This window comes from Dysgonomonas sp. GY75 (assembly GCF_015234155.1).
Taxonomy (GTDB): domain Bacteria; phylum Bacteroidota; class Bacteroidia; order Bacteroidales; family Dysgonomonadaceae; genus Dysgonomonas; species Dysgonomonas gadei.
The window spans coordinates 50517-108187 of sequence record NZ_JADCLQ010000003.1 but is presented as its reverse complement, the minus strand read 5'-3'; the positions used below and the strand labels follow the sequence as shown (position 1 = coordinate 108187).

Sequence of the window (57671 nt, the reverse complement as noted above, 5' to 3'; positions counted from 1 at the left end):
GGATTATAAACAGAATGGTATAATATTTTGTCCGGTTCATAATATTATTTGATATGTTATTATTTAAGAATGTAAATAAGAGAGATACCTGCTTTGGTAGGACCGAAATAGTTTTTATTCCCGGTGCCCAGTTCTCGTCCGCACTTTTCACATTCATAGCGTGTGTAGTCGAAATGAACATAGCCTATACCGAGCGTTGCCTCTAAATTCCAACGGGGAGAAAGAATCCACTGATAGCCATAAGATATACCCCATCCGTAAGCATCGCCCTGATAACGGTAATCTTTTAAAGACCCGAAAGGTAAATTTCCTGCATTGTAGTGGCTGTAAAGGAGGTGGGTGCCTATAAAATGGGTGTTGAACGGCTCGTTGATCCAATAGCGCAACTCCGGCTGTATAAGGATATGCTTGAATTTTCTGTTGTTTGAGAATGTCCAGGGATTGTAGTTGAAGGATATATCCAAACTCAGATATTCGGATAAACGGTATTCAACCCCCACATTCAAGGTTGTTGTCAGGTCATAAATCAGATTGGATTTAAGCCCTAGTAAAGGCATTGCCTCCCTTCCTGAGGGGAATCCGGTTCTTTCAGAGATAGTTTGGCTATTACCCTGAAAAACCGTCCCACAGATAAACAGTGTGAGAAATATTATTCTTTTGGTCATCGGATATTATTGAGTAGTTATTTTATTGATTTTATAAAAAATCAATTTGACTTAGCCTATTTGTTACTTGTACTGTTGTCTTCTTTTGTTGTCTTCTTCTTCTTTTGTTATTATAAAGTCATTATTTATAAATTCCGGATAGTACACCCTCTTAAATGGCGCGTTAACACAAATTTTATTTTTTATTCAGGGGTGTTAATTAAGCTATGTATATTCATACATAGCAGAATATGCTTTTCTAAATTTTTATTCTTTTCTGTTAAATTTACCAGATTAATGATTCTTTTAATGTTTTGTTGTCTTAGTCTAAATGAAGATAAATTTCTCTATTATTATGTATTAGTAAGTTTAAACTGTTGTCTTCGTGATTTCCGAGTTACAAAAATAAATTTTAGATAATTAAAAAATATCATATATTTTTTCCTTTTTTAGTTACTTTTTCGCCTTTTTTATAACTTCGTCATCTGTCCGCATCTGTTTGCGTATAAATCCGGGTGATAAGCCAAATTTTGCTTTGCAGAATTTATGAAAATGAGACAGGGATGAGAAACCATGATCAAAACTGATTTGTTTAATGCTTTTCCGGCTCCGGCGTATTTCATGATATATATCTGCAGCCTTACGCAAGGTGATCCAGTGAGATGCCGGTACTCCAAAGGTTTTGCGGAAACGTTTTTCGAAACCGGAACGGCTATAGAAGGACAAACTGGCCAGTTCATTTATAGATTTTACTTTTCTGTAATTCTGATATATGAAATCGGAAAAATCCCTGTCTCTTGAAGCTAAATTTCTAAAAAAGAGACTTCTTTCTCCGTGAGTATAGCAAATAGACATCAGGTAAAAGAGCTCCCTGGTCTTTATGCAGATATATAAAGTATGGTCTTTGAAGTTCATGTTAAGAAACCACCTTAATGAATCAATGTATGCTGAAATAATCGGGGTGAATTTCAGAACTGTCAATTTATCTTCAGGTAATTCGGGTTGGTAAAGGTCTGAATGATTACAGCGGCTTAGGATTAACCCGGGTTTCAAACATATGACAGATACTCCTTCTATGGTATTTATCAGGCAACGCGTACCTATAGATATGAATATCATCTGACCGGAACTGAGACTTTCGTCAGTATATCCGGGCAAGGAGCATTTTAGACTTCCATTTATTACCAGCAGAATTTTATTTTCTCTGGCAATAAATTCAAAATCCTGATTTTCTTTTAAGTTCCATACATCAAGAGATACAGAAATTTCATCAACATCTTTGATATACATTTCAGATGTAAGATCCGGTGTCTTGGTTTTCATTGGTATAAGGATATTAAGTTAATTAACAAGCTGCCTGATATACAAAATAAGTCAGGCATGTGAATAATAATTATTAATAACCTTTCAACCAATAATCATTTTTTATGTTCACTTATAGTAAATAATTTTGTATTTAGATACTATTTTTCAGTCTCGATATATTTATATGTATATTTTGGACTTTGTTGTTGATCTCCGGTGTATACAGATCGTTCGTATCATTGGAGATACATGCTGAAAGATTTGTTATCATCATAATAGAGACTAATACGGTAGCTATCTTTTTCATAATGAGCTTGTTTTTATTTTCCTTATCTCTCTTGCCGGATTACCACCTACTATCATATTATCAGGCACATCTTTAGTCACTACAGCTCCCGCTGCAACGATAGCATTTTCTCCGACCGTAACCCCCGGTAATATAATTGCTGCTGCGCCTATCCAGGCATTACGCTTTATAAGGATAGGTTTTGTATAGACATTGTGCCGTAATCCGGGCTCTTCAGCATGGTTTTCCGTAATTATGTTTACATTCGGTCCGATAAAAACACCGTCTTCCAATGTGATACCTCCTCTGTCCATAAACATACATCCACTGTTGACAAATACTTTTTTACCCAAGCGGATAAATTGACCGAAATCGGTATAAAATGGTGGTACAATCCATGTTGTTTCGTCCAATTGCTGTCCGGTTAGTTCACTGATAATATCACGGGTTTGTTCTTTAGTGTGATAGGACGCATTTAGTAAGCCTGTAATACGCATTCCTCTGAGAAGAGCCTCATATAATTGGGGATATTCGGGGTCATTTTCAAGGATTAAATCCCCTTGTTTCATTCTTGCAAATATATCCATCTTATTTTTTTATCGTTTATAGTCAGATGTCGTTATTTATGTATAATGCAAAATTATGATAGTTAATCCAGGGTATTTTTGCTCAACGGCTCAATGGTTTTTGCTGTCAGGATCATCCTGCTTTTTTATTGATACTTTTTATGGGTAGCTTCCTCATAATAAAAAAGGCAGCAGATTACCTGCTACCTTTTTATATAAACCCGGATCAGCCTTTCTAATTCTTTAAAGAAGCCATATCAATTACAAAACGATATTTAACCTGTCCTTTCTCCAGCCTTTCAAAGGCAGTGTTAACATCCTGTATATTGATAAGTTCTACATCGGCTTTGATGTTATGTTTTGCACAGAAGTCCAATACCTCTTGTGTTTCGGCTATACCTCCGATATTGGAGCCGGAGAAACTTTTCCGTCCTTTTACCACATTAAAGGCACCTATTTCCAATGGCTCGTTAGGTAAGCCTACTATTACCAAAGAACCATCTGTTTTCAGTAAGTTGAGATAAACATTGACGTCATGTTTTGCCGAAACGGTATCCAATATCATATCCTGTTTCGGGCATTTATTCATTTGTTCGGCATTGGAAGAAATGATCACAGCATCTGCCCCCAAACGTTTTGCATCGTCAGCTTTCGATTGAGATGTGGTAAACACTGTAACATAAGCGCCCATTGCTTTGGCAATCTTTATGGCCATATGCCCCAGACCTCCTATGCCTATTATTCCGATATTCTTGTCTGGTGCGGCATTCCAGTGTTTCAACGGAGAATAAACCGTGATGCCGGCGCAGAGGATAGGTGCGGCGCCCGGTAGATCTAAAGTATCGGGTACATGTACAACGTAGTTTTCGTCTACAACAATACTTTCAGAAAACCCGCCATAAGTGACTCCTCCGTGCTTGCTGTCGGGTGAATTGAATACAACTGTCCATCCTTTTTCGCAGAATTGCTCTTCTCCTTCATGGCAATGCTCACATTCGCGGCAACTATCTACAATACAGCCTACACCTGCCAAGTCCCCGACTTTGAATTTAGTTACTTTATTACCTGTTTTTGTAACCCTGCCAACTATTTCATGCCCGGGAACGACCGGATATATAGTACTGCCCCAATCATTATGAATGCTATGTAAATCGGAATGGCAAATACCACAATATAGAATTTCTATTTCTATGTCGTTGGGCGCAACTTCCCTACGCTCTATATTTAAATCTTTTAAAGGTTCTACAGCAGCCTCTGTTCCAAATGCTTTTACTCGTCTTGTACTCATATTCTTTATTTTTTATTTTTATATAACAATATTCAGTATTATTTGGTTTGAGACAAAATTAACAGAAGAACTTTGTGATTCTTTTGCTGAAAGGCTCAGATTTTTTTGCTGAAAGGCTCAGGTATCCTTTTATTTCTTTGGGGAGTATCCAAATTGTTTTTTGAAAGCTGAATAGAAATGAGACAGGTTTTTAAAACCTACCTCAACATACACGTCACTTACTTTTTTATCCTCGTTTTTGAGTTTTTCGTAAGCAACCTGCAGCCTTTTTTGAATAAGCCATTTTTGGGGCGGTACATCACTGATTTTTGTGAAATCCCTTTTAAAAGTTGCCAGGCTACGGCCAGTATAAGACGCTATTTCTTCCATCGAAAGCTCATACATGTAATTTTCGTTCATAAACTCGATAATATCAATCTTCCAGGGTTCGGTAAAGTCGAACAGTATTGGAAAGAATTCCTTACTGGTATTGAGCAGGCAGTATATTCCTTCCTGCAACTTCAACTTTGCCACTTCATCGCTGGGTTTGATTTTGGAATCGAAATAGGGTGTGAGTGATTGAAAAAGGCTTGTAATATCGGGTCTGGGTTTGATCCTGAATACACTTTCGTGAAGTTCGGATACCGATTTTGGAATTTCGCTTTTATGCAGTTTATTGTAAAATTCGCGAAGCAGGTTACGGCGGAAAGTCAGGGAAATCCCCTTATATTGTTCTGTTTCTGTGTGATTTTTATACATCGTGATGCGGTGGTCACGACGAATAAAAGCGCATTCTCCCGGGCGAATAATAGTTTGTTGCCCATTATCATCAATCACATGCTCGCCCGAATAGAGATAAAGCAGCGTATGGTCTTTTGTTGCATGTACACATGTGGTATTGTCGTTGGTATAGCACGACAGAAATATGCCGGAATAATCTAACGTTTCCACTATAACTCTCTGTTCCATATTATCTTTGGTTTTTGCAAATATAACTATTCTTTCGCTCACAAGCTCAATCTTATGGATTGATAGAACTATTTTTATTATCCAAAAATAAAGAAGATAAACCGATTTGTTTTTGCTGTGAAGCTCAAGTGTTTTTGTTCACGGGCTCATCGGGGATTATTGTTTTTTACATGAATGGTGAAGATAATGAGCATTATTATTTAATCTATCAAAGCTCTATTTCATAATCGATATCCATCTGGTTTATAAAATACATGTCGTGCGATACGAGCAATACCGTTCCTCCAAAATCCCGGACTGTAGCAGTGAGTATCTCAATATTCCGGATATCGATGTTGTTTGTCGGTTCGTCCAGGATAAATATATCGGGTGTGTTAGAGGATACCATCAGGCAACTGAGAGCAAGTTTCATTTTTTCACCGCCACTGAGAAGAGCGCACTCTTTATCCCAGGACTGGTAAGAGAAAAGAAAGCGGTTGAGTATCGTTTTTATTTCATGTTCTTGCAGTCCTGTACTAAATTGCTGTATTTGTTCATAAACCGTCAGTCTGTTATTGATGATAGAATATTCCTGATCGAGATACACGTGAGTGAAACCGGCCAGTTCCAATATCCCCTGCTGAGGTAGCAATTGTCCTGTAATTAGTTTCAATAAAGTAGTCTTACCCGATCCGTTACTACCTCGAAGCAATATTCGCTCACCACTCTTTATCTGGAAATTCAGTGGATCCTTCCACAAAGAATTATCATTGTAGCTGAAATTTATATCTTTTGCCGAAACCAGTATTTTTCCCGCATGCAGCCCTGATTCACTGAAATCTGTTCTCATTGCTTTCATATCGGGCATGGATTTTCGTATATCGTTGATATTCTCTCTTAAAGATCCCATCTTCTGTTCATGTGTGCCTTTCTGTTTTGCTGTACTGTTTTCTGCTTTGTTTCGTAATGTGTTGACCACAATACGGGCTATTCCTTTCTGCTCAACATTTTTTTTATTACGAATATCCCGTTTTTGATTTCGTTCCGCTATTTCCCTCGCTGTTTTACGTGCAAGGCGCAGTTCTTTTTCCTGTTCTTCCAGCTTTACCTGCAAAGATAGTACTTCTTGCTCTTTTTGGATTTTATAGAACTCGTAATTTCCTGCATAATAAGTAATTCCATCCTTTCTCAACTCATAGGTTTCCGGCAATAAGTTAAGAAGAGCCCTGTCGTGGCTGATGATAACCATTGCCTTACGGGATGATGTGATGAAATCATACAATTTTCCCCGATAGTGATAATCGAGGTGGTTTGTTGGTTCATCGAACAGGATAAGCCCCGGTTCATGTATGTCTATACCTGCAAGAAACAACCTCGTTTTTTCACCTCCGCTGAGACTATCCAAAGATGCTGTAAGCGGGAGATGTCCCATTCCCCACTGGGATAATGCAGCTTGGGAACGTTCTTCTATTGTCCAGTCATCGTTGAGTAAATAAAAGTTTTGAGAGGAAGCATCGTTATTGAGAATTGCATGCAGAGCTCTTAACTTACTGTCTATTCGCAACGCCTGAGCCACAGTCATCTGGTTATACTGCCCAAAATGCTGTGGTATATAGTATGGATCAGACGAACAGATTATTTCGCCCGATGAAGGCTTTAAATCTCCTTTCAGCAAATGCATTAAAGTCGATTTGCCAGAACCGTTATCTCCTATCAGAGCTATTTTCTGCCCTTTAGTTAATGAAAAACTGACACCCTGAAAAAGAACTTCTTTATCAGGATGTGTATATGTTAATTGTTGTACGGAAATACACATGATAGATATAATTTTAAAATATTGAAAACTTGGATATCCCGAACACGGCATAATTAATGCCAGTACAGAGTGCCAGAAATGATATCCGTCTTACATACCGGATAGAAGCATTGTATTTGCTTTGCTGATTTAAGAATTACATGTTGGTATAAAAAATGACAGAAGAACAGATATTAAAAATATACTGTATAGTCAATTAAACAATTGAGAAATAAACCTGTGTATGGTAAAAGTTTTTTTACATTCTCATCGGAGTGTTTTTATTGTTCGGGGTAAAAGTAGTAAATGTTATCGATAAAGGCAATATATTTACAATCTTTTGTTTCGACCAATCACATTCTGTTGTGAAAACTTTTCGCTAAAAGTCTTTTGTTTTAACCAAAATATACTATCTTTGCACTCGCTAAAAGCAAAAAGGATGGTCCCGTAGCTCAGCTGGATAGAGCAACAGCCTTCTAAGCTGTGGGTCAAGCGTTCGAATCGCTTCGGGATCACTTATATCGTAAATTAAATAGCTGCAAACAAATTGTTTGTAGCTATTTTTTATTTTATGCTTGCATGACATTTACTCAACACATCTATTTTTTACTCCTATGAATTTATTTTTTCGCTACTATCCTTACATGCCGAATATATGGGGGAACAGATAAGTACGGAGATTGAGATGGTAAAGTCTGTAAATAGTAGAAGTTGTGTGAATATTGCGGGATAGATTATTATCTTTAAACCTTGTAAAAAGTATTTCAAACTAATTATAACAAAGAGTTCTCTAGTTATGGAAAATGAGCAAAGTAAACTTAATATTGAATTTTCTTATCTGCCTGTTGTAAACTTTGCCATGCAACAGAATCGGGTATCTGTTATACGTGATTTTTCGATAGAAAACCTGACAGAAGAAATACTAAAGGATTTAAGGATAGAGTTAACTGCAGATCCCGGCTTCGCAACGGCTATTCCTATATCCGTAGAAATAATCAATGCAAAAGAAAAGATAAGAGTCGAAATACCTAAGTTAAATCTCTCTGCCGGTTACTTTGCCCAACTTACAGAACGCATATCCGGAGATATATCGCTAAAGATATATTCAAAAGAGGAACTCCTGTTTGAAGAAAAATACCCTATCAATGTTTTGGCTTACGATCAGTGGGGAGGTATTGCTGTTTTACCGGAAATGTTATCTGCATTTGTTACGCCAAATCATCCGGCAGCACTACCTGTAATCAAACGGGCGGCAATTATCCTGGAACAATGGACAGGTAGCCCGTCATTGGACGAATACCAAAGCCGAAATCCCGATAGAGTACAAAAACAAATGGCTGCCATATATACAGCCATTGCCGAACAGGAAATTATATACAGCACTGTACCCGCTAGTTTTGAAGACTACGGACAACGAATCCGACTTGTAGATTCAGTGATGACTCAAAAACTGGGTACTTGCCTTGATATGGCCTTGCTATATGCCTCATGCCTGGAAGCAATCGGGATACACCCGCTTATTATAGTGGTTAACGGACATGCATTCGCAGGAGGATGGCTTGTACCGGAAACATCTCCCGACAGTGTGATTGAGGATGTCTCTCTGATTAATAAGAGAATAGCTGACGGTATTAATGATATCACACTAGTCGAGACCACCTGCATGAATATGGGACAAAATATCGATTTCGATCAGGCTGTAAAAATTGCCAACAAGTGTATTTCACAACCCGGTTTCATATTAGCTATAGATATAAAGAGGACTCGTTTTTCAGGAATTAAACCAATTCCGCAACGAATATTGAATGGGCAACATTGGGAAATAAAAGAAGAAGTATTGCCCGTCTCAGACAGGTCACAAGCAACACCTCAAACTATAAATCCTTACGATTTGTCAGGAATAAGTTCAGAGGTTGTTGTTACCAAACAGTTACTGTGGGAGCGCAAACTCCTCGATTTAAGCCTGCGGAATAATCTCCTGAATATAAGGATTACAAAGAATACATTGCAACTCATTTCTGCTAATCTCGATTTATTCGAAGATGCGTTAGCCGATGGAGAAGAATTTAGAATAATGCATAAACCCACCGATTGGGACAATCCATTGTTTGATTATGGACTTTACAAATCAGTTTCAGATGCCGATCCTATAACAGACCTGATAAAATCTGAATTGACGCAAAAACGGCTTCGCTCTTATCTGACCGAAAACGAACTGGGCAAAGCCCTTACGTACTTGTACCGTTCGTCACGTACAGCCATGGAGGAGAACGGGGCTAATACGTTGTATATAGCCTTAGGTTTATTGAAATGGTACGAAACAAAATCGAGTGAGCGTCCGCGCTATGCACCAATACTGCTTATCCCTGTCGAAATAATACGTAAATCGGCAGCAAAAGGCTATGTAATACGTTCCAGAGAGGAAGAAACAATGATGAACATTACATTGTTGGAAATGCTTCGCCAGAATTTCAATATTACTATTTCAGGATTAGACCCTCTGCCCGTGGATGATAGTGGTGTGAATGTTAAACTCATTTATTCAATTATTAGAAACAGCATAAAAAATCAGCCAAAATGGGATGTGGAGGAACAAGCAATTTTAGGACTGTTCTCTTTCAATAAGTTTATCATGTGGAACGACATTCATAATAATTCTCATAAGCTTATTGAGAATAATGTTGTTTCCAGCCTTATGAACGGTAAGATAGAATGGAACGTTGAGGAGTGTGAAGTTGATGCTAAAACACTGGATAGCACGATTCCTCCCGACGAGATAGTTTTGCCGATCAGTGCCGACTCTTCGCAGTTGGAGGCCATTTGGGAAGCATCCGAAGGCCGAAATTTCATCTTACATGGCCCTCCCGGAACAGGGAAGTCGCAAACAATTACGAATCTCATAGCTAATGCTTTATATAAAGGTAAACGAGTTTTGTTTGTTGCTGAAAAGATGGCGGCATTGTCGGTAGTTCAACGCCGTCTCGAAGCTATCGGTTTAGCTCCCTTTTGCTTGGAATTACATTCTAACAAGACAAAAAAGGGGATGATCCTTTCGCAGCTAAAAGAAACAACTGAGATCGTAAAGACTACACCTCCTGAAAATTTTAAGCAGGAAGCTGAGCGTATTTTTGCCTTGCGCACTGAAATGAATAAGTATATCGAGGCTTTGCACAAGGTATATCCGTTCGGCATTTCGCTTTACGATGCTATTGTAAAATATCAACAAATAGATACTGATCCTCTATTTAATATACCCGAAGTACTTTTATCTGAACTGGATAAAAACAGGCTTCAACAATGGCATGAAACAATAGAGCAGCTGATATCCACAGCGAATGCTTGCGGGCATCCGTATAAGCATCCTTTGACAGGTATTACTATCGGACAATACTCGTCCACAATCAAAGACGAAGCGTCAAAAAGCATTCAAGGTCTGATCAGCCTTATATCAGATATTCGAAAGCAGCTCGATCAATTACCGGGTCTATTTGCAGAATTTGATGTCTACAAGGATAAGCAGAATACAAGAACTGTAACAAACATAATTGATAAGCTACTAAATATACCGGAACTTACTTCTGCGTTACTTATATCACCTCAACTAAGCGAGATTTTAGACGAATACAGCGATGTGTGCGAGCATGGAAAAAACAGAGATCGCTTAAAACAAAGCTTACTCTCGAGATTCTCGGAAGGAGTATTGTCTCTTGATGCCAGGAAAATGCTGTTCGACTGGAATCAGACCTTAAATAAATGGTTTATCCCTAAATTTTTCGGACAGAGATCTATAAAGAAGCAACTTATAATATATGCAACCTGTCAATTAAGCAAAGATCAAATATCATCAACTTTAGAGGATATAATCGAATATCAATCGGAACAAACCTATTTGAAAAAATATGAGGAAGATATGCCTCTGTACTTTAAGAAGTATGGACGTAATGGTAACGAAGATTGGAAAACAATACAACAGATTATTACAGACACTTCAATTATTAATTCATTAATACTGGAACATACAAAAGATATATCCAAAGCCATAAATATAAAGCGTGTGTTATCTCTACAGTTATCAGACGGGATCAATACATTCAGGGGAATGCATGGTGAAGCACTGATTACAATAAACAATCTGATACCGAAGCTAGATCAGCAAGAACAACTGTTATATAGTGTATTGGGAACAAGTGAAGATGTTTTGTACAAACAATCGAACAACTGGATAGATTCTGTTTTGGAGCAGCTTAACATTTGGTACGATAATCTGGATAAACTTAAAGACTGGTATCAATGGTTACTTGTCTATAACAAGATGCAAGCTCTGCAAATAGGTTTTATCGCCGATCAATACAAAAATGACAACATTGAAACAGCCAATCTTCTGAATATATTCTATAAAAGCTTTTACAAAGTTGTAGTCGAATATATTATCTCCAAAGAGCCAAATCTGCAACTGTTTAAAGGGAAAATATTCAATGATACAATAGAAAAATACAAAAGGCTGGTTGCCGACTTTGAACAATTGACACGAAAAGAGTTGGTAGCTAAGCTAGCGGCTAACCTTCCATCTTTTACAAGAGAAGCAACTCAAAACTCGGAAGTAGGTATTCTGCAACGAAACATCAGGAACAATGCCCGTGGCATTTCTATTCGCAGATTATTTGATCTTATACCGACTCTGCTGCCAAGGATGTGCCCGTGTATGTTGATGAGTCCTATATCTGTTGCTCAGTATATAGACGTGGATGCAGATAAATTTGACCTTATAGTATTTGATGAAGCATCACAGATGCCGACTTATGAAGCGGTGGGAGCTATTGCCCGAGGGAAAAATGTAGTGATAGTCGGTGACCCGAAACAAATGCCTCCAACTAATTTCTTTTCTGTAAATTCTACAGACGAAGACAATATTGAAATGGAAGATCTGGAAAGTATTCTGGACGACTGCTTAGCTCTTTCTATGCCATCCAAATATTTACTCTGGCACTACCGGAGTAAGCATGAAAGTTTGATTGCTTTTAGTAATTCGGAATATTATGATAATAAACTATTGACATTCCCTTCACCTGATAATATTGAATCTAAGGTCAGGTTTGTTCCTATTGACGGGCATTATGACAAGGGTAAGTCCCGGCAAAATAAAGCGGAAGCACAAGCTATTGTAGACGAAATAGTAAGAAGGCTGAAAGATGAGAAACTGAGAAAAAGAAGCATCGGTGTCGTTACATTCAGTTCAGTGCAACAATCTCTTATAGAGGATTTACTGTCGGATGTTTTCTTGTTCAATTCTCAGTTGGAGAGTCTGGCATTAGAATGTGAAGAGCCTATATTTATCAAGAATCTGGAAAATGTACAAGGAGACGAAAGAGATGTTATTCTGTTTTCGGTAGGATATGGCCCGGATAAGGATGGGCGGATAAGTATGAATTTCGGTCCTCTCAATAGAGAGGGGGGAGAGCGCAGGCTGAATGTAGCCGTATCGAGAGCCAGATACGAAATGATAATATATTCTACTTTACGCTCCGATCAAATTGACCTTAACCGGACAGGTGCAGTCGGTGTTGCGGGACTTAAACGTTTCTTGGAATATGCCGAAAAAGGAGGGCAAATAGCAAATAGAACGCAAAATACAGTTGCTGAATATTCAATAAACAATCTGATAGCCAGCCAACTCGAAAAATTAGGATACAAAGTCGATACGAATATCGGTTGCTCAGGCTATAGAATAGATATTGGCATTGTAGATAAGGATAATCCGTCCAGATATAGACTTGGTATTATATGTGACGGGGAGAATTACAGACGGGCCAAAATGGTTCGGGATAGGGAAATCGTACAGAATAGCGTACTAAGAATGCTTGGATGGAAAATACTTAAGATATGGACTTTAGACTGGTGGGAGAATCCCGATGCGGTTTTGGCGGCTATAGAGGAAGCTTTGATTGCCAAAGAAACAGATGTTGTTGATATAGAAGTTATAACTCCGCAAAAAAATGTAGAGACGGAAAGTGAGATGACAATGGATATATCATCTCCGGCCGAACTTGTTGAGAATAATATATCATCCTACCGGATATCAGCATTAATGCCTTCTCCATATGGCGGTGAGGAGTTCTTCTATCCGGGACACAGGGCAGTCATACTGAATCAGATCAAGGAAGTCATGGAGACAGAAGCACCCATAAGCAAATCGTTGCTTTGTAAAAGAGTACTTGCGGCATGGGGTATTTCAAGATTAGGACAGCGTTTAGACGGTTATCTTAATGAACTGTTGCTGTCTACTCCTTTTTATGTGTCACATTATGAGGATTTATCTTTCTATTGGTTGAATGAAGAGCAATATATGGAATATGATCTTTTCCGAACAGGATTGAGAGATGCTGTTGATCTTCCACCCGAAGAAGTAGCCAATGCGATGAAGCATATACTGACAGATGAGATAAGTTTACCCACAACAGATTTATCAAGGTTATCAGCCCAGCTTTTGGGTTTTTCCCGGGGTGGATCGAATGTTGATGCCGCAATGCATCGGGGGATAGTTAAAGCTATGGATAAAGGCTGTTTGAAAGTAGAAAATGGACGTGCGGTAATAATATAGTCTATACCTTTTTTAAGGCGGCAATAGACTTTTTTACATATTCATTATCAGGCTCTACCATAAGCCAGAAATTGAGATAGCCCATTAACCGTTTCATATAAGAAGGGTCGGTTGAACTAATAAATCGTTGATGTTCAGCCAGACCCTTTGTTAAAATATAATGAACATTTTTTCTTACTTCACGCTTCTTTGCTTTGGGAATCATTAGCTTTTCGCCTGAACTAACGGAAATGCCGGTAACAATCTTTCGCTTCTTCTCTGTCAGGAAACGGGTCTTTTTTCGTTGCAATACAAACTTTTCTTCCCTTATTATACGATCAATTTCGGATAGGGTAAGTTCAAAAGAGATATTTTCTCCTGAAAAGGTTAAATCATCAGCATAGCGGGTATATGTCAGATTACTTTTTTCGGCAACAGAAGCCAGTTTCATATCCATATCATATGCAATAATATTGCTAAGGGTGGGGCTGGTTACTGCACCTTGAGGAAGTTTATTTTCAAGAGTACATAATTCTGCCAATATCTGTGATATATTAGCAGGATATCCGATTCTTCGAAATGCTTTTATTATTCTGTGCTTTTTTATTGAACCGAAGAAGTCGGTAATATCGGCTTTTAATATTTGTTTATTCCCTAAATGGGTTTTTGCATTATGCGTAACAGAGATGTTTTGACGAAATCCCATGCTTGCAGGATGCACATTTACAGAGAGTAATATACGTTTATAGATTATTTTTTGAACATTCAGCAAGGTTGCATCAGGTGCCGATATTGTACGATACCCCCCACTTCTTTTACCCAGTTTGAAGTGAGAGTAATGGTCAGAAGTATCTTTTAATATCCCGATCAACGTATTTTTATCAATAATTAAAAAGTTTGCACACCAGGTTATGGCTCCATCATCGAAAGGTAAAGGTTCGGAAAATATACGGGCGAAGATACTTTGCCTTTTGGCTTTTTTCTCTGTATTGCTTTTCTTTTTATGTAAAAATGAGAAAATAGATTTTTTATTATTTTCCTTTTTCGTTTCTCCTCTATCGTAGTTATCTGCGTTACGATTATAGCCACTTGTATTTCTGTTGTAGTCGTCTTTTCCTCCTGAGTTAAAGAGTTTGTAAAGCAACCATAATCCCAAAGCTATAATAAGTATGACTAAGATTGTATTCATCGTTTAAATAAAAAGAGGATGAGCGTTTACTTTCAGTAATACTTTGATTTATACCTAAGAATCTGAAAGGTTCAGGTAATAAATCAAAGTATTACTGAACCTCAGAAAAGGCATGAACCAATGAGGCGACTACACCTCTTTTTTGCTAAATCTTTTACTCATCCTCTTTTACAAAAATAGTTATTTTTATCAGATATTAGTTGTAAAGAATAGGAAGGCGTTAAAATATATGGATTTATTTTATGAAAGGATTTAATGAAAACATCCGATATAACTATGTATAGGTTTCTAAGGTTCAAAGCTAGATAATAAGAGATTTTTTTATTAGAAATGCAGACTCATAAATATCTCGTTTCATCTTAATATTCTAGGTTCCTTTTTATTATAAATACATAATTTCTGATTTAGGGTGACATCAGAACCATATTAATTTTCAATTTTAACATTTAAACGGATAATATCATTTACTATAATACGACTTTATCTCATCCTACTTTTTCAAAATAATCCTTTAACTTTGCTTTATATTTATATCTAATGAATAATTATTCTTTGCAACTATAACGGGAGTTGAAAGATTGGTATTATTGGCAATAAGCAATAAGGACGAAAAATCTTGGGCTTCTTTATATGAATATTATTATGCTGCATTGTGCTCGTATGTTACAAGGATTCTTGAAAATTCAGACCATGCAGAGGATATTGTACAGGATATATTCGTCTCGCTATGGAATTCCGAAAAAACATTCTCAAATATCAAAGAACCCACTGCCTACTTGTATAAATCCTGCTATAATAATGCATTGATATATCTACGGAACAATAAGACACGCAAGAATATTTTAGATACTTTGGGCAAAGAGTTGGAATCTGTGGAGGAAGACTATTATATCGCCACCATACGGGAGGAAGTCATACGCCAATTATATACTCATATAAAAGCACTGCCTGCCGAACAAAAGCGGGTTATTATGCTGCGTATAGAAGGCTATTCATGGAATGTAATTTCCGAAATGCTCAATATTAGCCTGAATACAGTAAAAACACACAGAGCCCGCGGCCTTAAATTTTTAAGAGAGAAACTTAAAAATACACCATATATTTTCCTTTTGTACTTTTTATAATTTCGGATGTCAAAGATATAGATTCTGAAAAATTTAGAGGACTCTCTCAATAGCTGGATCCGATTTATAATTTTATCAACAAAAAAAGAGAAGATTGTGAAATCTGCTTCCACTATTCTGTTTTACCTGAGAAAGAATCGAGTAAACGAAAATGGGCAGACTCCTGTCATGAGCCATATTGCCATTAAGATGCCTTTTTTCATCGATCATGTGAATAAATCAAAGCCGTCGGGTCATGTGACCCGACGGCTTTGATTTATTGGGGAAGAAATGTTGTAAGACCTTTTCGGTCAGTGGCAAAACCTACTTTCCCGAAGTATTAGGGTAGATCTGTAATCGTTTGCTTCAGATTGGGATGAGAGCATTGTCTCAGGTTCTTCACCAAGGCTGATAGTCACCTGTGTGCGGTCAGACACACAGGCATACCAGCAAGAGCATTATCGCTATCAATTTTTCAAATCTTAGTTTCGTAATTTATTCGTTTGTTGTTATTATTTAATAAAGTATTTATTCTTAATCAGCAGATACTCGTATGTTTCATTCAGGGTAACCGCATTAGAATTGTTGTATAGTATTATTATTTTTTCATCGGATTCCCGGTACCTAAGTTCATTAAGTCAGGATTTACCGGAATGTAGCATGGGATGGCGTTCACCAGATAATTTTCAACAAACCCGCCACAGGCTGCGTCCGTTACAGTCCTTCTAAGATATTTGAAACTATAAGATCCGGCTGTGTCAGCTGGCCCTGTAACGGTAAGAGTAGACGTCGTCATATATGTATACCAGGTTGTACCGTTACTGCTGTATTCCCATTTGTATGTATAATTTCCACTACCGCCGGTTACAGCCTCTCCCAAAGTCAAGCTTGCCTTTGGACATATCTCGAATGTCTGGTTTGCCAGCCCCGGATCCGTTATACTAATAGGATCGTAAACCGAGATATAAATACTGTCTGTTACCGGCGATCCACAATGCTCAGCTTCAACGGACACTTTGTACCAGCCTGCTTTTGAACTGTTAGCGCCTGAAATCACCTGAGTCTGGCCATCAATAGTTGTTCCGTCTGGATATGTCCAATGATAGTCCGTTATCCCTAAAGTGAGGCATCTGAGCTTGATATCTTCACCATAGCAAACCGGGTTAGATTCGGCATATACAAGCTTTGCGGTTTCCAGATTAGCCACAGTTACCGGTTGTGCAAATGAATTTCCGCAATCGTCAGTTACGTGCACAGAATAAGTTGAACCGGGAGTACCATAATTGTATACCACACGGCCGGAAGATTTCTGAGGGCCTTGCAACTGGGTTGTGTCGTTTTCGTCCCACAATTCGTAAGTATATGGCGCTACGCCGTTTACAGCTTGCAGTATTATGATACCTACATTACTGCCGACGCAGGCATAAGCTGACGTTCTGGTATTATCCAATTCCATTGGCGGGGCGGTATAGACGATGGTTTGGCCCGTCAAGTCGCATACGCCTTCAGTGTCATTTGTAACGACAGATAAGGTATAAGTTCCTGCTGCTGAAAGTGTGATTTTGCCTCCGTTAGCAACGATATTCTTGTCGTAACCGTCTGGCCCGGCTGATAAACGGAAGTTAGCCGTTATCTCATTTTCCATATAAGTCAACGTTCCAGAAGGAATTATATTCATTCCATCACATGTCTTTTCTGTTGTGTATGTAAAATTCTTCACATCATACGTACCCGGAAGATAAGTGGTCATTGAGTACGGCGTACCGCAACCATAATCAGCGGTAATTGTATAATTTCCCGGAGGAATAACAACGCCATAAATATAAAAAGAATAATCACTCGAAGTCTGTGGATATGTTTTTGTTCCGAATGAAGAGGGACCGGTTATCGTAATCACAGTACCGGCAGGCCACTGACGGGAAGATGACCCGGTGCTTACATACAGCGAACCCCGGTTTATAATACATCCCTCGTAATAATCATATTCGTATATGGATAGATTCAGGGTAGGTAGTGTATTCGCTACGGTTTTGGGATAAGAACTTGTATATACATTTCCGTTCACTATTCTACCAGGATATGTAAAATTGAATGTATATGCCTTATCATACTCGAGAGGAGGAGAATAACTAGAGGCGGCTGCCGATGAATATATGGTATCTAAAGCTACGGTAGTTCCTCCGGAATCCTTTATATCTACATATACCGGATAGCAATATAGATAATCCCTGTCATAGTAATTTTCCCATGTGTCACAATATTTGTTGTCGGAATATGTATAGGATGCAATGTTTGGGAAAGAGTATGAAACATTAGAAGAGTATATTGTTCCCGCTTTATCTGTAAAAGAAACGGCATAGCTGGTGTTATACTCAAGAGAAACAGAGTCTACTATTTGAGTAGGATTTGTTATACCGCTTTGTTCTATCAATACATCACCGGTACTATTATTTACAACCTTGTATGTTATCGGATAGCAGTAGACACTTGTATATGAGGTAGTGGGCCTTCTCCGGAATCTTACATAATCGCAATAATCCCTCTGTCCTGTAGAAGTACCGCTCGGTTTGTATATATATACGTCATATCGTTCCCGCACTGTAGGACAGTTTTTAACTCTGAAATAGACCGACATTTTGTTGGGTGAACTGTAGAATTCGGATATTTGGTGCGATCCCAGATCCAATATGGGATTAGTGCTTGTCCATGCTGTCCACTGCTCCGGCTCTCCACCCAGTGGAGCTGCGCCTATTTCATATAGTCCTTCTCTGTAATACTGATAAAGATCGGCATTCGATGTAGCAGAAGTAACCGCCTCTAAACTTAATCTTATTAATGCACAATCCTGATTATCGCCTAAATAGGGATAAATATCGGAATAACTCATGGTCGTAGATGTACCGTTTGGATTAGGGACATCTGTCAATTCACCCAAGGTAAAACTTCGGGATGCAGTATAACATCCGTCATTAATTTCTATTGTATAATTGCCTGCCGGATACAATCCGTCGAGCGTGTATGTATAACCGGCCGACAGAGATCCACCCGAATTTCGGGTAACGGATACTGTCTGTGGAGTACTGATTCCCGTAGGGGCAGAGGTTATAGTAAACACAGGCGTAGTTGTTTGGTTACCATTTTTCATGCTCATCACAATTCTTCCGGTCACACATCCGGCATACGAGCTGCGTGAAACCGAAGTCGGTGCTGTAGTAGTAGATGTTACTCCTGTTGCGACAAATGAAAGTTCAGGCACCTGATAAGTACCGCCTACCACTACGTTCGTCTTGGTTTTCACCACGCTGTATTGCCCCTGGATATCACAGAATGCACTTACCGTAACCGTATAGGAACCCGCCGGTATGCCGGACAACACGTTATTAGCTGTAGGCAGCAGAAAAAATCCTCCGCTAACGGTCGACTCCAGCGAATACTGGACATTAAAAAGCCCTGTGGCGTCGGCTCCTGTAAGCGTTACGGTTACCGTACCGTTACTTTGGCAGGTAGAGGGCGTTACAACCGTGTTTACCGTAAAGTTATCACATGTTGTTTGAGCCTGCAGAACCATACCAAAAATCGATATTATAAACAATATCGAATATATTAGTTTCCTCATTTGTTTATCTCTTTATTGTTTGATCAGTATCATTTCATATACCCCTTCCAGTGTCTGGTTAGGATAATTTGAAGTGCCGTAAATAGTTTTATTAAAAACAATCGTTATAGAATTTCCCTGTTCCAGAATAGTATATTTTGGAAAAAAATAATTGTCGGAAAACTGGTCCTTTTTATCTGGAACTTCATTCTCCGCGTCTCTCTTTTCCAGGGTATTTTCTCCGGTAATCATGTAGGTATACCCATTATTCAACAAGGTAAATTCAACTATTTGCCCATTGGCTATGGTGGCTTTGGAAAACACCGGTTGCGGGGGAAAATCCCAGTTTTGAGTTATTACCTGAAGCGAGTCCGTAAAAACTTTGGTAAAGACCGGAGCCTTACTGCGGAAGTCCTTAGCTGTTATCACCGCCTGTGAAAATTTATATTCTCCGGATATGTGTTGCGAATTCTGGGAAAAAACATTGGCACAGGCGATGATATATATCATGAATATGACGATTTTTTTCTTCATCTTTTTAGATATTTGATTTTGGTACAACTATGATTTTTTTTCAAATTCTTATTTTTCGGAGAATAAAATATTCATAAAAGTTTTTTCAGAGATGGTATATCCCGAAGCAAGCCGATAGGTTAACATACCAGTTGTACTTACTGCTACATTTGTGAAAACTGCATTATCGAAATAAACAATATAGTAATCCAACTGATTAGCATTAAATACTTTCAGTGTGGGGGCGTTTGTGCTCTTTGCTGATGTAGCCGAAGAGGATAGTCCGTATTGTTCACTATACAGATTGTATAAATTTACGGTGAAAGTGCTTCCACTATACGTATAATTGCTGTTAGGCAATGTAGCCGGATCCGTAGGCAGGATAATTGAAGGCATGTAAAATTGATTTTTACCACTGCTTCTTACCCATCTTGTTCCATCATTGATATAGTAACCGGGAGTCACATCTCCTGTGGTGGCAGTATTGTACACCGTCATCCCGGCAACATGGGCCGATAGGGGAGAAAATGAAGTTGTTGACGAAAGGGTTACGCGCGGCAACAGTAAGCCTTTGGTAGACGAGCCTCCGGCTGTTTCCTTCAGGTCGAGAATAGCGTTCATGTTAGGTTCTTCGCCAGAGCCGATAGTTACCTGTGCGTGTGAAGTCACAGACAGGCATACCAGCAAGGACATAATCGCTATTAATTTTTCAAATCTTAGTTTCATAATTCATTAGTTTGTTGTAATTCTTTAGTAAAGTATTTGTTCTTAATTTTGCAGATCCTTGTATGCTTTATCAAAATGTAATTATTCTGCATATTCTTTTAGTATTGGGATATCTGCACGAACGGATACACATTGGTGTATCTCCGCTTCCTGATATATCCCGGCTGATAATCTGGTTGTTTTCTGGGTTTGCAATTTGTGATTGTCTTTAAATTTATTGTCTGTTTGTATAAAAACGGTAATCTGTTACCGGTATATTTCTATTGTTGTGTATTAATAAAGTTATTTGTGTAATAATTTATATTCAAAGAATTGCTAATTTTACAAGAGAGTTGAAATAATTACCTACATACTTCCTATAAAATAAAACATTAGAGTACATTTTGATAAAAGTTAATAAAAGTTAATAAAAGTTTTGTGTCTACTACTGATATTTTCAGCCAGCCGGATTTCATACGGCCAGGTAAAATGTCTTTCGGATAAAAATGTATAACATCCATGTTTTCAGCAATAAAAGCTGAATGATAAATACAGTATTTCTGTCTTATTTTCATTCTCTGGTAGTACTCACTTTTTACGAGCGCAAGTTACCTTGAAAATTTTATATAAATTTTATATATTTTCGCCATTCTGTTTCATATTTTCTCCCTGGTATGATAATCTTCATTTTGCGGATCATATTCTTTAATTATTCCGTTATTATGTTTTTTCAGAAGGCTTTTCTGTCTTTCATTATGTTTTAAGGCGTATCTCCTAATATTTTAATATTTTATTTGTTTAAGTACTTGTTTATGTAGGTTCGTTGTGTTTTTTATAAAATGTTATTCGTCATAGATATTCTCCCAATAGAAGAAAAAATAAAAGGAAATACCTAAGTATTTCCTTTTATTTACTAAAATTGTCAGATGTAGATTGGAACTAATTTATTCGGCAGCAGTTTCTACAAATTCCTTACCTTCGTCATCCAGAATAACAACTTTAATGCTTTCATCCGATTTTGAGGATAAGGTGACTTTAGTAAGTTTCTTGTCTGCGTTGTAGGCAAGAGCTGTGACATTATATGATTCTGTGTACCCTTGAATAGCAGCTTGTACTTTCTCGTTCAGGTCCTCAAACTTCACGTCTACATATCCGTCATCGTTTGATTGGCTAATAGCAACGACTGCATTATTCTCAACTGATAAACTTTGTACATTTGCAAAAGCTGATGTTCCAAAAACTATCGCAATGGCTAACATCATTAATTTCATTGTTTTCATGTCTCCAAATTTTTTAATTACTATTAATTGGTATAAATGTGTAAACTTCCGTTACAGTATATAATTTGCAATAGCTATGCCAAAAAGAAGATAAGTATCCTTTGTTATTGTAAGTTTTTGTAAATCAATTATATGTGTAATTAACGTTAATCGGATAATAAAAATGAGATTGTGGAACTGTGGAAAATTTCCACAATTTGGACTGTGGAAAACTAAATAGAATAATTATTTGTTCGTTTTATATATATGTATAATGGAAATATTAAAAGGATGTCAGAAACTCCGGAAAAAAATATAAGGTTCAAAGCTATATTGATATATGTAATTGTTGCCGTTATCTGTGGCGGTATGCTTATTTATATATATAAACTAAGAGATGATATTGATGATCAGAAAAGAAGTATTTCGCAGTATTATAAAGAGTTATCGCTAGTCAACAAATTGACTGATTCTGTAAATGCATCACAGTCGAAGGTAAATATGTATGTGTCCACAAAACAAATAAGGCATTATAAATCTTTCAATGAAAGCCTGAATGTTGTGGAACAGCTAATGGATTCTCTTAGTCATATAAACCCGTTACACAACGAAAAATTACAGCAAATAAATAATCTTTTGATAAAGAAGGGGGTGATTGTTTCAAATTTGAATAGGCAATTCAATAATAAAAATCCCATAGAGTCAATAAATGAAATATTGAAAGAAATTGATCCTGTTGTTAAGAAAGACACAGTTTTGATCACTACCACCGTGCAGGATACTGTAATTTATTCGGGCGCCAAGAAAGGATTTTGGCGGAAATTGGGGGAATTGTTTTCTGCTTCGAAAGGGGCTGATACTGTAACTTCAATTACTACAGCCAGACTAGATACTTTGACTATGCCAAAAAACGATACCCTCCATGTCGTTTCGGAAGTCACAGAAATAGCAGAACAAGCGAAAGACGACTATTTAAAAAGAATTATATCTATCGAGAAAAACTTGAGCAACCTCATTGTAGCAGATCAGGAAATTTCTTCTGAAATTACAACACTATTGATTGGGCTGTATAACCAAACTGTTCAGGTCAGGCTTGATGAAATCCAGAAAAGTGAACAACTGATCCGTAATAATAATACTTATTCTATAGTAAGCAGTATTGTCTCTCTTATCCTGATTTTTATATTTATATTGCTTATAATTAGTGATGTAAACAAAAGTTACAGGCTGCGAAAGAATGTAGAGCAAGCAAACCTGAAAATTAAGCAAATCATGGATAGCCGGCATAAATTGTTACTATCAGTTTCTCATGACATTAAAACGCCTCTTAATTCGATACTGGGGACATTAGAACTGAAAGAAACAAGCAATGGGTTTCTACATCACGAAGTACGCACGATGAAAGATTCGGGTGAATATATTCTTGCCTTGCTGGGTAACCTTCTGGAGTTTTCGAGTATTGAACAGGGTACCTCGAATATATCGAATCGTAACTTTAATCTGTACGACCTGTGTCGGCAGACTGTAGAAATGTTTGTTCCCCTTGCAGATAAGAAGAATCTTACATTGGCCTATTCGTTCGATTTCGATAAAAGTTTGATATTGTCGTCCGATTCTTTAAAGATCAAACAAATACTCATAAATATATTATCTAATTCAATCAAGTATACATTAGACGGTTCTATTCGATTTGATGTAAGATTCTCTGAATCCAGATTATATTGTACAGTAGAAGATACAGGAGTTGGTATTCCTGAAAATCAAATCAAAGATATATTCCGGCCATTTAGCCGGGTTGATCAAAATTCACATTTGTCGGAAGGCTCAGGGTTTGGAATGTATGTAGTAAAAGGTTTGGTCGATTTATTTCAGGGAAATATAAAAGTTACTTCCACAGAAGGGCAGGGGACCAGAACAGAAATATCTATCCCCGCAAGCGAGGTTTTTATAAATGATGCTTTTATTCCAAAGAAAATATTGATAGTAGACGATGATATGTCTTATTTGATAATCATTCGTAATATGTTATCAGACTTAGGACATATACCATCCATATGTGGCAATATAGTTGATTTTGAAAATATAATAACAAAAATCGACCAATATGATGAGATATTGACGGATATGGAAATGGAAAATTTTAATGGTATTGATGTTTTAAACAGGATAAAGCACAGTGGGGTAAATATACCGGTTACAGTGATTACAGCCCGGGAAGATGTTAGTAATGAATATTTTATGGCAATGGGGTTTAAAGCCTATATAAAGAAACCGGTATCGGGAGGTGACTTAAGGCTGCTGTTTGGAGGACGACAAAAAGAAGAAAGAGCAGAAGGCGTTGGCTCGCTCGATAAAATGCTGGAAGGAGACTCCGAAGCATTACATGAGGTTTTGGCATCTTTTGTCGATTCTACAAAGGAAAATACGGGCAAACTAAAACAGGCTTTACTCAATAGTGATTATAATATGGCCCAGTTTATTAGCCATAAAATGAAGCCAATGTTTATACAGGTCGGAGCAGTGGAGAAGTTAGATATATTGAAGAAACTGGACACACACCGTTCAGATGGAACATTCATGTTGTATCCCCAATGGGAGGATGATGTACTTGAGCTTATTGAATATGCGGAACAGATAATAACCGAGACCGAAAATTATTTGAAATCTCATTAAATATCCATACCATACTGGTGCATTTTGTTATATAGAGTCTTTCTATCTATATTGAGTAGGTTTGCCGCTTTGGTTTTATTTCCTTTTGTTATTTTCAGGGCTTTGGTAATTTGTTCACGCTCATCTGCCGGCAATAAGATCTGTTCAGTTTGTATAGGACTCTGGATAAATTCAGGTAAAAGGTCGGGGGTAATTTCCGTTCCTTTTGTAAACAATACGGTTCTGCGTATAACATTTCTTAATTCACGGAGGTTTCCGGGCCAGCGATATTGTTTTAGTATAGACATGCTTTCCTCCGAGAACCGCTCCACATTTCGTTCCAATTCTTTATTGGCTTCAGATAAAAAACTATTCGCAAAAAGGACAATATCCTCCTTACGCTCACGTAAAGGGGGGACTATCAGAGTAAATTCATTTAACCTGTGATATAAATCTTCACGAAAACGCCCTTCGGAAATAGCTGTTTCCAAATTTTCGTTAGTTGCAACTATTACCCTTACGTCTATCTTAATGTCGGTCGCGGAGCCTACCGGACGTATTTTACGTTCCTGTATCGCACGTAACAACTGAACCTGTACTTCGTAAGATAAATTTCCTACTTCGTCTAAGAAAACAGTTCCTCCCCCTGCTTGTTCAAAAACGCCCTTCTTATCTGCAATAGCAGAGGTGAATGATCCTTTCAGGTGTCCGAACAGTTCGCTTGGCGCCAATTCTTTAGATAAGCTGCCACAATCCACAGCCACAAAAGGAGCTTGTTTCCTTTGGCTGTTGTCGTGTATCATCCGTGCAGTATATTCCTTTCCGGTTCCGCTTTCGCCTCTTATAAGGACAGACAGGTGTGTAGGCGCAACCAGCTTTATATGCTCATACATTTGTTTGGATAAAGCGCTGTTGCCATAAACAATATTTGTAGCAGGAGCATTTTCTTTTGATATTTCAGCCGGAGTATAATTTAGAGCCTCATCTATTTTTGATCTTAGAATATCCGGATTCACAGGCTTTTCCATATAATCAAAAGCTCCCAGTTTAATCGCTGCAACTGCACTTTGAACCTCTCCGTAGCCGGTCATGACAATTACGGGGGTGTTTATTTTCCTCTCTCTTATCCATGCCAGCAGCATTATCCCGTCTCCGTCAGGAAGTCTCAGATCGGTAATAATTAACTTGAAATCAGTTTTTAGCAAATCCTTCCTGGCTTCATCTAAAGTAGATTTAACGAATGCGTCAAATCCATTTTTATCAAACCATTTCTTAAGGACAATTCCGAATGTATTGTCATCTTCAATAATTAAAACCTTGGAAGCCATTGTACATTATGAATTAGAGGAAAGTTTCTTCAAAATTATTCGTTTTTATTTTCAGACGAAAGGGTTTTATTCTTAATTAACACTAATAAATAAAATATGGCCGGGCTGATTATGACAAAATGCTCAACACACGATTCTTATACTAAATACATGTGAAACATTCATAAGACATAAGTGAAATTACATGATTGCATGCAATATCAGGAATACATTTGCGGCATACTGTCTTCTTAATACCATGCTCTTTTAATATCTGTCCGGCTGTCATAACTATTCTTTTTACAAAAATAATAAAAAGCTTAAGATAAACATAGCTTCTATCTGTTTTGCAGGTCTTTCCACTTTTAAAAGGCCTTAATCTATCTCAATCGTCGTTCACAAAATAGACCGCTGTCAGAATGTTCTGTTTTGCACATTTACAGCGGTCATATTCATTTCCCTATTTTATCCTCGCATTATATGAGTCGGAATAATGATATTTCATCTGTAAGACAAACAGGTCATCCTTACTGTTGTGTTTCACATTCAGCTCATCTACTATTATATAGCGCTTAGTAGACAATTCATAAACAGCTGTCGACGCACTGATTTCTTTCAGCCATTCGGCCACTTCCCTGTTTATGGGTAAGGTTTGTACCGTAAACTGCTCTGTCACGTCTTTATTGAAGACCGATTCTATACGGCTGCTGGTTGTGTACTCCGGTGTCTGGGTGCGATGAATGGTCGTGGTTTCCGACTTAAAATCGGTCTGTTCCGTACCTCCGAAGTTGAAGGAACACCACCCTCCAAGTGAGCCCAGGAATGCAAAATCATTCACTTTGTACAGGCAATCGGGCAGTATCCGGTAGGTCAGTGCCTTACTTACGGCTTTGCCGTCGCGACACAGATACACCCTTACAATACCCGCTTTAGCGTATTTATCCAGTACTACTTTGTCTATGTCGAGGCATGCTGTATTTACGGCGTTATACTTACCTTTGTCTTGTACATCTGAAACTTCGTAGTCCAGATAACTGTCGGCTTGTGTGTATACTTTGTATAATATGCCCAGTTTGCACTGCGTGTCGTTACTTTCGGGGGCAGGGTCGGAAAGGATAAAGTTGAAATATTGCTTTTGCCCCCTGATATGAGTAAGCACAGGTTGCCGGGTCAATGGCTCTGCCTCATTATTCCGGCTGATGTCATAAACATATTCCGATAAATTATTCTTTTCCAGATTGCGGTCGTATCCCGTAAGGGCAAACAGCACGTCGGAATGATAGAATGTTTCGGTTTCGACACCATTGAAACGCTTGGCAACAAAGCGGAAATCGGTCATTGTGCCTGTATTATGCCAGCCTTTTCCTTCAAGAAACTTGTCTGAATATGTATTCGTATTAGCCCACATCGTATTCATATCGAACCACAAAGGCATTCCGAAGTAAGATTTGGATAGGGTAGTGGCATATGTCCCCATTTTGGCATAATCCTTTATGCCCGGCAGTATGCCTGTGTCTTTGTAAATGTCGAGTTGTATTTCGCAATCGCCAAAATCTTTAGTCAGGGAGTCGTTATCTGTTGTTAATAGCGGATCACCTGTGATTTTGACAGATAAGGGACTCTTTTCAATCGAAAAAGCATACTTATTCCCTATTCCTTTCGATTTCATTTCAATTTTGTCAGGGCTCGAAGGCAGTATGATAATATCAAAATTATTTCGGAAGAAATAATTGTTAATCAGGCATGCGCGCAGATTTTCTGTTGTTATTTTAATGGTACTGCCTGCAAAGTAGGTATTGCTGCTGACTTTGCTTTTGTCTGTTGTATAATAAAAAGTATGTTTGGTTCCTGTCAGGTATTCCTTGAAGGTGAGTTCGTTATCACTATCGTGAGCTATGGTTCCGTGCTGTAATGTGATGTTTATAAACGGATCATCGTCTTTATTATATGTATCGGTCGGATCTCCTATCCTTACAATGAAATCGTTGAACCGGCTGACTTCGGGCTCAAGAGTAAAGGCGTAATCGTTGCCGCTACCGTTTGAGGTAATATATATAGTCGTGTCGTTCGATGTGATTGTAAACTTGTCTTTGAAAAAACTCTTGCTGTTAAAGCAATTTATCAATGTTTCAATTGTTTTACTTGTTTCGGTTCTTATTAAAAATGTATCATTATCGACTTCTCCGGCTTCTATTGTTCCCACGAATTTGTATACCTGTTTCGATTTTAATTCTGTTATTTTAAAATCCGATACTTTTTCCGTTACGACCACTCCTCCGCCCACAGTTGTATATATAAAGCCGGAGCCTCTGATCGTCAGAGATAAAGTGACCGGCTTGTCTTCTTTTTGAGGATTGAAATTCTCGAACTGTACAAAGTTTGGATTTCCTGCCAGCGAAAATATTTCAGGTTCCGTTATTTTCGCTATTTCATCTACTGTTATATATCCCATATCTGTATATTCTATTTTTTTACTGTTTTATTCAAAATATTTACTTAATTCATCTGTCACCGCATCCAGCAGCATATCCGCCCATTTATCGTCCCATTGCTTTTCTATTTCCTCCTCCAGCGTTGCCAGCACCGGACGCCCCTCGTAGCCATCGCGCCGGATAGCCCTGCCGATCAGGAACAGCGTACTGTTGTCGGCAGGTATGCCGCGCGATAAAGCCCAGTCGCGCAGTGCGTCGATTGGCGGTTGCTTGCCTGTGCCGGGTTTGCGCCCCTGCTCTATGTAGTCTATATAATTGTCGAACAGGGTTTCTATCACTACCGATTCGCTCATCTTGCGGATTTCCACTCTTACACTGTCTTGTAGTGCGCTGCTTATGAGCGTATTTCTGCCTGTTTTGGCATTTGTGCCCACCTTATTGTCCGACAGTATGGTTTGCGACAGCTTCAACACATCGGCGGCAATGGCTTCTATAACTTTTGTAATCGCTGTATCCATTATCTACGGGTTTTGATGTCGAAGTCGGGTAGCTTTTGCACGAATACCTCACAATTGTTTGCCGGAAGTATATCGAAACCGGGCAGAAGGGATTCGTCTTCAAACTGATTATCCGTACTGAACTGCTCGTCTATCAGACACAGGTTTTGCATATTTACCTGTGTGAAGTTGACCGAAAAGCGGCAGCCGCAGGCATTGTTGTCGTAATAGTCGCGCAGGGTGGTGTATGTCCAGTCGGGACGGATACTGATACCATAATCCGGATTTTTCTTTATCCGTTCCACGATGTTCAGCCCGATGGAGAAAGCGAGGTTTTGCAGGTGATGCACCGACTCTTCGGTGGAAGGGAGAAACAGGATGGAAAAGTTTACCGAATTGGTGAATACATTGTCCTGATTACGCCCCGTGAGGGGGTCTTCGAGCCAGAACAGGGGATGGGTTTCCTTGCCGCTGCCGAGTTCGTAGTTGCGATTGTAATAAAAGCCCTTGATGGTCTTGTGTTGCTGCGCCTGTTGGCGAAAGATTTGTAGAATGCTGTTTATCATATTGTTTGCTTGTAAATGGTTTTTATGATATAGATAAATTACTTTTATTTTGATGCAAATCCAATCAATTTCCCGACCACCTATCTACCTGTACTGCATCTTCCTGTGCACGGATAATATCCGTTACTGCCACTCTCGAATTGATCTTTATAGATTTTATGGCATCTATAAGCGCTTCATTATCAATTGTGCTAGGTGTCTCTATAGCTGGCATTAGCCCGCCTGCTGCAAATTCCCTTTGGAAAGGAAGTTCAAAGCCTTGGGATGCTTTGGCGAAAAAGCCTGTCATATCTGTTGCATTCAGTTCCTTTCGCTGTGAATTGATATAGCGCACCAAACCAAGATTTTTAGAAGTAGATTCACGATTAATAACATATTCGCCGCCTTCCACTTCTATATTTGTACCTTCGATACGCATACCACCTTGTGAATGGCGTTTGCCTTTGAGGAAACCCCCGTCTTCGAGTTTCGACAATTGCTTGGTCATCACGCCAACCTGTATTGCTCCGGCTGCTCCTACAATAGCTGCCATAATGGGGCCGATGATAGGACCCAGCGACCATGCCTTGGTAACACCTAACGCAGTATTGGCCACCCCTTGAATGATACCTTGCGAGATTTCATTCTTTTTGATTTGCTTTTCTTTTTTCTCTTTTTCTTTTTCGGCCTTTTCTTTCTCTTTGGCTAATTGCTTCTCTTGTTGGGCAAGTTGCTGATTTTTTGCCATTTCCTGATTGATTTGTTCCTGCAAAATCAACAGGCGGCCACCACGTGCATTTTTGGACTGTTCTTCTAAGGAACTGATTTTGTCGCTGCTCTCCTGACGCAGCTCTACGGCTTCGCTATACTTTTCGGAAATGGCTTCGAATTTTTCGTTGGCTTCTTCGAGCTGCTCACTCAACAATGCGTTGCTGGCACTGAAAATGGCATTGACGCCTGTCATTATAATGTCGACATGCTCTTGCATGGTAGCGCTTATTTTCGACCAATGCTCTTTGTGAGATTCCTGTGTGTCGGCGGCAGTTTCTACAATGGCATCACCGGCTTCCTGATTGGCTTGGACAAAGTTAGACATCGACTGCTGCGCTTCGTCCAATAGTTCGTTTTGCCGGTCGTTGAATGATTCTGTTTCCAGAAGGCTTCTTTCGTGAAAGAATGCTTGTTCGTCCAGTTGGAGGTTGCTTTGTTCGCGCTGTTGTCTTATATTGTCTTCTTTGGAATCTCCTAAATTACTGTTTATATCTTGAAACTTACCGCTAATTCGTTTTCCTGTACCTGATTCCTTATTAAAATAAAGAACGGGCATTTCATCTTGCGATGATCCCTGATTGTTTTCTAATTGGGGTTGTGTAGGGGAGGGGTTGTTTTTAGATTGAGGTTGAATTTGTTCTTTCGGTAATGAATTCAATTCTTCTTGCGGAGGTGTATAATTTTCCGCATAATCCTGTATGACTTCACTTACACCTGTAACGGTTTTTACTACAACAGGAGCCGCAGATTCAAATTTAGATTCTATTTTATCAGCAATTACATCAACAATTCCATCTGCTGTACCTTGTGCAATTCTTCTTGCCTTTTCTTCCCAGTATGAATCTTCATTTTCTCCATGATATTTTAGGGGAATCAATTGTCCCAGATATTTTTTTATAAGCTCTGCATCCTGAGGATTATCAGCTTTTTGTAGTAAATCGTTTAATTCACCTCTTATATCTTCTAGAATTTTGTTAGTCTGGTCGTTGTATAATTTGTTTACATCAGCCTTATGTGCTTTGGATATCCTGATATCATCGGTGGTACTCTTACCTTCTTTAATACCTTGAACCGGATAAAAAATAGAGGCCTTCTGTTCTCCAAAATCATCTAAAGACTGCGCAATCGCTTTTCTTTGTGCTTCCTGAACATCAGCAATTGACTCTTGGGTTGCCAAAACAAGAAAAGCTAGTGATTTTTCAAATTCACTCATCTTATTCATCTCACTTTTTCGCCTTTCTGCTTCTAACTTGTCATCTTCTTTACGATGGTCTTCATTATAAAATTTTTTTCCGGTCAAAGCTGATGTAATTTCCGGAACAGTTTCACCAATTGCACTTGCGGTTTTATAAAATCCCTTAGTCCATAGATGGAATGTATCTAAAGCAGGAAAGATTTTCTCTCCGATTACTTCAACCGCTTTGGTCAGTTTCCCGAATAGTTGAAAGTTTTCTACAAATTTACTTCGCAGGTTATCCGATTGTTTATTCAGATCTTTAATTGTTTCTTTTGTTTGCTTATCCATTTCTAAGAGAGTATTGACAGTCTTTATTAATTCCAACCTATTAATATCGTTAGCTTTAGCCTGTACCTCTCCAACATTTCTCAAAGAATCAACAAATTCATTATTAATAGCAATAATTTTTGCTTGATTCTCCTGGAATTTATTATATGCGTCTTGCATTTCGTTTATAGAATCTTTGACTTTTCCAGTATCTTTAATCGCTTGTTCTACTCCGTCAATCTTTATTGGAACAATAAATTCTTTTCTGTTTACCATAAGTGTTTTTAATGTATAGATAAATAAGTTGAAATTTGATTGTGATTTTTGAAAGATTTTTGCAATTTTTGGTCTAGTTTTGTAAAAACTAATAAAAAATATGAAAGTATTCAAGCTAGCAATCTGCACATTACTCTCTCTGACAGCATTCGCCTGTAATGGAAATAAAAATACTGATGATGATATAGTATATTATCATAATGATTTCTCTTATTATTCTAAAACTATTAGCGGGGATATAGACTCAATATACTCTGTTGCTGTTGTATTTACCGACCCCAATAATGTGTCTAAAGAAACAACAGATGCCAATTATGCAATCTACATATTCAAACCTGATATAGCAGCAGAAGATAGTGATAAAACACTTTTGAAAGAAATACAATATACAAATAAAGATAGGACTCCATCAGTTACCCACTACATGTCAAAAGATGGTAAAAACATATCTATTATTACACGAGATGCAAAAGGGTATACTGCATTAACAGATACATCCGGTAATATGCAGGTTTGGATTGAAGGAGATGATATAAATAGCCCCAAAAGAGATACAATGGTAATTACTACTTATCCCAATCGCACCGATAAAAAGTTAAGAACTTCAGATGGCCAAAATATTCGCGAAATTCGTACTTACGACGATAGGGGTAATAATTTGACAGATAAAGCCATAGCATCTGATGGCGACTGGCTGGAAGATATTTATGAATATGATGAGAACAGTTTTATGACAAAGTATACAAGGAGAGGCTCATTGATGGAAAGTGAGCAGTTTGTTACTTATGAATATAGAACTGACGAAAGAGGGAATTGGATAGAACAAAAGGCATATGATAGTAAAGGTGTGATTAATGCTGTTGTTACGAGGATAATAGTATATAAGTGAACCTTTTATTGATCGTCAAAACCATACCAATGCGCATAATTGGCTGCTTTGTAAAAGATATAGAATAGAAGAAGAGGCAATACCGGCAACACTATCGGAAATATAGTCATAGCAAGCATAGCATATCCTAAAAGATTTATTCCGCCTACATAATCGCCATCGAAACGTGCCAGACGCCAACCGGAAAGGATATTCAGTATTATAATTAAAACAACGGCTCCAATATATAAAAGAGCAGCTATACCTCCAAGTGAAAGCTTATCGATATAGTAGGCTAAAGGTAGGTAGACGATAAATAGACCAAAAATACCGGAGATACTTATGCCTAGCCATTTCAGATTAGTTTGCAGATTATTATATTGCTGAAAATTGTCGAGGTATTGCCGTAGAATAAACAATATCCATGTACTAAATCCTGCGATAGCAATTATGGGAAGAAAAATAATAACAGAGCTATCACTTCCTTTCAAATCTTTCAGAATGCCAACCAATACAAAGAATGAGATTATGAAAAAGAATAAAGCTATTGATACAATTTTAGCCATGGTAAAATTTTGCCTCAAAAGCTTCGGTTTGCTATCTCCAAACTCCTCATATATAACATCTCTGGTATCAGACCTATTCACTCCTTTGGTATCAGCTGAGGATGAATTACTAAATTCTTCGCCGCAGTAACGGCATCTGACAGCTTCCTCTTTCAATATTGCACCACAGTTCGAACATTTTTTTATTGCCATATTCAATAATTTTGCGATAAAGATAAATAATTATCCATACCATCAAAAGATAATCACAAAAGTCTTTAACAGGTGAATATTTTGAAGGAAAGTTTGAAATCACAATCGGATTGCAAATTTCACCTCTCCTTCATTCTCACCTCCTTATCTGCTTCTCAAACTTATACTGTTCATCCTCAGCCCGCGCCTTATCTATCCGGTAAAGGAGGAATCCGAAAACTTCGACAACTGCTTTCTCAGTAATCTGGTCAAATAAATAAATTTTATCCTCTGCCAGATCGGCAATTGTTTTATACCACCCCCATTTATTACAAAAGTCTTTGTATCCTTTAGAAACCGGTTTGCCTGAGCCACCACCGTTGAATAATGGTGCAAAATCGCTTCTGATTCTTTCTTTCTGTACAAAAAAAAAGCGAGCAATGGTAGGGCTTTGTCACACGACAGGTTGCGGAATACCTCTTTTCGTGCGGCAGCAGTATCGGGATTGTAGCTTTCACCCGCAGGGCGGCATACGATAGCCAGCGTTTCCGAAATCTTGGTTTCACTGTCGCTGTTGAGCGTCTCCTCTATGTCTATCCATTCGCCCAGTGTGAGTTTATCCGACAGGGAGATAAAGAAATCCCGCCCATCGATACTAACCTTTGTTGCGGGTTCTAAGTCGGTATCGAATATAAAGCCGACGGCATCGGATATGGCATCGAACAGTTGGGTAGGGGAGTGGAGCAGCCATTCGCTGTCCAGTTTGCAAATGCCTGCTATGAAGTGCACGTATTCCATCTTGCCTTCGGGGCGGCGCTTAAACCATTTTTCGTAGTCGGCAAGGCACAGGTCGGCCCACGATTGGGGCACGGAGATTTTTTGGTCGTTGAATTCGATTTGTAACATAGTTTTATAATTAATAGTTAATAATGAATAATTAATAATGAAAAGTTAAATTGAGTATTATAGATCGCTTGCGCCATTCTTAATTCTTCATTCTTTCTCACTGTATAGATAAATTACTTTTATTTTGATAACAGATTAATCTATTTATTTTATGCAGCGATAGTGAAAAATGCTTAAAAGAGAGGGGGAAAGCGAGTGTAGATGCAATAAAATATTTCATAGCTTTATAAGCACGCTCGTATTATTTTTGATATATTTGAAAGAATATGGCTAACTATTGTGAACTAAAAAACGTATAAAATGCAAAAGAAACTATTAATCATCACTTTACTTATCGTCACCCTCGTATCCTGCGGGTCTATGAAAGATGCGATGTACTCCGAAAAGAATGTCAGGAAAGTGGAACTGGGCATGACCAAAGAAAAAGTTATATCCATAATGGGCAAATCGTACACATCGGCAGGAGCGATACAGACGCCGGAGGGCAGTGTCGAAATCATCAGATGGGATTCGGTTGATGATCTCGAAAAATATGAATTTCAATTTGTGGATAAGATATTGAAAGAATGGCACAGGGTAAGGTTGGATTATCACGACCATCGGCCGAGAGTAGCACCATAAAGGGTTAGAGACTGAAAATGAACGAAAAAAGAGCTATAACAAAATGTTTTGGTAAAATTTAAACAGGCTCTTAATACCATATACAAGAAGCCCGGACAAATTATTTGTCCGGGCTTTCACTAACCAAATGAATCTTTACTGACTGAAAGCTAAACGTTATTCTTCTGCTTCACCGGCTTTGTAAGTATCCGATACTATGAACAGATCGGTGCTTTCGGCGGCGTTATCCACTGGCAGATAACCGGATGCTACTTTATCTTTTTCGTCGATCACACCGTCTCCGTCCATATCAGCTATCCTTAATGATCCCAATCCTAACTTGTCCAGTGCTGTTTCTGTTTTATATTCGGGCGCTTCGTCTATTTGCTCCTGAGTAGTGAACAAACCTACAACCATATAGCCATCGCGGAACGAAGTTTTACCTTCCTGCTCTACTTTGTAGAATAGTCCTTCACTATTGAAGTGTTCAAATGCGGCTTTACCTTCGGCATCGGTAGCTACGCTGTTCACTTCCACATATTCTTCGCCTTTGAGTTCGAAGAATGTAATTTTTGCACCCTCTGTCACTGCTTTTTCCGCAGCGCCTTCAGCCCATTCTTCGTTGGCGGCATATACAACAAAGTTTGCTGTAAATTTTGGAATGTCAACCACCGGAATTACCGATGCTACAACGTAGATTTTGCTTAGTCCGGCATCAGTGGCACTTGCAGAAGTCACCTCTACATCGTTTACCCAGATTTTACCATCTTTCTTGGCTATTCTGAGAGGATCGCCTTTTACACTCTCTATGATAACTTCATCGCCTTCCTCTGCCGGAAAGTCGAATGTGCCTTTTACTATGTGGCGGGTAATATTTTCTGCTGTTACATCAGTGTCGTCTCCTCCTTCGCCCTCTTCACCTTCTTTGGGTGCTTTTGCTGATTCGGGAGCCGGTTCCTGTGTTTGGTCGGCTACAGCAAATACAGTCAGCGCTTCTGTTCCGAGGTCCTCAGACTTCACGCCTTTCAGTATATTGGTAAAATCCCCTACATTTTCCATTTCGCCCAGTTTGCCCAATACCTCTTCCAACTGTGTTTTTGCAGGCGGAGGTGTCGGATCATCATCATTACTACAGGCTACAGATGTGAAAAGCAATGCTACCGCTACAAAACTCAAATAAAATAACTTTTTCATAATAAACATTTTCGTTAATAAAATTGATTAAAAATTTATTTAATATCAGATTGATATAATTCTTCCATCCCGAAACCCTGATAAAAAAGGTATCGGTATATCCGCAATGTTTTATGTGTGAAGTTATTCGTGGCAGGTCTTCGACCAGAGAAGACAGCCTTATCTAAATTTTGGTGTAGTTGTAAATCGTATCAAAAAAGATTTGGCCGTTAGACGGGAATCGTCAGCTCCGGATCGACCGAAATCATAGGTAAGACGGAAAAAAAGAAAAGAATGCTGTACAGGGTATAGTGTTTTTAACTTTTTATCACATTTTCGCAGAGATATCATTGTGTATTCTTTACAATTTAAGAAAGTTCCGGCTTAATGTTATTTTATGTTAAAAAAATCTCGAACTACTATTTACTGTATCCTGAAAGTTACACAACCCGCTACACTTTCCTATACACTCATCACTACACTCACCTATACACTCACCTATACCTATACTAAAGACAATACTAAACAAGACTATATAAAAAAGAAAACTATATAAAAGAAAAAAAATCAGAGTATAGATAATTCAAAAAAAATATAATAAAATCTGCATAAAGTTGAAATGAATTTATCTATACCCCAAAAACGAAGCCGAACCATGATAAATTTCATTCACAATACAGTCTACAAGTTGAAACCGGAACAGATGTCCGGTAGCATCCATCGTCTTGGAGGGTTGGTATTGTGGAACATTTTGTCTTTGCTGTCGCTCTTTCTTGCAAAGTGGGAGATACTTTTCAGGAGTAAAGATGATTGTCCGGAAGATTCTTTCCGATACGGCTGCCTGGTTTACCCTTGTGGTAGTTTTCATCTTTGCACTGCTGTTGGGGGAAGTATATCTGCTATGGTAAAAACTGTAAAGCCAAAGAATATTTTCTTCGTTTTTTACCGGTTATTTTCGGCGAAAAATAAGAGTGGTGTTTTTATTGAAAGTGTTTCCCTGTCAAATGTTTCATCGTTTTATCGACACAATCTATTTTAACATAGAAACAATCCATTAAACAAAATTCACTTTCGTTACGTTAATACTATGTGTTTTTCATGGTATTAGATTTTAAGGTTAATAATGAAGATTGGTTGTTGTGAAACAACCTTTTCTTTTTATAGCCGAAATGAAATTGTTGTGAGACAATTCATAATTGCGTTAGTTTATCAAATAAAATTATTTTCATTTTTTTTAATAAAAAAATATTAGGGAAATATTTCATCTCAGGATAATGTGGATGGGATTAGCATATATCTATTATCGTTAAATTGTGAGATCTGATAAGTTTAATTCACTTAAAATTAAACATTTATTCCCTCCGATTGTTATTTTAAAATATTGGATTATTTGGTTCAATCTACTCACAAACAGTTTGATAATACCTAAAAAAGCATCACTTGATTATGAAAAAAACTATCTTCAGCCTATTGGCATTGTGCTTGCTGGTGGCATGCGACAGCGATTCCGATGATTCTCCTAAATTTGATAAAGATTCTTATAGAGTCGATATCAGTGCAACAGTGCAAACCGCTAATTTAGTGAAGGCGGGACCTGTTAACGGTAATTTTACAACTGATTTTCCGATAGGCATATATGCCTACAATGTTTCGTGGAAAGCCGGTGCTGCAGCTAATGTAATCAACAGAGACTCTGCTGTGGTAGCCGGAGCTGCAGACCATAGTGTGACATTTTCCAAAGGCCCGTATTATTATCCGACAGATGGCACCGATCTCAGTTTCTTTGCATTTGCCCCCCGTGGTGCTGAAACCTCAGCGGCTACTGCCGGTGTAAGTCCGGTAGTGGCTATTAGTATGACAGGTCAGGAAGATGTAATGTGGGCTTCAGGTACAGGTCATAAGGCCGGATCTGCGGCCGCAGTTCATCCGGTACTTAATTTCCAGCATAAGCTTACGCAGTTGCAATTTATATTCAAATCTGATACAACTTATCCTGCATCGGGAAATTCCGTGGTATCACTTACTGTCAACGGACAGCCCAATCTGGCCACTATGACAGTGGAGACAGGAGCATGCACTTTTAGCGGCAGCGCCAATATGCAGGCGTTGTCTTCGGCAAACCAGACCGCAGGGATAGCTATTACCACAGCCGGTACAGCCGCAAATTCCCCTGTGATGACAAATACAGCATCGGGAGCAACTGCATATACACTTACTATCGTAGTAAAACCGGCCGGGGGAGGCTCCAATGTGACATATACCAATGTTCCTGTAAATCTTACAACTGTAGCCGGCAGCGCCCATGCCATTACACTCACATTCACCGCTACGGCTGTTAGCGCCAGTGCAACTGTGGCCGATTGGCAGACAGGTACAGGCGGTACAGTATCTGTATTGTAAATAATATAACATAATATACTATAGAGTACCCGGTGAATGTATCGGGTATTCTATAGCGGCTAACAGAAAGAATGGCAGTACTTTGAAAAATCTATTTTTTATTTTCTCTGTTTTTGGATTGTCCATATTAGGAGGATGCGCCTCCGATACAGATTTTATGTCCGATGGAGAGCCGTCACGTAAATATATTCCTGCTGCTTTCTCGTTGGATAATGTTGCAACTAAATCCGTAGATAACACATCTTTGGGATGCGATATGGTTTTGTCCAATGATAATCCGGCAATAACCGTATCCATGGAGAAAGAGATGCGCGAGGGAAAGACTCGGTTGTCGCATGGATTGAAGACTTCATGGACTACAGCCAACAATCAGGTGAAATGGACTACGGGTGACCGGATAGGAATGTTTATGCGTGATGCGGGAGGTAGTAATTCTTATGCAAAAGACAATGTTTTATATACTGTCGCCTTGGGAGGTGCAGCAACTGCGTCTTTGACTGCTGATGCTTCACCTCTTTATTTTCCAAACAAGAGCAGTAGTATCAAATTTTATGCATATTATCCATACTCGGCATCTGTAAGTTCGCTGTCGGTAAATTATACCTTACCGGCCGACCAGTCTACAGAACAGGCCTTAGGCAGTGCAGATATTATGTATGCTTCGCCGGCTGCCCAGAATGGTTCGTCTCCCAATGTACCTCTCACTTTCAATCATCAGATGGTATTGTTGTCCTTCAATATAAAAGGGGGGATCCTTTCGGGGCTTTTTACTCTTACCCAGGTCACAGTCAGTGGCTCGGCGGTAACCAATACGGGAGTATTAAATCTGGCTACCGGAACATTAACGCCCAATACGGCAAGCACTTTCACGGCTACCGTAAATACAAGTAAGCCTGTGAGCAATACTCTTGTTGCAAATGTAGATGTGATCATAAATCCTTGCAGGATAGTAAACAACAGTACTTTATTGCCTACCGAACTGAAAGTAACTCTGACTTTTGGTCTGTTGTCGCATTCTACTTATCTGGTAACCAGTGGTACATTTGCTGCAGGAACAAGGTATGTATACAATCTTAATGTCGCCCTCTGAAATATGAATTTTAAGCGTAGTTACTCAAAATATTTTCTTTATTTGAGAAATAAACATTTATCTTTATCAGGTTATTATGGAAATCGGACTTATCAGGAAGCACGAAAAGTGAAAATGCCGAATTAAATCTTTCTAATCTCCTTTTTTAAGTGATATATTGTTAAAAATAAATCTATATTTTTCATTTTAACCATATTTGTTAAAATGCTATATATGTTAATCTTAACAAAATAATATCTAAGAAAAAATCTATATTCAATTTTTTCAATGTGTTAATGTAAAAAATAGGATGTAATTTTATATAATCCTCTCACAACTTTATCTATACTTCTTTTATGTTTTATTAATTAAAGTAAAAACTAAACAATTATGAGAATTAAATTTTTTTTTCTTGCGTTTTTGATCTCTTGCGTTGGCGGAATAGGTTATGCTGCCGTTGATAAAGTCGTGAATGTTGCTTTATATAATAGTGGGCCTGGTGAGACTGGTCCTATATTTCCTATGGCCAGAATGCTTTCTGTATCTCCGGTAACAGTGACTGTAACCGATGATGTAAACCTGAATATCTTATTCAGAACTAGTCTTGGCAGAGTAGCTGTAACAATTAAAGACGAAGCAGGTGTAGTACATTATGTAAAAAATGTGGGTACATCAGAAACAACCAGCTTATCAGTAGATATCAGTATGCTTCCGGCAGGAACATATACTATATCATTTACAAATGCGGATAAGACATTGAACAAATTCGGCACTTTCGAGGTTAATTAATCGTTTTTTTTATATAATAAATTTTAGAGGGGTTCGGGTTTACCAGCCCGAACCTTTTCAATTCTAGGTTTTAGTTTAATGAAAAATATAGCATTTGGTAATAGTTATATACTTTGTCTACTACTAATTTTCTTTTTCTATTCCTGCAAAAAAGACAATCATTCCGCAGAATTGTTAACAAAGGCACAGAGTATTGCTGAAAATAAACCGTCTGAAGCCCTTCTTTTGCTAGATTCTATCAGCAATCCGGAGCAGATGGATAAAAATAACTATATGCAATATATAGTTACAAGAGTGCAGGCAAAATTTAATATTCATAGGCCTGATATAAAAAATGATACCTTGATTTTCGATGCATATAAGTATTTTGACGAGAAGAAAAATTATCCCCAAGCAGCTCTGGCTCACTATCATACAGCAGCCCTATATAATGCAAATGAATTTGCGGACAAAGAATTGGAACATTTTAAATTAGCCACGCATTATGCTCTAAAAGCAGGAGATAATCTTTTGGCAGGTAAAAGTCTTCATTGGATTGGAAACCTGTATCACCGGAAGAATATCCAGGACAGTGCTATAGCTAATTATAAACGTGCTTTACATTATTACCCGGTAAGTAAAGAGTCTGAGAAATATATATTGCATGCAATAAATCTTATAGGTTTTTCCTATGAAATGGAAAATCATTTTGATAGTGCATTTGTTTATTTTAATAAGGGTATGCAATTGGCGAAACAACTTGATAATAAAGCTTCCCAAATAACCTTTTCTCATTTATTAGGTATTGTTTATCGTGATTTGGGAGACTTTCCAAAAGCTGAATCCTATTTGCAAGAAGCAATACATGGAACTACCAATCGGGATGAGAAACGGCGCATTAATCTCAGTATACTCATGCTATACAATGATATGAACAAGCTCGATTCTGCAATGTATTATTCTAATCAACTGTTGTCATATATTCCTGAAATGACTTTTGCTTACACCGTTCAGGAAAGCTATGCAGCCATATCGGAATACTATAAGAAAAGCGGTGATTATAAAACGGCGCTGTATTACAATAATCTGTATGATGTTACTACCCGGGAAATCAAAGAAGCCGATAATACAAAAAAACTCGCCGAAGCCGACAGAAAATACAAAGCGGTTATAGAACAACAGGAACTGCAAAGTACACGCTTGCGTAGTTATTTGTATTTAATAGGTACTGTATCATTTACTTTGATTATTCTTATGACTATCTGTTTCAGAGGCAGGACATCGCGTCTCAAACGTCAGAGAGTCGCTGAACGTAACAAGTTACTCGAGGAACAGTCGCAGGTGCACGCAAAATTGCTTGAGCACCAGCACGAAAGCCTTACATATATGCAGGGCATATATCGCAGTATCGTGGACGAATGGGTGGATATAGACAAAAAGGTAAAGTCTCTGGCTAAAGAATTCGGGGTAAAGGAAGAACCCGAACTCTATATGAAAATAAAGCAAATGATAGAAAATTTTAAGCAAAATACCAACCAGCAACTCGTTGTACTTGCTAAAGAGCATTTTCTGAAACAACCCTATGGCGATAGTGCTGTTTCTACCCTGAAAGATAAGGATTTACTGCTGTTTATGCTTTATTATTGCGGATATAAACGTAACGATGTCGCAATTTTGTTGGGTGTTAATCCTCACAAGGATAATATGGCCTTCCGCAAGCTGGATTTGAGGAACAAACTTCTCAAAGTCGGTATGGAACAGTACGATATTGAAAAAATATTATTTTCGGAAGAAAATGTAAATTAAAATATCTAACTTTATCAATTGGCTGTAAATGCCTGTTTAGAACACGCAATAATTTAAAAATTAATCTATTATGAGAACAAAATTTTACTTCTTAGTGTTTATTATGTTGTGTCTGGGGGGAACGGCTTTTGCTGGTAAAATAGTAGATGTTCCAGTGGGAGACGGACCCGGTGAAGGTGGTCCAACTATAAATCCTCCGGCTGCACGAATGGCTGTTATGTCTCCTATATCTCCTATATCGGTAAAAATGGTTGATGATAAGAGTCTGGTAGTATCATTCAGTGCTAATTTAGGTGTTGTAACTGTAGCCGTTAAAGACGAAGCTGGCGCTGTATATTACACGAAGGTTGTAAATACGTCATATTCAGGCAAATTGTCGGTAAATATTTCTGCACTTCCAGCAGGCACATATACCATAACATTTGTAAATACTGCTACTTCTTTGAAAAAATATGGTACCTTTGAAATTGATTGATATTAAATTTTTCAAATAACAATATTGAGGGGGTTCGGGACTTGTAATCCCGAACCTTTTCTAGTCTGGTTCTTTTTTAATGAGCAAAATAGCATTAGCTAAAAGTCTTACATATTCTCTTCTATTAATACTCTTTCTTTATTCTTGTGAGGAAGGGGGGCATCCTGCAAAACTATTGGAGCAAGCACAGACTAAAATAGAAGATAATCCTTCCGAAGCGCTTCTTCTGCTCGATTCTATCCGTAATCCTTCGGGTATGGATCAGGACAGCTATATGCGGTATGTTTTACTGCATGTTCAGGCAAAATCTTTGATGCGTAAGGATATAAAAAGCGATACTTTGGTCTTTGATGCACAAAGGTATTTTGATACTAAAAATGATCCTTATCTGTCGGCTCTCGCACACTATTATACAGCAGGTGTATATCATGCGAATAATACTCCCGATAAGGAATTGGAGCATTTTATGCTGGCAGGTCATTACGCCCGTAAAGCCGGTAATAATTTACTCATGGGCAAAAGCCGGCATAGTATCGGTAACCTGTATTATGAAAAAGGTGTGATGGACAGTGCTATTGTCAACTACAAACAGGCATTGGATTACTATGCGAAGAATGGAGGAATGGAAACCTTCAGGCTACAGATAATGAGATTTACAGGTATAGCTTATCAGGCGGAGGGAAAACTGGATAGCGCCTATTATTATTTTGACGAAGGTTTACGTTATTCGAAAGAACTGAATAATGTTCCGTCTCAGGTGTCTTTCACCCATATGTTGGGGATGCTGTATCGTAAAAAGGGCGATCATCAGAAATCTGCTGACTATCTGAGAACTGCGCTTGCCGAAACTACCGACCAACAAGAGGCAATAAGGATATGCCTTAGCTTTCTGAAATTATATCATAATCAGAATCAACCGGATTCGGCAAAATATTATTCTGACCTGATGAAAGAGCATTTGGCCAAAATAACATATCCGAGAACACTGGAAGACCTTTATAAATCTTTGTCGAGCTACCACGAAGAAAATGGAGACTACAAGGAAGCATTGCATTACAATAACTTACTGCTGGATGTTACCCGGCAGATAAATGAATCGAACAGTCTGCAAAAATTGTCGGAGGCAGATAAAAAATATAAAGCAGCCCTCCATAAGAAAGAGCTGGATAGTTTGCTCATGCGCAACTATCTCTACTTACTAGGTGGTATATCACTCGTACTCATCGTATTGGTAATAGCATACTTCAATAACAGAACTATGCGGCTCAAACGCCAGAGGATAGACGAGCGCAACAAATTGCTGGAGGAGCAATCACTCGTGCAACAGAAACTACTTGAACATCAGGACGAAAGTCTGACGTATATGCAGGGTATATACCGTAATATTGTGACCGAATGGGTGGAAATAGATAAACAGGTTAAATCGCTGGCTAAAGAATTCGGAGCCAAAGAGGAACCCGAACTTTATGTGAAAATAAAGAAGATGGTGGAAAGCTTCAGGCAAAATACCAATGAGCAGCTCGTGGGACAGGCTAAAGAGCATTTTCAGAAACAGCCGTATGGCGAAAATGTACTGTCGGTACTGAAAGATAAGGAGTTGCTGTTGTTTATGCTATACTATTGCGGATACAAACGTAACGATGTTGCGGTCCTGTTGGGAGTACGTCCGCACAAGGAGAATATGAATTTCCGCAAACTGGACTTACGGAACAAATTACTTAAGGCAGGGATGCCGAAAGAAGACGTTGAGCAGATATTATTTGCAGAGGATAAAGAAGACTGATATTGTCCGGTTTTCCTCTGTACTCAAACCACTTCCTTTTTTGATATTTCTACTGTTTTGCCATCAAGCAGCGATACGATATTTTCAGGATTTATCTTTAATGTATGCAAACTGTCGCCCGTTCCTCCGTAAACATAGTCTAAGTCCAATAATCTTTTATCGATAAAGCAAGGCAAATTATGCCCGATCAAAGGAACCGAGCCTGTTTCATAGCCGGTTGCCTTTTTCACATCTAGCCTGTCAGCCAGGCTGAATGTCGCGAAGCCTATATTACTACCCGTTTTTTTGAAATCTATTTTCCCGTTTTGGGCACTTACAATGAGTGCGACAAAGCCATTTTCTGTTTTTATGATAAATGCAGGAGCGGCTTTACTACTATCGAAGTACTTATCGGCGTCCTCTGTTTTTAATATAGGCTCATTGTGCCTGATTATTTCGTAGTCGCAGGCCGATTTATGCAGTAGTTCGTCTAATTGGTTAAGAGTGAGCATCTGTCCGGTTTATTATTTTATACCACAATATGCTGCAAAACAAATATTCTTATGCAATACATCTACTTCACTGAATCCAACCTGTTTCATCAGGTTTAACTGGTAAATGAGTGGTCTTGGGCTATCTTCTTTCTCTATATATGCCAGTACGTTATGTGCATATTCCGTGCCTCCGATACCCGATAAGTATTCGGTATATTTATCGGTGAAATAGCTGTCGAGTACTTCCGATTGCTGGGTTATCAAATCCGATATCATCAGGCATCCGCCCCTCTTGAGTATCTTATACAACTTGGCAAAGACTGCGAACCAGTCTTCATCATCTCTCAAATGATGCAAAACGGCTCCCGCCAGAATAATATCATAAGATTCTTCTTTCAGTTCTGCAGTTCTGATATCGCTTTGTATGGTTTTTATAGCGCCCGTTGTTACTATACCTGTGCGTTCTTTTGCCCTATCGAGCATCGGTTGGCTCAAATCTATCAGGGTACAATTGAGATTGGGCAGCTTCGATAACATTTTCAGTGTATAATTGCCTGCACCACAACCTATATCGAGTAGATTTTTAGCATCCGGACAAAGTCTTTTCGCCGATTCTGTAATCAGTTCGAGTGAAATTGCAGAATCTATAGTCGATACTTGCCCTGTTTCGAGATTGGAAAAACGTTCTACATCGTTGTCGAATCTTTCCCTTATTTCATCAGTTGTCGATTTGCTATGCATATGTGCTTGTATTTTGAACGAACGAAGTTAAATAAAACTCTTCCATTCTGTTATCAAAATAAAAATAATTTATCTATACTCTAAAAACACCAATGAAAAAAACGGAAAATATGAAACAACATTCGACAGGAGCCAATTATTCAGTAATTAAATTATCCCAATCAGTAAAATCGTACCCCACATTCACCCGCAACACAAAAGGCTGGGTGAGTTACGACCGAGACAATCTGCTGCCGCAACGAATCATAGAACTGAACAATGAATCGGCGATCAACAAGGCAGTGATAGAAAATAAAGTGACTTATATTTGCGGAACAGGAGTGAGGGACGGGGAGTATTACGGTCAACCTAACCCTGCCGACGACTGGGATGCATTGATAGAAAAAATAGCTAAAGATTATGTGACTTTCGGCGGATATTGTTTTCAGGTGATACTGAACGAAAACGGCAAGACTGTAAGCCTTTATCATACCGATTTCAGTAAAGTGAGAGTGGGGGAGATCAACGAGTTCGGAACTTATCTTAGCTTCTTCCTGTCTAACGATTGGCGCAAGACATACGGAAAATTCGCTCCGGTAGAGATAAAGGCATATGGGGCCGAAGAAATGCAGAAAGGTGTTCCGTATCTTTTCTATTACAAGGATTATGAGCCGAGTCTCGATTATTACCCTGTGCCCCAGTATTATTCCGCATTGAATTATATAGAAGCGGATGGCTTGCTGGGCAAATTTTACCGCAACTCTATCAACAATGGTTTTGTACCCTCAACCATTATTACCATGCCGAGTAATCCGGCAGAAGATCAGAAAGAACAATTCCAGAAAGATATCGAGAGCAGCTATGCAGGGACTAACGGGGCAAACAGTATTGTTGTGCTTTGGGGCGAAAGTCAGGAAGTAAAGCCCGTGGTAACATCGTATACAGCGAGTAACAATGCCGATCTGTACAACAATGTGGATGAGATTATTTTCCAGAAAATCATATCTGCCCATCGCCTTACTTCGCCTACATTGGCAGGTCTGTCGGGGTCAGGCAACCTGAGCGGAAATGCCAATGAGATTATCAATTCGTATGTGCTCTACAACCATACGGTCATTCATCAGCTTCGCCGCAAAATATTGGATACGCTAAGTATTTTTACCATCAATAACGGTTATAAGCGGTTGGTGGTGGAAGATCTGGATATTGTAAAAGAACTTGCTGCCGATAGCAATAATTAGTTTTTTTGTATTTCATGTGCGGGTACGGACTTTAAGGTTCGTACCCTTTTCTCTTACTCAATCCCCACCCACCATTCTTTAAATGTCTGTGTGCTGTCTTTCAGATTCACCACTTCGCCTATCATTGGTGTCAGCAGGCGCATATCTTCTCTCTTGCTTGCAGCCGTAACCCTTTTCAGAGGGTCATCCCACGAATGGTTTGCCAGAGCGTATTTAGATGAATGCACGGGGAAAAGTACCTGTGTATGCAGGTCTTTCGCTGCCTGCACTACTTCTTCGGGCATCATATGTATATATTTCCATCCTGTGCCATATTGTCCGTTTTCGAGTATGGCCAGATCTATCTTACCGAAGCGCTCGCCTATTTTGGCAAAATGGGTGTCATATCCGCTGTCGCCGCCCAGATATATTTTCATTGTAGGTGTTTGCAAAAGGTATGAAGCCCATAGCGACTGATTCGGCGAAAGTCCGCGACCCGAAAAATGCCGGGCAGGGAGACAATATGTCGTAAATCCGTCACCGATAACGGCGTCCTCGTTCCAGTCCAGTTCTACAACCTTGTCCATATCAAAACCCCATCTTTCGAAATGTTCTGCTACGCCCAGTCCACAGATTACTTTACCCGTGCGGTCTTTGAGAGCCATTACACTTTTATAATCGAGATGATCCCAGTGATCGTGCGAAATGAAGAGATAGTCTATATCAGGCATGTCTTCTGCCGTGTATCCGTCAGCACCGTCGAATGCTTTGTTGACAAACGAAACAGGCGATGCAGCCTTGCTGAAGACCGGATCGGCCAGTATGCGCTTGCCGTCTATCTGTATGAAATAGGATGAATGACCAAACCAGACCAGTATATCTTCGTTGCGGTCGAGATGGAGTAAATCGGTTTTCACTGAAGGAATTTTATCGGTAGGAGTGACGCGCTCATGTTTTGCAAAAAGGAAATCATACATAATACCTATATATCCTTTGTCTCCCGTTAGTTGTGGCGTATAGCTCAGATTCTGGAATTTTCCATCCCTGTAATTAGGTGAGTTCTTCACCCTTTCTTTGCGCTCTCCGCCTGGTGTACGTCCAAAACTCGGCTGATTGACAAATATTGCAATTGTGATTGCTAATAGTGCTGCTACTGAAAGTATTATAATCATTGTTCTCTTGATTCTCTTTTTAGTTTTCGGTTTCATGAAGTTTCAATTTTTATGTTAAAAACAAAATTTGTGCCATAATTTATATGAAACTTTAAAGAGAACGCTGAGCCGGTAATAGTAGATTTCCGGATAAATATTGGATAGCGCAGAATTTGTGTTTTTATTTTTCCTTGTATCCTTTTCCTTGCCCGAAGGTGATAAATATATGGTCGAAGCCCATAGCCTGCAAAATAGGGCGTAGCAGGTTTACGGCACTATCGCGGCTTTTGCTGTCCATGTCTAGTTTTGCAGCTTGTTCGCGCAACTGCTTTTCGGCCTGGCGGTACGCTTCGTCGGCTATTTGTGTCGACTCCCACAACCCGAATTGCATATCGTAGATGCGCGAGGCCGAATGGTCTATTGCTACATGGCATATTTCGGGGGCGGGCAGAGTCAGGCGTATCGAATCGCCGGAGGTGTATATGTCTTCGGGTTTGAGGCGGGTGAGGTCTATGCAGCAGATCACTTCACCCGATACTATGAGTGCAGTCTTGGCATTTGGCAGCCACTGGCGCACCTTCTTATATTCCACCATATCCTGAATGTTGTATTTCAACACTTCCAGATTGCCGAGACTTTCTATTTTCTCCACAATCATATTGTGCGAAACTTCCACTTTTTCCCCTCCTTTGTCTTTGCCGCCAAAGAGGTACATGATAATGCCACCGATAAGGATACCGATAGCGAGCATATTTATATAACTGCGTTGTTTTATTGTATTTCTGCCGGACATATATTGCATTTATCTGCTATTTGAAGTAAATGTACGAAAAGCGATTGTTTTTATCAAATCAAAAATGGCTGTGTATATAATAGTTTGCTATATGGCTGGATCTTTGAAAGATAAACCCCTGTCTTTTACTAATAAGTAGTTATGAGACAGAGGTATATTTATTACTTCCGACGAAGGGTAATTACATAGGTATCTCTCTTGCATCCGAATTGTAATCTCTCACATCATTCGATTTGCGGTCTAGTTTTTCCCTTACTCTTTCGGCTTCTTTTGCTATATCCCTTTGTCTGCGGGACGGATCATCATCTCCTTCCGATTCTTCCCTCTCTTCCATGTTTATATCGAGAGCCTGATCGTTGTTGCCAAATACCTGATCTGCATCCAGATGCTTGATTTGCTCTATTTCTTCATCGGTGAGATGTTTCCCTTTACTATTATCTGTGCTCATAATCTGTGAATTTTTAATCTGTAAATGACTATACGATTGTATTTTAAACAAATATACAGGACAATAGTTCTTTCCAATATTTTAAATGTTGTAAAAAACAGTTTCTTAATATAAACAGAAAAGGCCGGAAAATTTCCGGCCTTAGGCGATGAAGTATGAAGCCTTTCAAAAGATTTCCTCAGTTATTGTTGTGTAGTAGTCGATACATTGCCTTATGTCCGGAACGGAATTGTCCCAGTTGTTTTCATATTCTATAGATATGTATCCTTTAAAGTTTTGTGCTTTAAGTGTTTTTAGCATTCCTTCCACATCGAGTATACCTTTTCCCCAGATCACATCGTGCTGTTCGGTTTCTCCCTCTTTCTTTTCGGCTATATCCTTGAAGTGCAGCGATACGATACGCCCGTCCAGTTTCTTGAGACAGTCGATCTGATTTAATCCCTCGCGGCGCCAGTGACCCACGTCGCAACATGCTCCTATCATCGGGTTTCGGTTGGCTATCTGTGCCAGCAGCAGGTCTGGATTCCAGTAGGTTGACGGCTGCGGATGGTTGTGCACGGCTATCTTTATGCCATATTTGTTAACGAGGCTTTCTATAAGGTCCCAGTCTTTTATGGACGGTTCGCAGGAGATGAACTCCATGCCCATCTCTTTAGCCAGGATAAATTCTTTTTCCCAGTCGTCCGGGTTATCTGTGGTATATACGCCGGTGGAGATTATTTTTACACCTTTGCTTTCGGCAAATTCCTTTATTTCCTTGCGTTCTTCGGTGGTGAGTCCTATGCCGAATACTTTGTCACCCCATTTGTCGCCCAGTTTGTGTCCGGGAAATACCTCGATGTATTTCACTCCCAGTTCGTGGGTTTTGTCGATAGCTTCGGCAAAGGTGAACTTGTGGAAGGTATAGGATTGCATAGACAAATACCATCCGTTTTGTTCGGCTTTGGTTACTGTCACGGTTTTTGGTTGATTACCAGCTTCCGGTTGTTGCTTGTTCTTTGTATTGCATGATGCATAACTGCATAGTATGCCTGCAATTAATAGGTACTTAAATAGTTTTTTCATACGTTAGATTCGTTAGGGCATATCTTAATTAACAGTGTCAAAGATAAATAAAAGTTTGGGTTAGGGGGTATCTTACAGGCATATTTTGAGGTAACAGGTTAATATTTAACTTTTTCCGTTGTACTCCTTTTACTTAGTATCCGCTATATAAACAGCATCTATCTCCTCTTAAATTAAAATTATCTATAAAATGTACTTTATTAAAAAACTTACCTGTAAATTTAGCTGTTAAAGAAAAGGTATCAATTTAATAACTACTTAAATTTTTTTATACCTATGAAGATACACGAATATCAGGCAAAAAATCTATTCTCGTCTTATGGCATTCCCGTTGAAAAGTATGTACTCTGTAATGTCGCCAATGAGGCTGTTACTGCGTACGACGGGCTGAATATGGAACGGGTGGTAGTAAAAGCACAGGTGCTTACCGGCGGCCGAGGTAAAGCAGGAGGAGTTAAACTGGCAAAGAACAGGGAGGATGTAAAACAATATGCAACGGATATTCTGGGTATGAGTATCAAAGAATTCCCCGTTACAAAAATCATTGTAAGTGAAGCCGTTAATATCGGCTCGGAATACTATGTGAGCTTTGTTATCGACCGCAATACTAAATCCGTCATCCTGATGATGAGTGCCGAAGGTGGTATGGATATAGAGGAAGTAGCCGAACATTCACCGGAAAAGATACACAAATTTGCCATTGATCCTTTTATCGGAGTTCCTGATTATCTGGCGCGGCGGTTTGCATTCACTATATTCGAAGAAATAAACCAGGTGAATCAATTGGCGGTAATATTGCAAAAACTATATAAACTGTTCGTAGATAAAGATGCGTCACTGGCCGAAATCAATCCGCTGGTACTCACCAAAGAAGGCAACCTGATAGCAATAGATGCCAAGATGACCTTCGACGACAATGCGCTCTACCGTCAGCCGCAGATACATGCCCTCTTTGAGCCTACCGAAGAAGAAAAAACAGAGGCTTATGCCAAGGAGAAAGGTTTCAGCTATGTGCATCTCGATGGCGAAATAGGCTGTATGGTAAATGGAGCAGGTCTTGCCATGGCCACTATGGACATGATAAAACTGTATGGCGGTACACCTGCCAATTTTCTCGACATAGGCGGCAGCTCCAATCCCAATAAAGTGATAGATGCCATGACCTTGTTGCTCAAAGACCCGAAAGTGAAAGTAGTGTTGATCAATATATTCGGCGGCATAACCCGTTGCGACGATGTGGCTTCGGGTTTGCTTACCGCCTTCGAACAATTGGAAACCGATATTCCCGTTATCGTCCGCCTTACAGGCACTAACGAAAAGCAGGGACGCGATATGCTTGCAGGAACCCGCTTCAAAGTGGCGGAAACTATGGGAGAGGCAGTGCAGTTAGCAGTTGGCAGTAATCAGTCAACAGTTATCAAAACATCATAAAAAATACCGTTTTTTTAATAATCAATAAATATTAACACTGTTAACTGATGACTGTTAACTGTTAACTGAAAAAAATATGAGTATACTAATAAACGAATCCACACGACTGATAGTACAGGGAATAACCGGACGCGACGGCAGTTTCCATACAAAGAAGATGCTAGAATACGGTACAAATATTGTAGGCGGTACATCGCCCGGAAAAGGTGGTACGGAGATACTCGGCGTACCTGTATTCAATACTGTATATGAGGCTGTGCAACAGACGCAGGCCAATACATCCATTATATTTGTTCCTGCTAAATTTGCGGCAGATGCTATAATGGAAGCAGCCGATGCAGGAGTCAGACTCATTATCTGCATATCCGAGGGGCTCCCTACGCTGGATGCTGTGAAGGCATTCCGTTATACCCAGATGAAAGGGGTGATGCTGATAGGACCTAATTGTCCGGGATTGATGTCGCCCGATAAATGCCTTGTAGGAATACTTCCGGGACAGATTTTTAAGAAAGGGAATATAGGTGTTATCAGCCGGAGCGGTACATTAACCTATGAGGTTGTGTATCATCTTACGGCAAACGGTATGGGGCAGTCCACTGCCGTAGGTATGGGCGGAGACCCTGTAGTGGGACTTTACTACCGTGAATTGCTGGAAATGCTGCAAAATGATCCCGATACCGATGCCATAGTTATGATAGGCGAAATAGGTGGTAATGCAGAAGAACAGGCTGCTGAATATATCCGTAAGCATGTGACAAAACCTGTTGTCGGCTTTATAGCAGGTCAGGCGGCTCCCCAGGGTAAACAGATGGGGCATGCCGGTGCTATTATAGCTGGTGGTTCGGGTACTGCCGCCGATAAGATTGCTGCACTGGAAGCTGCGGGTGTGCGGGTGGCGAAAGAGCCGTCGGAGATACCAGGCCTGCTGAAAGAACGGCTTGGCAATTGATAAAATATTTATGAATAGAAATCCCCTGTATTATAGTGTATACAGGGGATTTTCTTATTATCATTGAGATGTTGTCTGATATGTTTACCTGTTTCCGTAGCATGTTCTTAACCAAGTTTAACGGCTATGATAGAACATTATTATGTAATCCTGCGTTATCATTATGTAGTTTTGTAAAGTTTGTGTTAAGGTTGAAGAAGTCAGCGATGCGATATCGGGGACTTTTTCTTTTTAAGCAATATTCTTCAGCGTACGGAAACAGAGAGAGCAGCTCATCGGCTGCCCTCTATATTATCTTCGAGTTAAGTTACTCATTGAGCCTGTCCACTGCCCATGCCAGAATGTTGCTGAACAGTATCTTTTTCGGTTCATAACCACTATTAGCCAGATTAGCCCATGCACCCCCGTCTGCCAGCAGAATACGCGCAGTTCCGTCCGAAACTTTGGCTATAGGGATAAACCGGCTTCGAACAGAAGTATCCGTAACTGACGCTGCCAGATCTATCTTCCAGTTGTAATCGCCGTCCCTGGCAAAAGATAATCCGGATGCATTACCAAAAGGTCCGTTGACAAGCTTGTCGTTCGGCGATGTGAGTGTAGTTGAATTTACTATTATTCCGGCTTCGGCATTGGTTGCGGCAGAATAGGTAGCCAATACGGATGATGTGCTTACTCCTAACAGGCCTGCGACTATCGATACTGCACCCGCCACCGGGGTGGTGGTGTTATCTACAGCGTAGATAAGTATCTTTCCGCTTTTGATATAAGCCAGTGCTGTCGCAGCCTCTGTCGCACTCAGAGTCATACTGTAATTGATGATGGTCACATCGGTAGCCTTATTTGTCATATTGGCTACTGTATTAGCCGTGGAACCGGTGGCAGAAGTTATCTTCTCCACTTTATCATATATTCCGTTTGGTCCGTAGTTGTCTATATTCCCGGCTATATTAGTCATAGAAGCAGGATAGCCTGCGTATGAAATGTTGTTTATGTACACCGATAAAGCAGGATATACTGCCTTTATGGTAAAAGGGCATGTAGTAGCAGACAATGCACTGTTTGTGGTCAGGGTAAAATTATTCAAACCCTGTGTCAACGGTTTATCAGTCAAATTTGTCGTTGGTATTGTAAATGTCTGGTTTCCAGCTGAAATTAGACCTGTTTTTGCAAAAGAATATCCATTGACTTCATCTGTTTTTATCTCATACATTCCTCCCGTCGAAGGTGCTGTGGCCATACCCTGTACTGTAAGGTAATTAGTTGACGGATTCAACTCCGTTCCTACCAGATATGTTCCGTTTACAGCCAAAGTGTTACAGTCGATAAGATAATCTAATGGTTTGCTGAGAACCTGATTAGACAAGGATGTTTCAAGAGTATTGATCTTCACTTTTATCACATCCGGCACATCGGTAAGATCGCTGGTGGATAAAACGGGTGTACCACTTCCCGGCGCCATAATCGTTTGTACTCCCGTTGTCAGGAATTCGCCTGTTAGAATATAGTCATAACCATTGGTGGTGATACCGGTGATAATATATTTTCCGGGAACAGAAATATCCAGTACTATATTTAAATAGTTCAGCGGAGTAAGTTCCACCCCTTTTATATATGTGCCTCTCACCGTAGCGGAAACTACGGTGAAATCTGCAACTACATCTGGAGGGCAACCGGTATCGGAGACGGGAACCCACTGAGTTCCGTCCCATATATTAAGCCCGATAGAGAGCTCCGGTGTTTCCTGCATATTATATACAATCATACCTGTCGATTGTTTTTTTTCCTCTTCGGTTGCCGAGATAACCAAAGGAACCAAGCTTTGAAGGCTGACCAGGGATACACGCGGTAGTAAGAGTCCTTTTGTAGAATTTGCTAAATTGCTGCCGCTTGTATTTGTCTCCTTGAGATCAAGTAAGGCTCCTGTCCTTGGTGAAAGGTTGGAACCGATCGTTATTTGCGCTGTAAGCATTGAGAAGTTCGACATTGCTATTATTACAATCAAATGTAATATTAAAGTCTTTGTGATTAGCTTCATAAGTTAATAGTTTGAACAAATACGTCTATTGTGTTGTCTTATATTTTAACAAATATCAGTTCAATTAGTTTTGTCTTTACTCTGTTATTGTCTTTATTGTCTTTTTTCGGAGCACAAATATATGACATGATTTTTGAAAATATAGTTTTTAACGTCAAAATAATGACTTTTTATTGTTAATAATAGTTTTTTTGGCCTGTTTTAAGTTGCATAAACAATAAAAAGACAGTTTTGGAAACTGTCTTTTTTAAAATAGATTGCATTGTAAACAGGAATTTGAGCTAACGCTTCGGAAAATGAAATCCACTGTTGAATTCCATCTCTTTTTTACACTTATCTTCCGGTTGCCACAAAGGATAGTTAGTCCGGTATTTGTACAGGAAATCCACAAGTTGCTGTTTTAACACATCTGCATCGTTCTTTACCCATTGTCGCAATTGAGCAAGATCTTTTATATCCACACCTTTACTGTTCTCACTTTCCCGGATTGTTATACCCTTGTTTACGATAGTAGCCCAATGGAAAGGCAAAGCCTGATAAACGGCACAGAAGGAGAGGGCAGGGGCGATTTTCAATATCAGATCGCTGTTTTCCGGTGTAAGGGTATTGGCCGATACCTGTTCGCATAATTCATCCATTAGCGGCTCGCCCAGTATGCCTGCAATATGAAGCTCCTGCGCAATACAGATATAAGGTATAAACTCGGTGATGTCGGTGTTGGATGTCACAGGTGAATGCATCTTAAACAGTTTCTCACTTATCAGGGGTAATTGTATTAGTTCTCTCATAGCTTTTTACTGTATAGATAAACTTTTTTTAATTTGATAATGCCAGATTCAAAAAATATATAAATATGGATGAAAAAAGAAAAGATTGTTTCACAACAACCTTTTCCCAACTAACCTTATTCTAATACTATGGGAAAACATAAGTATTAAAATAAAAAAATATCTTTATCGGACGATTATCTCATAATTCGGTTGTTTTTATTCTTATGCCTGCGCAAATTCTGGTTCCGGGCCTCTGCGTAGCTTCTATTTTGTGTAACATGTCAGGTTTATCTTATTGGTACACATATGCACCTGTTAAATTACTATAATCCAAATATAAGAACATTACGAGAATGAAGTAGATTTATGAATGGATAATAACATTATTTAAGTAAAGTTGTCCGTATCCGGATGAAGCGGGACGTCCTGTTTTATATAGCAATGTTATTAAAGACAAAAATTCATTTAAAATATTAAAAGTAAATGATCTGATATTCAATTGGTTAATTAACTATTTTAATGAGTTATTTTAACGCAATATGTTTCATTTTTAGCATAGATCAGGTTATATTTGTAATGCATACAACGTTCTTTACATAAGAAACTTACTTGGTTAAAAAAACGGCTGCACGTACCTGATGGTAATACTGTTTGACAGCGGTAGCCGTTTTGCGATTGATTTCTCTATGGATGCACTCCTTATCCGGTGTGCTTTTCATTAATTAAACACTTATATAATCGCCTTAACCGAATTTTTAAACTTCACATTCCGAAATTTTAAAACGGGAAAGACTTGCAATAATATAGATGTATTGCAAGTCTTTTTTGTAATTTCAATTACTTTATCTATACTATAAAAACTTATGGCAAAGAAAACGATAAACGTTGATATTGAGATTGATACAAAGAAAGCAGAGGAAGCAGCTTCCAAGTTTGGCAAATTTCTGGGAGTAGAAGATACCCTGATTGCAAATTTTTATAAACATTCCGGAAACGTGATAGACAATATAGGGCAGATAGCAACGGCATCGGCAGAAGTAGCCGCGCGCGTGGAAGATGAACAGTATAAGTTTGAGAGGCAGATAAGGTGGTAACTATTTGTGGAAAATTATTGTATATGCCAACTCGGAAGAATAACCTCTTAAATTCTTATTATATACTTTAATGTAATTATCATCTGTACTCCAACCTCCAATATCTTCCTCTTTTTCACAAGACACTAGATTAAAGGAGATAAATAATGTTATAATAAGGTATAAGATATTTTTTCATTGTTTTATAGTATTTCCATCTATAAATATAGACTTTTAAATAAATATTGGGTTTAATCTGTTATCAAAATAAAAGTAATTTATCTATACGGTGAGAAAGAATGAAGAATTAAGAATGGCGCAAGCGATCTATAATACTCAATCTAACTCTTCATTATTAACTATTAATTATAAAATTATGTTAGAAATCGAAATCAACAACCAAAAAATCTCTGTACCCGAATCATGGGCCGACCTGTGCCTTGCCGACTACGAAAAATGGTTTAAGCATCACCCCGAAGACAAGATGGAATATGTGCACTTCATAGCAGGCATTTGCAAGCTGGACAGCGAATGGCTGCTCAACTCGCCGACCCAACTGTTCGACGCCATATCCGATGCCGTCGGCTTTATATTCGATACCGACTTCGAACCCGCAACAAAGGTCAATGTCGACGGACGGGACTACTTTATTTCCCCGTCGGATGGACTCACACTGGGCGAATGGATAGACATAGAGCAAACGCTGGAAAGTGACAGCCTGACCAAGATTTCGGAAACGCTGGCTATCGTATGCCGTCCGGCGGGTGAAAGCTACCATCCCGATACCGCCGCCGTACGACAAGAGACGTTCCGCAACCTACCTTGCGACAAAGCCCTACCATTGCTCGCTTTTTTTTTGTACAGAAAGAAAGAATCAGAAGCGATTTTGCACCATTATTCAACGGTGGTGGCTCAGGCAAACCGGTTTCTAAAGGATACAAAGACTTTTGTAATAAATGGGGGTGGTATAAAACAATTGCCGATCTGGCAGAGGATAAAATTTATTTATTTGACCAGATTACTGAGAAAGCAGTTGTCGAAGTTTTCGGATTCCTCCTTTACCGGATAGATAAGGCGCGGGCTGAGGATGAGCAGTATAAGTTTGAGAAGCAGATAAGGAGGTAATTATTGGGGAAAAACTATTGTATATGCCAGTTCGGAAGAACTTATCATATTTTTATTGTATACTTTATAGTTCTGTCCATCAGGTATTATTGTATAT

46 protein-coding genes and 1 tRNA gene (1 of these 47 only partly in view) are annotated in these 57671 nt (G+C 38.9%); 17 read left to right on the top strand and 30 right to left on the bottom strand.

All coding sequences use genetic code 11. From position 1 onward, the window contains the following. The 8 genes from IR083_RS01750 to IR083_RS01715 form a co-directional block, all read right to left on the bottom strand. A protein-coding gene (locus IR083_RS01750; protein ID WP_194223010.1) for a DUF3868 domain-containing protein crosses the window boundary here: on the bottom strand, positions 1-40 show its start. 1388 nt of this gene lie to the left of the window's left edge; the window shows 40 of its 1428 coding nt (coding positions 1-40); the start codon lies at positions 38-40; the stop codon falls past the left edge of the window. 19 nt (positions 41-59) lie between these two features. After that, positions 60-665, bottom strand: coding sequence for a DUF3575 domain-containing protein (locus IR083_RS01745; RefSeq protein WP_006797949.1), 606 nt, complete (start codon positions 663-665; stop codon positions 60-62). Between the two features lie 432 nt (positions 666-1097). Beyond that, positions 1098-1967 (bottom strand): helix-turn-helix domain-containing protein, encoded by an 870-nt coding sequence (locus tag IR083_RS01740; protein ID WP_194223009.1) that lies wholly within the window; start codon positions 1965-1967, stop codon positions 1098-1100. A 133-nt stretch (positions 1968-2100) separates the two neighbouring features. Further along, a complete protein-coding gene (locus IR083_RS01735) occupies positions 2101-2256 on the bottom strand; it encodes a hypothetical protein (RefSeq protein ID WP_194223008.1) in 156 nt (51 codons plus the stop codon). Continuing rightward, positions 2253-2822: a sugar O-acetyltransferase gene (locus IR083_RS24880; protein WP_006797952.1), complete on the bottom strand. Its 570-nt coding sequence runs from the start codon at positions 2820-2822 to the stop codon at positions 2253-2255. Before IR083_RS24880 ends, IR083_RS01735 begins: the two co-directional genes overlap by 4 nt. Positions 2823-3036: 214 nt before the next feature. Then, positions 3037-4089 carry an NAD(P)-dependent alcohol dehydrogenase gene (locus tag IR083_RS01725; RefSeq protein ID WP_194223007.1) on the bottom strand — a complete coding sequence of 351 codons (1053 nt, stop codon included), beginning with the start codon at positions 4087-4089 and terminating at the stop codon, positions 3037-3039. 129 nt (positions 4090-4218) lie between these two features. Continuing rightward, a complete protein-coding gene (locus tag IR083_RS01720) occupies positions 4219-5037 on the bottom strand; it encodes a helix-turn-helix domain-containing protein (RefSeq protein WP_006797954.1) in 819 nt (272 codons plus the stop codon). A 208-nt stretch (positions 5038-5245) separates the two neighbouring features. Beyond that, a complete protein-coding gene (locus tag IR083_RS01715; RefSeq protein ID WP_194223006.1) occupies positions 5246-6832 on the bottom strand; it encodes an ABC-F family ATP-binding cassette domain-containing protein in 1587 nt (528 codons plus the stop codon). Positions 6833-7252: 420 nt separating this feature from the next. Between IR083_RS01715 and IR083_RS01710 the strand changes: the two genes are divergently transcribed. Together IR083_RS01710 and IR083_RS01705 are read left to right on the top strand one after the other, a co-directional pair. Next, a tRNA-Arg gene (locus tag IR083_RS01710) sits at positions 7253-7326 on the top strand. A 281-nt stretch (positions 7327-7607) separates the two neighbouring features. Continuing rightward, entirely contained in the window at positions 7608-13409 is a 5802-nt protein-coding gene (locus tag IR083_RS01705; protein WP_194223005.1) for a DUF3320 domain-containing protein, read from the top strand. Position 13410: 1 nt separating this feature from the next. On the opposite strand, the gene IR083_RS01700 is transcribed toward IR083_RS01705, so the two are convergent. Further along, positions 13411-14577 (bottom strand): retron St85 family RNA-directed DNA polymerase, encoded by a 1167-nt coding sequence (locus IR083_RS01700; protein WP_194223004.1) that lies wholly within the window; start codon positions 14575-14577, stop codon positions 13411-13413. Positions 14578-15155: 578 nt separating this feature from the next. Here IR083_RS01700 and IR083_RS01695 point away from each other — a divergent pair. Next, positions 15156-15701: an RNA polymerase sigma factor gene (locus IR083_RS01695; protein ID WP_006797958.1), complete on the top strand. Its 546-nt coding sequence runs from the start codon at positions 15156-15158 to the stop codon at positions 15699-15701. 577 nt (positions 15702-16278) lie between these two features. On the opposite strand, the gene IR083_RS01690 is transcribed toward IR083_RS01695, so the two are convergent. From IR083_RS01690 to IR083_RS01675, 4 genes are all read right to left on the bottom strand, one after another. After that, the gene (locus IR083_RS01690) at positions 16279-19296 is read right to left on the bottom strand and encodes a hypothetical protein (RefSeq protein ID WP_194223003.1); all 3018 of its coding nucleotides are present in this window, start codon (positions 19294-19296) and stop codon (positions 16279-16281) included. Between the two features lie 12 nt (positions 19297-19308). Continuing rightward, the gene (locus tag IR083_RS01685; protein WP_194223002.1) at positions 19309-19809 is read right to left on the bottom strand and encodes a hypothetical protein; all 501 of its coding nucleotides are present in this window, start codon (positions 19807-19809) and stop codon (positions 19309-19311) included. Between the two features lie 48 nt (positions 19810-19857). Beyond that, positions 19858-20514, bottom strand: a complete 657-nt coding sequence (locus IR083_RS01680) for a hypothetical protein (RefSeq protein WP_194223001.1) — start codon at positions 20512-20514, stop codon at positions 19858-19860. 923 nt (positions 20515-21437) lie between these two features. Beyond that, complete coding sequence (locus IR083_RS01675) at positions 21438-21764, bottom strand: hypothetical protein (protein ID WP_242052329.1); 327 nt, start codon at positions 21762-21764, stop codon at positions 21438-21440. Between the two features lie 279 nt (positions 21765-22043). Here IR083_RS01675 and IR083_RS01670 point away from each other — a divergent pair, with 279 nt between their 5' ends. Beyond that, positions 22044-24425 (top strand): hybrid sensor histidine kinase/response regulator, encoded by a 2382-nt coding sequence (locus IR083_RS01670; RefSeq protein ID WP_194223000.1) that lies wholly within the window; start codon positions 22044-22046, stop codon positions 24423-24425. On the opposite strand, the gene IR083_RS01665 is transcribed toward IR083_RS01670, so the two are convergent. The 5 genes from IR083_RS01665 to IR083_RS01645 form a co-directional block, all read right to left on the bottom strand. Next, positions 24422-25732, bottom strand: a complete 1311-nt coding sequence (locus IR083_RS01665) for a sigma-54-dependent transcriptional regulator (RefSeq protein WP_194222999.1) — start codon at positions 25730-25732, stop codon at positions 24422-24424. The genes IR083_RS01670 and IR083_RS01665 overlap by 4 nt on opposite strands. Positions 25733-26171: 439 nt before the next feature. After that, positions 26172-28163, bottom strand: a complete 1992-nt coding sequence (locus IR083_RS01660) for a hypothetical protein (RefSeq protein ID WP_194222998.1) — start codon at positions 28161-28163, stop codon at positions 26172-26174. A gap of 27 nt (positions 28164-28190) precedes the next feature. After that, on the bottom strand, positions 28191-28661 hold the full coding sequence (locus IR083_RS01655) for a hypothetical protein (protein ID WP_194222997.1): 471 nt from the start codon (positions 28659-28661) through the stop codon (positions 28191-28193). Continuing rightward, entirely contained in the window at positions 28661-29206 is a 546-nt protein-coding gene (locus IR083_RS01650; protein WP_194222996.1) for a hypothetical protein, read from the bottom strand. Before IR083_RS01650 ends, IR083_RS01655 begins: the two co-directional genes overlap by 1 nt. 64 nt (positions 29207-29270) lie before the next feature. Beyond that, positions 29271-31736, bottom strand: coding sequence for a hypothetical protein (locus IR083_RS01645; RefSeq protein ID WP_194222995.1), 2466 nt, complete (start codon positions 31734-31736; stop codon positions 29271-29273). A gap of 100 nt (positions 31737-31836) precedes the next feature. Here IR083_RS01645 and IR083_RS01640 point away from each other — a divergent pair, with 100 nt between their 5' ends. Further along, positions 31837-32625: a hypothetical protein gene (locus IR083_RS01640; RefSeq protein WP_194222994.1), complete on the top strand. Its 789-nt coding sequence runs from the start codon at positions 31837-31839 to the stop codon at positions 32623-32625. Positions 32626-32630: 5 nt separating this feature from the next. Here the strand turns inward: IR083_RS01640 and IR083_RS01635 are convergent, their stop codons facing one another. Together IR083_RS01635 and IR083_RS01630 are read right to left on the bottom strand one after the other, a co-directional pair. After that, positions 32631-33362: a zinc ribbon domain-containing protein gene (locus IR083_RS01635; protein ID WP_194222993.1), complete on the bottom strand. Its 732-nt coding sequence runs from the start codon at positions 33360-33362 to the stop codon at positions 32631-32633. A 192-nt stretch (positions 33363-33554) separates the two neighbouring features. Then, positions 33555-34247, bottom strand: a complete 693-nt coding sequence (locus IR083_RS01630; protein WP_194222992.1) for a hypothetical protein — start codon at positions 34245-34247, stop codon at positions 33555-33557. 300 nt (positions 34248-34547) lie between these two features. On the opposite strand from IR083_RS01630, the gene IR083_RS01625 reads away from it, so the two are divergent. Then, positions 34548-34868, top strand: a complete 321-nt coding sequence (locus IR083_RS01625; RefSeq protein WP_006797975.1) for a hypothetical protein — start codon at positions 34548-34550, stop codon at positions 34866-34868. Between the two features lie 156 nt (positions 34869-35024). On the opposite strand, the gene IR083_RS01620 is transcribed toward IR083_RS01625, so the two are convergent. Beyond that, the gene (locus IR083_RS01620) at positions 35025-36041 is read right to left on the bottom strand and encodes a hypothetical protein (RefSeq protein WP_194222991.1); all 1017 of its coding nucleotides are present in this window, start codon (positions 36039-36041) and stop codon (positions 35025-35027) included. Positions 36042-36645: 604 nt separating this feature from the next. Beyond that, on the bottom strand, positions 36646-36888 hold the full coding sequence (locus IR083_RS01610) for a hypothetical protein (RefSeq protein ID WP_194222989.1): 243 nt from the start codon (positions 36886-36888) through the stop codon (positions 36646-36648). A gap of 578 nt (positions 36889-37466) precedes the next feature. On the opposite strand from IR083_RS01610, the gene IR083_RS01605 reads away from it, so the two are divergent. The 6 genes from IR083_RS01605 (at position 37467) to IR083_RS01580 (ending at position 44321) form a co-directional block, all read left to right on the top strand. Next, positions 37467-38420: a fimbrillin family protein gene (locus IR083_RS01605; RefSeq protein ID WP_194222988.1), complete on the top strand. Its 954-nt coding sequence runs from the start codon at positions 37467-37469 to the stop codon at positions 38418-38420. Between the two features lie 82 nt (positions 38421-38502). Next, positions 38503-39510, top strand: a complete 1008-nt coding sequence (locus IR083_RS01600) for a fimbrillin family protein (RefSeq protein ID WP_194222987.1) — start codon at positions 38503-38505, stop codon at positions 39508-39510. 369 nt (positions 39511-39879) lie between these two features. Then, complete coding sequence (locus tag IR083_RS01595) at positions 39880-40278, top strand: DUF3244 domain-containing protein (protein ID WP_194222986.1); 399 nt, start codon at positions 39880-39882, stop codon at positions 40276-40278. 273 nt (positions 40279-40551) lie between these two features. Continuing rightward, on the top strand, positions 40552-42063 hold the full coding sequence (locus IR083_RS01590; RefSeq protein ID WP_242052328.1) for a tetratricopeptide repeat protein: 1512 nt from the start codon (positions 40552-40554) through the stop codon (positions 42061-42063). A 70-nt stretch (positions 42064-42133) separates the two neighbouring features. Next, on the top strand, positions 42134-42538 hold the full coding sequence (locus IR083_RS01585; RefSeq protein ID WP_006797982.1) for a DUF3244 domain-containing protein: 405 nt from the start codon (positions 42134-42136) through the stop codon (positions 42536-42538). Positions 42539-42617: 79 nt separating this feature from the next. Beyond that, the gene (locus IR083_RS01580) at positions 42618-44321 is read left to right on the top strand and encodes a tetratricopeptide repeat protein (RefSeq protein ID WP_194222984.1); all 1704 of its coding nucleotides are present in this window, start codon (positions 42618-42620) and stop codon (positions 44319-44321) included. 23 nt (positions 44322-44344) lie between these two features. Here IR083_RS01580 and IR083_RS01575 read toward each other — a convergent pair whose 3' ends face one another. Together IR083_RS01575 and IR083_RS01570 are read right to left on the bottom strand one after the other, a co-directional pair. Continuing rightward, positions 44345-44812 (bottom strand): aminoacyl-tRNA deacylase, encoded by a 468-nt coding sequence (locus tag IR083_RS01575; protein ID WP_194222983.1) that lies wholly within the window; start codon positions 44810-44812, stop codon positions 44345-44347. A 12-nt stretch (positions 44813-44824) separates the two neighbouring features. Beyond that, positions 44825-45535 (bottom strand): class I SAM-dependent methyltransferase, encoded by a 711-nt coding sequence (locus IR083_RS01570; RefSeq protein WP_194222982.1) that lies wholly within the window; start codon positions 45533-45535, stop codon positions 44825-44827. 92 nt (positions 45536-45627) lie between these two features. Between IR083_RS01570 and IR083_RS01565 the strand changes: the two genes are divergently transcribed. Further along, a complete protein-coding gene (locus IR083_RS01565) occupies positions 45628-46755 on the top strand; it encodes a phage portal protein (RefSeq protein WP_194222981.1) in 1128 nt (375 codons plus the stop codon). A 53-nt stretch (positions 46756-46808) separates the two neighbouring features. On the opposite strand, the gene IR083_RS01560 is transcribed toward IR083_RS01565, so the two are convergent. The 4 genes from IR083_RS01560 to IR083_RS01545 form a co-directional block, all read right to left on the bottom strand. Further along, positions 46809-47942 carry an MBL fold metallo-hydrolase gene (locus IR083_RS01560; protein WP_194222980.1) on the bottom strand — a complete coding sequence of 378 codons (1134 nt, stop codon included), beginning with the start codon at positions 47940-47942 and terminating at the stop codon, positions 46809-46811. 124 nt (positions 47943-48066) lie between these two features. Further along, positions 48067-48678, bottom strand: a complete 612-nt coding sequence (locus tag IR083_RS01555; RefSeq protein ID WP_006797988.1) for a DUF4230 domain-containing protein — start codon at positions 48676-48678, stop codon at positions 48067-48069. 181 nt (positions 48679-48859) lie between these two features. Next, complete coding sequence (locus IR083_RS01550) at positions 48860-49126, bottom strand: hypothetical protein (protein WP_006797989.1); 267 nt, start codon at positions 49124-49126, stop codon at positions 48860-48862. Between the two features lie 165 nt (positions 49127-49291). Then, positions 49292-50191, bottom strand: a complete 900-nt coding sequence (locus tag IR083_RS01545; protein ID WP_194222979.1) for a sugar phosphate isomerase/epimerase family protein — start codon at positions 50189-50191, stop codon at positions 49292-49294. A 276-nt stretch (positions 50192-50467) separates the two neighbouring features. Between IR083_RS01545 and sucC the strand changes: the two genes are divergently transcribed. Further along, complete coding sequence (sucC, locus tag IR083_RS01540) at positions 50468-51622, top strand: ADP-forming succinate--CoA ligase subunit beta (RefSeq protein ID WP_194222978.1); 1155 nt, start codon at positions 50468-50470, stop codon at positions 51620-51622. A gap of 76 nt (positions 51623-51698) precedes the next feature. Then, positions 51699-52571, top strand: a complete 873-nt coding sequence (gene sucD, locus IR083_RS01535) for a succinate--CoA ligase subunit alpha (protein ID WP_006797992.1) — start codon at positions 51699-51701, stop codon at positions 52569-52571. 307 nt (positions 52572-52878) lie between these two features. On the opposite strand, the gene IR083_RS01530 is transcribed toward sucD, so the two are convergent. After that, complete coding sequence (locus IR083_RS01530; RefSeq protein ID WP_194222977.1) at positions 52879-54606, bottom strand: hypothetical protein; 1728 nt, start codon at positions 54604-54606, stop codon at positions 52879-52881. Between the two features lie 281 nt (positions 54607-54887). Beyond that, positions 54888-55394, bottom strand: a complete 507-nt coding sequence (locus IR083_RS01525; RefSeq protein WP_006797994.1) for a DUF6712 family protein — start codon at positions 55392-55394, stop codon at positions 54888-54890. Between the two features lie 845 nt (positions 55395-56239). Here IR083_RS01525 and IR083_RS01520 point away from each other — a divergent pair. Both IR083_RS01520 and IR083_RS01515 read left to right on the top strand, forming a co-directional pair. Then, a complete protein-coding gene (locus IR083_RS01520; RefSeq protein WP_194222976.1) occupies positions 56240-56470 on the top strand; it encodes a hypothetical protein in 231 nt (76 codons plus the stop codon). 355 nt (positions 56471-56825) lie between these two features. Next, on the top strand, positions 56826-57518 hold the full coding sequence (locus IR083_RS01515) for a hypothetical protein (protein ID WP_194222975.1): 693 nt from the start codon (positions 56826-56828) through the stop codon (positions 57516-57518). Positions 57519-57671 lie beyond the last annotated feature (153 nt).

Bases quoted from the DNA above. Each gene is read 5' to 3' on its own strand.
- IR083_RS01620 (WP_194222991.1), bottom strand. From the start codon at position 36,041: ATGAAAAAGTTATTTTATTTGAGTTTTGTAGCGGTAGCATTGCTTTTC.
- IR083_RS01575 (WP_194222983.1), bottom strand. From the start codon at position 44,812: ATGCTCACTCTTAACCAATTAGACGAACTACTGCATAAATCGGCCTGC.
- IR083_RS01610 (WP_194222989.1), bottom strand. From the start codon at position 36,888: ATGAAAACTACCACAAGGGTAAACCAGGCAGCCGTATCGGAAAGAATC.
- IR083_RS01735 (WP_194223008.1), bottom strand. From the start codon at position 2,256: ATGAAAAAGATAGCTACCGTATTAGTCTCTATTATGATGATAACAAAT.
- IR083_RS01530 (WP_194222977.1), bottom strand. From the start codon at position 54,606: ATGAAGCTAATCACAAAGACTTTAATATTACATTTGATTGTAATAATA.
- IR083_RS01665 (WP_194222999.1), bottom strand. From the start codon at position 25,732: ATGGCTTCCAAGGTTTTAATTATTGAAGATGACAATACATTCGGAATT.
- IR083_RS01650 (WP_194222996.1), bottom strand. From the start codon at position 29,206: ATGATAAACAGCATTCTACAAATCTTTCGCCAACAGGCGCAGCAACAC.
- IR083_RS01585 (WP_006797982.1), top strand. From the start codon at position 42,134: ATGAGAACAAAATTTTACTTCTTAGTGTTTATTATGTTGTGTCTGGGG.
- IR083_RS01680 (WP_194223001.1), bottom strand. From the start codon at position 20,514: ATGAAACTAAGATTTGAAAAATTAATAGCGATTATGTCCTTGCTGGTA.
- IR083_RS24880 (WP_006797952.1), bottom strand. From the start codon at position 2,822: ATGGATATATTTGCAAGAATGAAACAAGGGGATTTAATCCTTGAAAAT.
- IR083_RS01660 (WP_194222998.1), bottom strand. From the start codon at position 28,163: ATGGGATATATAACAGTAGATGAAATAGCGAAAATAACGGAACCTGAA.
- IR083_RS01550 (WP_006797989.1), bottom strand. From the start codon at position 49,126: ATGAGCACAGATAATAGTAAAGGGAAACATCTCACCGATGAAGAAATA.
- IR083_RS01630 (WP_194222992.1), bottom strand. From the start codon at position 34,247: ATGTTACAAATCGAATTCAACGACCAAAAAATCTCCGTGCCCCAATCG.
- IR083_RS01595 (WP_194222986.1), top strand. From the start codon at position 39,880: ATGAGAATTAAATTTTTTTTTCTTGCGTTTTTGATCTCTTGCGTTGGC.
- IR083_RS01520 (WP_194222976.1), top strand. From the start codon at position 56,240: ATGGCAAAGAAAACGATAAACGTTGATATTGAGATTGATACAAAGAAA.
- IR083_RS01740 (WP_194223009.1), bottom strand. From the start codon at position 1,967: ATGAAAACCAAGACACCGGATCTTACATCTGAAATGTATATCAAAGAT.
- IR083_RS01645 (WP_194222995.1), bottom strand. From the start codon at position 31,736: ATGGTAAACAGAAAAGAATTTATTGTTCCAATAAAGATTGACGGAGTA.
- IR083_RS01580 (WP_194222984.1), top strand. From the start codon at position 42,618: ATGAGCAAAATAGCATTAGCTAAAAGTCTTACATATTCTCTTCTATTA.
- IR083_RS01515 (WP_194222975.1), top strand. From the start codon at position 56,826: ATGTTAGAAATCGAAATCAACAACCAAAAAATCTCTGTACCCGAATCA.
- IR083_RS01555 (WP_006797988.1), bottom strand. From the start codon at position 48,678: ATGTCCGGCAGAAATACAATAAAACAACGCAGTTATATAAATATGCTC.
- IR083_RS01640 (WP_194222994.1), top strand. From the start codon at position 31,837: ATGAAAGTATTCAAGCTAGCAATCTGCACATTACTCTCTCTGACAGCA.
- IR083_RS01635 (WP_194222993.1), bottom strand. From the start codon at position 33,362: ATGGCAATAAAAAAATGTTCGAACTGTGGTGCAATATTGAAAGAGGAA.
- IR083_RS01745 (WP_006797949.1), bottom strand. From the start codon at position 665: ATGACCAAAAGAATAATATTTCTCACACTGTTTATCTGTGGGACGGTT.
- IR083_RS01525 (WP_006797994.1), bottom strand. From the start codon at position 55,394: ATGAGAGAACTAATACAATTACCCCTGATAAGTGAGAAACTGTTTAAG.
- sucC (WP_194222978.1), top strand. From the start codon at position 50,468: ATGAAGATACACGAATATCAGGCAAAAAATCTATTCTCGTCTTATGGC.
- IR083_RS01685 (WP_194223002.1), bottom strand. From the start codon at position 19,809: ATGAAGAAAAAAATCGTCATATTCATGATATATATCATCGCCTGTGCC.
- IR083_RS01655 (WP_194222997.1), bottom strand. From the start codon at position 28,661: ATGGATACAGCGATTACAAAAGTTATAGAAGCCATTGCCGCCGATGTG.
- IR083_RS01715 (WP_194223006.1), bottom strand. From the start codon at position 6,832: ATGTGTATTTCCGTACAACAATTAACATATACACATCCTGATAAAGAA.
- IR083_RS01725 (WP_194223007.1), bottom strand. From the start codon at position 4,089: ATGAGTACAAGACGAGTAAAAGCATTTGGAACAGAGGCTGCTGTAGAA.
- IR083_RS01625 (WP_006797975.1), top strand. From the start codon at position 34,548: ATGCAAAAGAAACTATTAATCATCACTTTACTTATCGTCACCCTCGTA.
- IR083_RS01675 (WP_242052329.1), bottom strand. From the start codon at position 21,764: ATGAAATTAATGATGTTAGCCATTGCGATAGTTTTTGGAACATCAGCT.
- IR083_RS01570 (WP_194222982.1), bottom strand. From the start codon at position 45,535: ATGCATAGCAAATCGACAACTGATGAAATAAGGGAAAGATTCGACAAC.
- IR083_RS01705 (WP_194223005.1), top strand. From the start codon at position 7,608: ATGGAAAATGAGCAAAGTAAACTTAATATTGAATTTTCTTATCTGCCT.
- sucD (WP_006797992.1), top strand. From the start codon at position 51,699: ATGAGTATACTAATAAACGAATCCACACGACTGATAGTACAGGGAATA.
- IR083_RS01545 (WP_194222979.1), bottom strand. From the start codon at position 50,191: ATGAAAAAACTATTTAAGTACCTATTAATTGCAGGCATACTATGCAGT.
- IR083_RS01720 (WP_006797954.1), bottom strand. From the start codon at position 5,037: ATGGAACAGAGAGTTATAGTGGAAACGTTAGATTATTCCGGCATATTT.
- IR083_RS01605 (WP_194222988.1), top strand. From the start codon at position 37,467: ATGAAAAAAACTATCTTCAGCCTATTGGCATTGTGCTTGCTGGTGGCA.
- IR083_RS01700 (WP_194223004.1), bottom strand. From the start codon at position 14,577: ATGAATACAATCTTAGTCATACTTATTATAGCTTTGGGATTATGGTTG.
- IR083_RS01670 (WP_194223000.1), top strand. From the start codon at position 22,044: ATGTCAGAAACTCCGGAAAAAAATATAAGGTTCAAAGCTATATTGATA.
- IR083_RS01590 (WP_242052328.1), top strand. From the start codon at position 40,552: ATGCAATATATAGTTACAAGAGTGCAGGCAAAATTTAATATTCATAGG.
- IR083_RS01690 (WP_194223003.1), bottom strand. From the start codon at position 19,296: ATGAGGAAACTAATATATTCGATATTGTTTATAATATCGATTTTTGGT.
- IR083_RS01560 (WP_194222980.1), bottom strand. From the start codon at position 47,942: ATGAAACCGAAAACTAAAAAGAGAATCAAGAGAACAATGATTATAATA.
- IR083_RS01565 (WP_194222981.1), top strand. From the start codon at position 45,628: ATGAAAAAAACGGAAAATATGAAACAACATTCGACAGGAGCCAATTAT.